At 72.4% G+C, this 57,158-nt stretch carries 55 protein-coding genes, 1 tRNA gene and 1 pseudogene (2 of these 57 cut by a window edge); 23 read left to right on the top strand and 34 right to left on the bottom strand.

Annotated elements, in window-relative coordinates; all coding sequences use genetic code 11:
* The 3 genes in view from O7608_RS08790 to O7608_RS08780 are tightly spaced (at most 44 nt apart) and all read right to left on the bottom strand, a layout consistent with a single transcriptional unit that may run on beyond the window.
* Positions 1-441 carry the 5' portion of a DUF4328 domain-containing protein gene (locus O7608_RS08790; RefSeq protein ID WP_289209468.1) on the bottom strand. 429 nt of this gene lie to the left of the window's left edge, so the window shows 441 of its 870 coding nt (coding positions 1-441); its start codon is at positions 439-441; the stop codon falls past the left edge of the window.
* Positions 438-1,835, bottom strand: a complete 1,398-nt coding sequence (locus tag O7608_RS08785) for an amidase (protein WP_289209467.1) — start codon at positions 1,833-1,835, stop codon at positions 438-440. The genes O7608_RS08790 and O7608_RS08785 overlap by 4 nt, the downstream gene beginning before the upstream one ends.
* 44 nt (positions 1,836-1,879) lie before the next feature.
* Entirely contained in the window at positions 1,880-3,022 is a 1,143-nt protein-coding gene (locus tag O7608_RS08780) for a cystathionine gamma-synthase (protein ID WP_289209466.1), read from the bottom strand.
* Positions 3,023-3,190: 168 nt separating this feature from the next.
* Between O7608_RS08780 and msrA the strand changes: the two genes are divergently transcribed.
* Positions 3,191-3,844 carry a peptide-methionine (S)-S-oxide reductase MsrA gene (gene msrA / locus O7608_RS08775; protein ID WP_289209465.1) on the top strand — a complete coding sequence of 218 codons (654 nt, stop codon included), beginning with the start codon at positions 3,191-3,193 and terminating at the stop codon, positions 3,842-3,844.
* Positions 3,845-3,929: 85 nt separating this feature from the next.
* On the opposite strand, the gene O7608_RS08770 is transcribed toward msrA, so the two are convergent.
* Entirely contained in the window at positions 3,930-4,997 is a 1,068-nt protein-coding gene (locus O7608_RS08770; RefSeq protein ID WP_289209464.1) for a helix-turn-helix domain-containing protein, read from the bottom strand.
* 802 nt (positions 4,998-5,799) lie between these two features.
* On the opposite strand from O7608_RS08770, the gene O7608_RS08765 reads away from it, so the two are divergent.
* Positions 5,800-6,324 carry a GNAT family N-acetyltransferase gene (locus O7608_RS08765; protein WP_289209463.1) on the top strand — a complete coding sequence of 175 codons (525 nt, stop codon included), beginning with the start codon at positions 5,800-5,802 and terminating at the stop codon, positions 6,322-6,324.
* A gap of 302 nt (positions 6,325-6,626) precedes the next feature.
* On the opposite strand, the gene O7608_RS08760 is transcribed toward O7608_RS08765, so the two are convergent.
* Together O7608_RS08760 and O7608_RS08755 are read right to left on the bottom strand one after the other, a co-directional pair.
* The gene (locus O7608_RS08760) at positions 6,627-8,003 is read right to left on the bottom strand and encodes a cystathionine beta-synthase (RefSeq protein WP_289210834.1); all 1,377 of its coding nucleotides are present in this window, start codon (positions 8,001-8,003) and stop codon (positions 6,627-6,629) included.
* A 96-nt stretch (positions 8,004-8,099) separates the two neighbouring features.
* Positions 8,100-8,456 carry a YkvA family protein gene (locus tag O7608_RS08755; RefSeq protein WP_282223882.1) on the bottom strand — a complete coding sequence of 119 codons (357 nt, stop codon included), beginning with the start codon at positions 8,454-8,456 and terminating at the stop codon, positions 8,100-8,102.
* Between the two features lie 181 nt (positions 8,457-8,637).
* Between O7608_RS08755 and O7608_RS08750 the strand changes: the two genes are divergently transcribed.
* The gene (locus O7608_RS08750) at positions 8,638-9,759 is read left to right on the top strand and encodes an SGNH/GDSL hydrolase family protein (protein ID WP_421359192.1); all 1,122 of its coding nucleotides are present in this window, start codon (positions 8,638-8,640) and stop codon (positions 9,757-9,759) included.
* A gap of 42 nt (positions 9,760-9,801) precedes the next feature.
* Positions 9,802-10,608, top strand: a complete 807-nt coding sequence (locus tag O7608_RS08745; RefSeq protein WP_289209462.1) for an SGNH/GDSL hydrolase family protein — start codon at positions 9,802-9,804, stop codon at positions 10,606-10,608.
* Between the two features lie 56 nt (positions 10,609-10,664).
* Here O7608_RS08745 and O7608_RS08740 read toward each other — a convergent pair whose 3' ends face one another.
* The 3 genes from O7608_RS08740 to O7608_RS08730 form a co-directional block, all read right to left on the bottom strand.
* The gene (locus tag O7608_RS08740) at positions 10,665-10,994 is read right to left on the bottom strand and encodes a hypothetical protein (protein ID WP_289209461.1); all 330 of its coding nucleotides are present in this window, start codon (positions 10,992-10,994) and stop codon (positions 10,665-10,667) included.
* Positions 10,995-11,168: 174 nt separating this feature from the next.
* On the bottom strand, positions 11,169-11,990 hold the full coding sequence (locus O7608_RS08735) for a Bax inhibitor-1/YccA family protein (RefSeq protein ID WP_289209460.1): 822 nt from the start codon (positions 11,988-11,990) through the stop codon (positions 11,169-11,171).
* Between the two features lie 133 nt (positions 11,991-12,123).
* Positions 12,124-12,204 (bottom strand) — tRNA-Leu (locus tag O7608_RS08730).
* 139 nt (positions 12,205-12,343) lie between these two features.
* On the opposite strand from O7608_RS08730, the gene O7608_RS08725 reads away from it, so the two are divergent.
* Positions 12,344-14,206, top strand: coding sequence for a hypothetical protein (locus O7608_RS08725; protein WP_289209459.1), 1,863 nt, complete (start codon positions 12,344-12,346; stop codon positions 14,204-14,206).
* Positions 14,207-14,231: 25 nt separating this feature from the next.
* Here O7608_RS08725 and O7608_RS08720 read toward each other — a convergent pair whose 3' ends face one another.
* From O7608_RS08720 to eno, 13 genes and pseudogenes are all read right to left on the bottom strand, one after another.
* A complete protein-coding gene (locus O7608_RS08720; protein WP_289209458.1) occupies positions 14,232-15,578 on the bottom strand; it encodes an NAD(P)/FAD-dependent oxidoreductase in 1,347 nt (448 codons plus the stop codon).
* A 137-nt stretch (positions 15,579-15,715) separates the two neighbouring features.
* Positions 15,716-16,279, bottom strand: coding sequence for a hypothetical protein (locus tag O7608_RS08715; RefSeq protein WP_289209457.1), 564 nt, complete (start codon positions 16,277-16,279; stop codon positions 15,716-15,718).
* The gene (locus tag O7608_RS08710; RefSeq protein WP_289209456.1) at positions 16,276-17,736 is read right to left on the bottom strand and encodes a DUF58 domain-containing protein; all 1,461 of its coding nucleotides are present in this window, start codon (positions 17,734-17,736) and stop codon (positions 16,276-16,278) included. Before O7608_RS08710 ends, O7608_RS08715 begins: the two co-directional genes overlap by 4 nt.
* A complete protein-coding gene (locus O7608_RS08705; RefSeq protein ID WP_289209455.1) occupies positions 17,733-18,773 on the bottom strand; it encodes an AAA family ATPase in 1,041 nt (346 codons plus the stop codon). Before O7608_RS08705 ends, O7608_RS08710 begins: the two co-directional genes overlap by 4 nt.
* On the bottom strand, positions 18,770-19,360 hold the full coding sequence (locus tag O7608_RS08700; protein WP_289209454.1) for a hypothetical protein: 591 nt from the start codon (positions 19,358-19,360) through the stop codon (positions 18,770-18,772). Before O7608_RS08700 ends, O7608_RS08705 begins: the two co-directional genes overlap by 4 nt.
* On the bottom strand, positions 19,353-20,132 hold the full coding sequence (locus O7608_RS08695; RefSeq protein WP_289209453.1) for a DUF4129 domain-containing protein: 780 nt from the start codon (positions 20,130-20,132) through the stop codon (positions 19,353-19,355). The genes O7608_RS08700 and O7608_RS08695 overlap by 8 nt, the downstream gene beginning before the upstream one ends.
* Positions 20,133-20,178: 46 nt before the next feature.
* A complete protein-coding gene (locus O7608_RS08690) occupies positions 20,179-20,919 on the bottom strand; it encodes a uracil-DNA glycosylase (RefSeq protein ID WP_421359183.1) in 741 nt (246 codons plus the stop codon).
* A 71-nt stretch (positions 20,920-20,990) separates the two neighbouring features.
* Positions 20,991-21,686 carry a dienelactone hydrolase family protein gene (locus O7608_RS08685; protein WP_289209451.1) on the bottom strand — a complete coding sequence of 232 codons (696 nt, stop codon included), beginning with the start codon at positions 21,684-21,686 and terminating at the stop codon, positions 20,991-20,993.
* 164 nt (positions 21,687-21,850) lie between these two features.
* Positions 21,851-22,855 carry a Ppx/GppA phosphatase family protein gene (locus O7608_RS08680; RefSeq protein WP_502959189.1) on the bottom strand — a complete coding sequence of 335 codons (1,005 nt, stop codon included), beginning with the start codon at positions 22,853-22,855 and terminating at the stop codon, positions 21,851-21,853.
* 96 nt (positions 22,856-22,951) lie between these two features.
* The gene (locus tag O7608_RS08675) at positions 22,952-23,482 is read right to left on the bottom strand and encodes an amino-acid N-acetyltransferase (RefSeq protein WP_289209450.1); all 531 of its coding nucleotides are present in this window, start codon (positions 23,480-23,482) and stop codon (positions 22,952-22,954) included.
* A gap of 67 nt (positions 23,483-23,549) precedes the next feature.
* Positions 23,550-24,038, bottom strand: a pseudogene (locus tag O7608_RS08670) (DUF501 domain-containing protein); the annotation flags it as partial.
* Complete coding sequence (locus O7608_RS08665) at positions 24,035-24,706, bottom strand: septum formation initiator family protein (protein WP_289209448.1); 672 nt, start codon at positions 24,704-24,706, stop codon at positions 24,035-24,037. The gene O7608_RS08665 and the pseudogene O7608_RS08670, both read right to left, overlap by 4 nt.
* Before the next feature lie 125 nt (positions 24,707-24,831).
* Entirely contained in the window at positions 24,832-26,115 is a 1,284-nt protein-coding gene (gene eno / locus O7608_RS08660; protein ID WP_289209447.1) for a phosphopyruvate hydratase, read from the bottom strand.
* A 216-nt stretch (positions 26,116-26,331) separates the two neighbouring features.
* On the opposite strand from eno, the gene O7608_RS08655 reads away from it, so the two are divergent.
* Both O7608_RS08655 and nudC read left to right on the top strand, forming a co-directional pair.
* Positions 26,332-27,042: a hypothetical protein gene (locus O7608_RS08655; RefSeq protein ID WP_289209446.1), complete on the top strand. Its 711-nt coding sequence runs from the start codon at positions 26,332-26,334 to the stop codon at positions 27,040-27,042.
* A complete protein-coding gene (nudC, locus tag O7608_RS08650; RefSeq protein WP_289209445.1) occupies positions 27,005-27,880 on the top strand; it encodes an NAD(+) diphosphatase in 876 nt (291 codons plus the stop codon). Before O7608_RS08655 ends, nudC begins: the two co-directional genes overlap by 38 nt.
* Here the strand turns inward: nudC and O7608_RS08645 are convergent.
* Positions 27,869-29,485: a DUF885 domain-containing protein gene (locus O7608_RS08645; RefSeq protein ID WP_289209444.1), complete on the bottom strand. Its 1,617-nt coding sequence runs from the start codon at positions 29,483-29,485 to the stop codon at positions 27,869-27,871. The genes nudC and O7608_RS08645 overlap by 12 nt on opposite strands.
* Before the next feature lie 318 nt (positions 29,486-29,803).
* On the opposite strand from O7608_RS08645, the gene O7608_RS08640 reads away from it, so the two are divergent.
* From O7608_RS08640 to O7608_RS08615, 6 genes are read left to right on the top strand one after another with little or no spacing between them, the layout of a single operon-like run.
* A complete protein-coding gene (locus tag O7608_RS08640) occupies positions 29,804-30,229 on the top strand; it encodes a type 2 periplasmic-binding domain-containing protein (protein WP_289209443.1) in 426 nt (141 codons plus the stop codon).
* Positions 30,222-31,130: a branched-chain amino acid transaminase gene (locus tag O7608_RS08635; protein ID WP_289209442.1), complete on the top strand. Its 909-nt coding sequence runs from the start codon at positions 30,222-30,224 to the stop codon at positions 31,128-31,130. Before O7608_RS08640 ends, O7608_RS08635 begins: the two co-directional genes overlap by 8 nt.
* Entirely contained in the window at positions 31,123-31,839 is a 717-nt protein-coding gene (locus O7608_RS08630) for an RraA family protein (RefSeq protein ID WP_289209441.1), read from the top strand. The genes O7608_RS08635 and O7608_RS08630 overlap by 8 nt, the downstream gene beginning before the upstream one ends.
* Before the next feature lie 32 nt (positions 31,840-31,871).
* Entirely contained in the window at positions 31,872-32,567 is a 696-nt protein-coding gene (locus tag O7608_RS08625; RefSeq protein WP_289209440.1) for a 2OG-Fe dioxygenase family protein, read from the top strand.
* Positions 32,564-32,902 (top strand): cupin domain-containing protein, encoded by a 339-nt coding sequence (locus tag O7608_RS08620; protein WP_289209439.1) that lies wholly within the window; start codon positions 32,564-32,566, stop codon positions 32,900-32,902. Before O7608_RS08625 ends, O7608_RS08620 begins: the two co-directional genes overlap by 4 nt.
* A 10-nt stretch (positions 32,903-32,912) precedes the next feature.
* Positions 32,913-33,626 carry a LysE family translocator gene (locus tag O7608_RS08615; protein ID WP_289209438.1) on the top strand — a complete coding sequence of 238 codons (714 nt, stop codon included), beginning with the start codon at positions 32,913-32,915 and terminating at the stop codon, positions 33,624-33,626.
* Positions 33,627-33,639: 13 nt separating this feature from the next.
* Here O7608_RS08615 and O7608_RS08610 read toward each other — a convergent pair whose 3' ends face one another.
* Both O7608_RS08610 and O7608_RS08605 read right to left on the bottom strand, forming a co-directional pair.
* Positions 33,640-33,957 carry a hypothetical protein gene (locus tag O7608_RS08610; RefSeq protein ID WP_289209437.1) on the bottom strand — a complete coding sequence of 106 codons (318 nt, stop codon included), beginning with the start codon at positions 33,955-33,957 and terminating at the stop codon, positions 33,640-33,642.
* A gap of 176 nt (positions 33,958-34,133) precedes the next feature.
* Positions 34,134-35,237 carry a helix-turn-helix domain-containing protein gene (locus tag O7608_RS08605; protein ID WP_289209436.1) on the bottom strand — a complete coding sequence of 368 codons (1,104 nt, stop codon included), beginning with the start codon at positions 35,235-35,237 and terminating at the stop codon, positions 34,134-34,136.
* Between the two features lie 191 nt (positions 35,238-35,428).
* On the opposite strand from O7608_RS08605, the gene O7608_RS08600 reads away from it, so the two are divergent.
* From O7608_RS08600 to O7608_RS08590, 3 genes are all read left to right on the top strand, one after another.
* Entirely contained in the window at positions 35,429-36,208 is a 780-nt protein-coding gene (locus O7608_RS08600) for a DUF4184 family protein (RefSeq protein ID WP_289209435.1), read from the top strand.
* Positions 36,209-36,297: 89 nt separating this feature from the next.
* Positions 36,298-36,807 (top strand): DUF4760 domain-containing protein, encoded by a 510-nt coding sequence (locus O7608_RS08595; protein WP_289209434.1) that lies wholly within the window; start codon positions 36,298-36,300, stop codon positions 36,805-36,807.
* Between the two features lie 43 nt (positions 36,808-36,850).
* On the top strand, positions 36,851-37,492 hold the full coding sequence (locus tag O7608_RS08590; RefSeq protein ID WP_289209433.1) for a signal peptidase II: 642 nt from the start codon (positions 36,851-36,853) through the stop codon (positions 37,490-37,492).
* Here the strand turns inward: O7608_RS08590 and O7608_RS08585 are convergent.
* The 4 genes from O7608_RS08585 to O7608_RS08570 form a co-directional block, all read right to left on the bottom strand.
* The gene (locus O7608_RS08585; RefSeq protein WP_289209432.1) at positions 37,439-38,449 is read right to left on the bottom strand and encodes a nucleoside triphosphate pyrophosphohydrolase; all 1,011 of its coding nucleotides are present in this window, start codon (positions 38,447-38,449) and stop codon (positions 37,439-37,441) included. The genes O7608_RS08590 and O7608_RS08585 overlap by 54 nt on opposite strands.
* The gene (locus tag O7608_RS08580) at positions 38,446-39,147 is read right to left on the bottom strand and encodes a hypothetical protein (RefSeq protein ID WP_289209431.1); all 702 of its coding nucleotides are present in this window, start codon (positions 39,145-39,147) and stop codon (positions 38,446-38,448) included. Before O7608_RS08580 ends, O7608_RS08585 begins: the two co-directional genes overlap by 4 nt.
* Positions 39,148-39,160: 13 nt before the next feature.
* Entirely contained in the window at positions 39,161-42,892 is a 3,732-nt protein-coding gene (gene mfd / locus O7608_RS08575) for a transcription-repair coupling factor (RefSeq protein ID WP_289209430.1), read from the bottom strand.
* 138 nt (positions 42,893-43,030) lie between these two features.
* Positions 43,031-43,384: a hypothetical protein gene (locus tag O7608_RS08570; protein WP_278112331.1), complete on the bottom strand. Its 354-nt coding sequence runs from the start codon at positions 43,382-43,384 to the stop codon at positions 43,031-43,033.
* Between the two features lie 210 nt (positions 43,385-43,594).
* On the opposite strand from O7608_RS08570, the gene O7608_RS08565 reads away from it, so the two are divergent.
* Both O7608_RS08565 and O7608_RS08560 read left to right on the top strand, forming a co-directional pair.
* The gene (locus O7608_RS08565) at positions 43,595-43,819 is read left to right on the top strand and encodes a winged helix-turn-helix domain-containing protein (RefSeq protein ID WP_289209429.1); all 225 of its coding nucleotides are present in this window, start codon (positions 43,595-43,597) and stop codon (positions 43,817-43,819) included.
* Positions 43,820-43,873: 54 nt separating this feature from the next.
* On the top strand, positions 43,874-44,779 hold the full coding sequence (locus O7608_RS08560) for an endonuclease domain-containing protein (protein ID WP_289209428.1): 906 nt from the start codon (positions 43,874-43,876) through the stop codon (positions 44,777-44,779).
* 78 nt (positions 44,780-44,857) lie between these two features.
* Here O7608_RS08560 and O7608_RS08555 read toward each other — a convergent pair whose 3' ends face one another.
* Entirely contained in the window at positions 44,858-46,042 is a 1,185-nt protein-coding gene (locus O7608_RS08555; RefSeq protein ID WP_289209427.1) for a S66 family peptidase, read from the bottom strand.
* A gap of 123 nt (positions 46,043-46,165) precedes the next feature.
* Between O7608_RS08555 and ppc the strand changes: the two genes are divergently transcribed.
* Positions 46,166-49,048, top strand: a complete 2,883-nt coding sequence (gene ppc / locus O7608_RS08550) for a phosphoenolpyruvate carboxylase (protein ID WP_289209426.1) — start codon at positions 46,166-46,168, stop codon at positions 49,046-49,048.
* 121 nt (positions 49,049-49,169) lie between these two features.
* Here ppc and O7608_RS08545 read toward each other — a convergent pair whose 3' ends face one another.
* The 4 genes from O7608_RS08545 to O7608_RS08530 are packed head-to-tail and all read right to left on the bottom strand — an operon-like array spanning position 49,170 to position 52,765.
* Entirely contained in the window at positions 49,170-49,868 is a 699-nt protein-coding gene (locus tag O7608_RS08545; protein WP_289210832.1) for an ABC transporter permease subunit, read from the bottom strand.
* Positions 49,869-49,888: 20 nt separating this feature from the next.
* The gene (locus tag O7608_RS08540; protein WP_289209425.1) at positions 49,889-50,914 is read right to left on the bottom strand and encodes an ABC transporter ATP-binding protein; all 1,026 of its coding nucleotides are present in this window, start codon (positions 50,912-50,914) and stop codon (positions 49,889-49,891) included.
* The gene (locus tag O7608_RS08535) at positions 50,911-51,777 is read right to left on the bottom strand and encodes an ABC transporter permease (protein ID WP_289210831.1); all 867 of its coding nucleotides are present in this window, start codon (positions 51,775-51,777) and stop codon (positions 50,911-50,913) included. Before O7608_RS08535 ends, O7608_RS08540 begins: the two co-directional genes overlap by 4 nt.
* A 58-nt stretch (positions 51,778-51,835) precedes the next feature.
* On the bottom strand, positions 51,836-52,765 hold the full coding sequence (locus tag O7608_RS08530) for an ABC transporter ATP-binding protein (protein WP_289209424.1): 930 nt from the start codon (positions 52,763-52,765) through the stop codon (positions 51,836-51,838).
* 261 nt (positions 52,766-53,026) lie between these two features.
* Between O7608_RS08530 and cysC the strand changes: the two genes are divergently transcribed.
* From cysC to galT, 4 genes are all read left to right on the top strand, one after another.
* Entirely contained in the window at positions 53,027-54,556 is a 1,530-nt protein-coding gene (gene cysC / locus O7608_RS08525) for an adenylyl-sulfate kinase (protein WP_289210830.1), read from the top strand.
* Positions 54,557-54,714: 158 nt separating this feature from the next.
* A complete protein-coding gene (locus O7608_RS08520; RefSeq protein WP_289209423.1) occupies positions 54,715-55,653 on the top strand; it encodes a sulfotransferase domain-containing protein in 939 nt (312 codons plus the stop codon).
* 195 nt (positions 55,654-55,848) lie between these two features.
* On the top strand, positions 55,849-56,628 hold the full coding sequence (locus O7608_RS08515) for a DeoR/GlpR family DNA-binding transcription regulator (RefSeq protein WP_289209422.1): 780 nt from the start codon (positions 55,849-55,851) through the stop codon (positions 56,626-56,628).
* A gap of 8 nt (positions 56,629-56,636) precedes the next feature.
* Positions 56,637-57,158, top strand: partial view of a galactose-1-phosphate uridylyltransferase gene (galT, locus tag O7608_RS08510; protein WP_289209421.1) — the 5' portion only. 603 nt of this gene lie beyond the right edge of the window; only the first 522 of its 1,125 coding nucleotides appear in the window; the start codon lies at positions 56,637-56,639; its stop codon lies off the right edge, out of view.

Raw genomic sequence — 57,158 nt, 5'->3', positions numbered from 1 at the left:
GTCCAGGTTGGCGCGGGCCCGGTAGGTCCACATGATCATCGGTACGCAGGCCGTCAGCACCAGCCCGGCGGTCAGCAGCCCGAGCGCGAGATCGACGGCGAACGCCGCCAGGAGCAGCATGTCCCCGTCGCTGACGACCCCGGCCTCGGCGAGCAGCGCGACCACCAACGGCCAGCTGGCGTACCCGACGTCGGCGACCACCACGGCGACGATCGCCACACAGGTCACGATCCCGAGCGTGTGGGTGCGGTACGTCCGCGCCCCGGGCCGCACCGCCGGCTCACCGGCCGGGGTGTTGCACAGTAGGCAGTACCGTTGCCGGGAACCGACCTGCCCACCGCAGGTCGCACACGGCACACTGGCCGTCTGATCGTCCACGTCGTCCTCCTCCGCGCCCGCGACAGCATGTCGGGCGGCGGCGACCGGGTCAACCAGGATCATCGACCGACCGGGCTGCCCGGCCGTGGCCAGGACGGGGGGTGCCGGGGCCAGGGTGCCATGATCTCCAGTTGGCCGGCGACGGCCAGCAGCAGCAGCTCCGAACCGGGCGGGCCGACCAGTTGCACGCCGACCGGCAGCCCTTCGGGGCGCTGACCGGCCGGTACCACCAGCGCCGGCAGACCGGCCATGTTCCACGGTGCCGCGTACGGGGCGTAGCGCACGCAGCTCCACATGTTCGCCGCCCAGGATCGGCGCGCCCAACTGCTGGCCAGTGGCGGCACGCCGGCCAGCGCAGGGGTCAGCAGCACGTCGATCCGGTGGTCGGCGAAGAGCCCGATCATCCGCTCCCGCCAGGCGGTCCGGTCGGCTTCCCGGACGTACCCCCGGCGTTGCGCCCACCGGCCCAGCGCGACGTGCCGGCGGGTCCGCGGCTGCAGGTCCCGCCCGCCGGCCCGGCCGACGACGGCGTCCTCGGCCGCCCCGGCGAACCAGGTCGCCACCCCACGCAGCCCGAGCGAGACCGGGTAGGTCAGTTCGTGGCCGACCACGTCGTGCCCGGCCTCGGTGAGCCGGCGCGACGTCGCCGCGACGGCGTCGCGGTTGGCCGCGTCCGCGCGTACCCCGGCCAACGGCGAGGTCAGCGACACCGCGACCCGCAGCCGCGCCGGTTGCACCAGTTTCTCCGGTCGCCGGCCGGCAAGCACCGCGAACCCGGTGGCCGCGTCGGCGACGCAGCTGGCCAGGATGCCGTGTTCGGTGAGGCCGAACCAGTCCTCGGCACCGAGCTGGCGTGGCACCACGTCGCGGCCGGGTTTGAGCCCGAGCAGGCCGCAGCAGGCCGCCGGGATCCGGATCGACCCGAAGCCGTCGTTGCCGTGCGCGATCGGCACCATGCCGCTGGCGACCGCCGCCGCCGCGCCGCCGGAGGAGCCGCCGGGGGTGCGCGCCGGCTGCCACGGGTTGCGGCTGGTCCCGGAGGCATCGTCGGTGGTCGCCCAGAGGCCGAGCTCCGGCATCCGGGTGACCCCGACGACGACCGCACCCGCGCCGCGCAGCCGGCGGACGACCTCGTGATCGTCCTCGGCCACCTCGGTGCGCACCGCCGCCGAGCCGCGCCAGGTGGCCAACCCGGCGACCGGGGTGTTCTCCTTGACCGCCACCGGCACCCCGGCAAGTGGCAGGTTCGCCAGGTCCTCCTGCTCGTCGACCTTCTCCGCCTCGACGATCGCCTCGCCGCCCCGGACCGCGCGGAACGCGGAGAGTTCACCGTCGGCCCAGGCGATGTGGTCGAGGTGGTCGGCGACGACCTGGGTGGCCGAGGCGTCGCCCCGGCGCACGGCACGGGCGATCTGCCGGGCGGTGGTTCCCACCCAGGTCGGGACGATGTCGTGCACGGCACCTCCAGGCAGCCGGTACGCGGTGGGGGCTTCGCGACGTCTCAGCCGAGCGCCTGGTCGAGGTCGGCCAGCAGGTCGTCGACGGTTTCGATGCCGACAGACAGTCGCACGAGATCACCGGGGACTTCAAGAGGTGACCCGGCGGCGCTCGCGTGCGTCATTTGTCCAGGGTGTTCGATCAACGATTCGACGCCACCGAGCGACTCGGCGAGCACGAAGAGTCGGGCCCGGTTGCAGATCTCGACGGCGCGGGCGGGCCCACCGGCGGCCCGGAACGACACCATGCCGCCGAATCGGCGCATCTGCTTGGCCGCCGTCTCGTGGCCGGGGTGCTCGGCGAGCCCCGGGTAGAGCACCTGGTGGACCGCCGGGTGGTGGACCAGGAACTCGACGATCCGCTCGGCGTTGTCGCAGTGCCGTTCCATCCGTACGCCGAGGGTCTTGACGCCGCGCAGGGTGAGCCAGGCGTCGAACGGGCCGTTGACGGCGCCCATGGCGTTCTGGTGGAAGGCCAGCTCGACGGCGAGCTCCGGGGCGTCGACGACGAGTGCCCCGCCGACCACGTCGGAGTGTCCTCCCAGGTACTTGGTGGTGGAGTGGACGACGACGTCGGCGCCGAGGGCGAGCGGCTGCTGCAGGTACGGCGAGGCGAAGGTGTTGTCGACCGCGAGCAGCGCGCCGGTGTCGCGGGCGAGGGCGCCCAGGGCGGCGATGTCGGCGATGCCGAGCAGCGGGTTGGTCGGGGTTTCCGCCCAGATCATCCTGGTACGTCCGGGTTGCACCGCTGCCCGGACCGCGTCGACGTCGGAGATCCGCGCCGCGCTCCAGGTCAGCCCCCACCGCTGCGCGACCTTGGCGAACAGCCGGAAGGTGCCGCCGTACGCGTCGTCCGGGATGATGACGTGGTCACCCGGCCGGCAGACGGTCCGCAGCAGCGTGTCCTCGGCGGCGAGCCCACTGGCGAAGGCGAGCGCGGTCCGGCCGCCCTCGATCGCCGCCAGGCACTCCTGCAGGGCGTCGCGGGTCGGGTTGGCCGAGCGGCTGTACTCGTACCCCGACCGGGGGGCGCCGACCTCGTCCTGGGCGTACGTGCTCGTCTGGTAGATCGGTGGCACGACCGCCCCGGTCCGGGCCTCCGGCTCCTGGCCGGCGTGGATGGCGACCGTGTCGAACCCGTATGTCATGGGTCGAGGCTAGGCCATCGTCGGGGAGCCGCCCCCGGTCGGGACGGATGCGGCGCGTCCGGGTGGGTACGCCCTGGCAGCGAGCCGGGAACGGCACACCGGGGCGCCGGCGGGAACGACCCGGCCGCCAGCGGTGTTACCCCGGTGGCAACGACGAGAGGAGTCGCGGTGTTCCTACGACCGATGAAAGCGAGCCTGCCCGCGCCGGGTCAGGCGCTGCCCGGCCGGGACCGGCCGATGCCGGTCGCCGACCGGCACCTGGTGCTCGGTACGCCGCTGGTCGGCCCCTGGCCGGCCGGTACCCGGGTGGCGATCTTCGGCATGGGCTGTTTCTGGGGGGCCGAGCGACTGTTCTGGAGCCTGCCCGGGGTCTACTCGACCTCGGTCGGCTACGCGGGTGGCGAGACCGCCAACCCGACGTACGAGGAGGTGTGTTCGGGGGCGACCGGACACGCCGAGGTCGTCCAGGTGGTCTACGACCCGTCCGTGATCAGCTACGCCGACCTGCTCAAGGTGTTCTGGGAGAACCACGACCCGACGCAGGGCATGCGGCAGGGCAACGACGTCGGCACCCAGTACCGGTCGACGATCTACACCACCGACGCCGAGCAGGCGGCCGAGGCCGCCGCGTCCCGGGAGGCGTTCGCGCCGGTCGTGGCGGCGGCCGGGCGGGACGGGATCACCACCGAGATCCGGCCGGCGGACACCTACTACTACGCCGAGGACCACCACCAGCAGTACCTGCACAAGAACCCCGGTGGGTACTGCAACCACGGGCCGAACGGGATGACCTGCCCGGTCGGCGTCGCCCGTACCGCCTGACGGCACGGCTGTGCCCGCACGGCTCCGACCGCGCCGCCGACCGCCTCGGCGGCGCGGTCGGCTTGCCGGTGTATCCGGCCGGGCGTCAGGCTGCGGCCTGCTCGACCTCCCGCAGCATCAGCCGCAGGGACTGGCTGTGTTTGGCCGACGGCAGCCGGGCCAGCGCCGACCTGGCGTACCGCACGCCCTCGGTCCGGTCGCCCGACCGGACCAGCATGAGGCCACGGTGCAGCTCGATGTGGGTGGCGAACCGGGTCAGGCTCGCCGGTCGGGTCCGGTCCGCCCACTCCTGGGCCCCGACCGCGGCCGGGTCGCCCAGCCGGGCCAGCAGCATGCTGGTGAAGGTGGCCATCCGCCACTGCGGCACCGCGAAATCGGAGATCTGGTCGGTCGAGTCGACCGCGTCGAAGACCCGCCGGGCCGCGTCGAGATGGGCCAGAGCGGCGGTACGGTCGCCACGTACCCCGGCGACCTGCGCCTTCGCCATCAGTGCGTTGAGCCGGCCGAGCGAGGGTCGCTCACTGAGCGCGAGCGCCTGGTCGGCAAGGTCCTGCGCGACACCGAGCGCGGCGCCTTCGTACCCGAGGGCGAGCGCGGCCCGGCCACGGACCCACACCCGTACGGCGGTGTCCCCGCTGCGGTCGGCGGCGACGGCGGCGAGCCGGTACCACCGGACAGCCTCCTGTGCCTGCCCGGTGGTCTTGCCGTACACGCTGAGAAAGCGCGCGGCCAGCCCCCACATCGGCGGTGAACCGAGCTGCTGCTGCAGCACCACGAGGTCGTTGGCGAGCCGGTCCTGCAACTCCCCGGCACCGACGGACATGTAGTCGCGGCCGAGGTTGTCGGCGTGCTCGCGCCACTGCTCCTCGGCTGCCGGATCGCCGAGCGCGGCGGTGAAGCCGCGGTGGATCAACTCGGAGATGGCACCCGGCGCCACCACTCCGGCGGCCAGCCCGGTGATCAGACCGCGACGTTGCATCTGGTCTCCCAACACCTGTTCATAGGCGGTCACCACGTCGGCCGTCGCGGTCCGCCGCCCTGCCTCGACGTTCGACAGATGGCCCTTGCTGAAGTGGCTGAGTGCCGCCATTCGGGCCAGACTGATGCCGGCGGATTCCCGGGCCACCCTCAGCTTCTCACCCGTGTCACTCATATTCTGTCTGCCCACCCCTATTGAAACCTGCTGAAAACCCACCCGCCCTATTCATGGTCGACAGCGCCGTACGACGCTATTGAACAGGGCCGCGGGGATGGCGCGAGGACGCGTTCGACGAGCCTCCACCGACTTGGCGTAACGACCCGTCGACCTCGCGGCCCGCCCACGGCTGCCGCCGCAGGACGTGGCCTTTGATCGACTCGTCCCCCCGATCACACACGCTGCGATCGATCGACCTGTGTGCGGGCATTCGCACCGGCCACACCTGTCCGATCATGACGACGGAACGAATCACCCGGAAAGACGATGGCAGATACAACGGCCAACGGACAAGTCGCCACCGTATCGTTTCAGTCAATATTGATCACCCCCGCAGGTTCCCCACTCCCTAAGGCGAACATCAATACACCGAACATTGCATACTTAATGTGCACAGGTGACTACATTTAGTAACCGACAAGGTCCAGCGGCCACCCCGGCCGGTGCCACCGGAGGCGCCGGGGCGACACCCCGGCGACCCCCGTGGTGATCGGCAAAAGCCGTTGCCGCCGGCCAGCGCGCCCGGCTAGCGTGGCCGTACACGGGAAAGGAGGTGGTCCGACGTTGGATAGCAATGGGACTCGTGAGGTGACTGTCCGCTAGCCGCTGTCCTCGACAGCTCCGATCGTCGAGACCGTGTGGCAGCGGTGCGGCGAAACCACGACAGCCACCCGACCCCCGGGGTGCTGGCCCAGTCCAGCCGGCCCACGTCACCGACGTGGAAACCCCGGGGGTCGTTTTATGCCGGTACGCTCACCAGGTGGCGCTCACCCTCCGCCCGGCCCGGCTCGACGACGTCGACGCGGTCGGCCACCTGCACCACATCTCCCGGCGCAGCGCCTACCGGGGCATCGTCGCGGACGCCGCGCTGGACGCCGTGCCGGGTCCGGTGCTGGCCGCCTGGTGGACCGAGCGGCTGACCTACGAGAGCGACACCCACCGGCTCACCGTCGCCGAACGCGACAGCGAGCTGGCCGGCTTCACCTACGTCGGACCGCACAGCGACGGCGACCCCGACACCGGCGAGCTGTACGCCATCCACGTCGCCCCGCCGCACCAGGGCACCGGCATCGGCACCGCGCTGCTGCGCGACGCACTCGACACGATGCGCGGCCACCGCTACGACCGTGCGGTGCTCTGGGTCCTGGCCGAGAACCAGCCGGCCCGACGCTTCTACGAACACAGTGGCTGGTGGCCGGACGGGCAGCGCCGGGACAGTTGGATCGGGCCGGTGCTCACCCCGCAGCTGCGCTACACCCGCGCGCTGCCCACCACCGACGTGTGACGGCCGGGCGAGAGTACGGAGCCGCTGCTGCGGGGGTTCCGTCCAGCCCCGTACTCTCGCCCGGCACTGCCCGCCCTAACCGGGGGAAAACGCCTGGCCGAAGGCGCTCAACCGGCGGAGGCGTGCCGGTTGATCGGCGTGGGCGGGCAACAATGCGGGACACCGGGATGCTGGCGGGCGCCCGGGTCACCGCAGAGTGAAGCACCATGGTCGTCCGCCCCGGCAGCGGACAGTGCCGGGGCGGAACTTCCATAGCCCTAGTCAACATCAGCTCACGGCATCCAACCGGACACCCTGTGCGATTATTCGCCGCTGTTTCCGAGATGCGCCAACAGATCCTGGCGGGTGATCACGCCACGCGGCTTGCCGTCGACCAGCACCAGCGCCGCGTCCGTACCGGCCAGCAGCGCCACCGCCTCACGGACCGGCTGCCCGCCACCGATCATCGGCAGCGGTGCGCCCATGTGCCGTTCGATCGTGTCGTGCAGCTGCGCCTTGCCGCTGAACAGCGCGTCGAGCAGGTCCCGCTCGGCGATCGACCCGGCCACCTCACCGGTCACCACCGGCGGCTCCGCCTTCAGCACCGGCAGCTGGGAGATGCCGTACTCGCGCAGGTAGTCGACCGCGTCGCGGACCGTCTCGGTCGGATGGACGTGCACCAGCTCCGGCAGACCGCCCGGCTTGGCCGCCAGCACGTCACCGACGGTCGGCTCGGCGCCGTTGGTGTCCAGGAACCCGTACCGGGCCATCCAGTCGTCGTTGAAGATCTTCGACAGGTAGCCGCGACCGCCGTCGGGCAGCAGCACCACCACCACGTCGTCCGGACCGGCCCGCCGGGCCACCCGCAGCGCGGCGGCGACCGCCATCCCGCACGAACCGCCCACCAGCAGCCCTTCCTCACGGGCCAGCCGCCGGGTGAGCACGAACGACTCCCGGTCGGAGACCTCCACGATCTCGTCACAGACCGACCGGTCGTAGGTCTGCGGCCAGAAGTCCTCGCCGACTCCCTCCACCAGGTACGGTCGTCCCGACCCTCCGGAGTAGACTGAGCCCTCCGGGTCCGCACCGATCACCCGGACCGCACCGTCGGAGGCCTCCTTGAGGTAGCGGCCCACCCCGGAGATCGTCCCGCCGGTGCCCACCCCGGCGACGAAGTGGGTGATCCGGCCGTCGGTCTGCGCCCACAGCTCCGGCCCGGTGCCCTCGTAGTGCGACTGCGGGTTGGCCGGATTCGCGTACTGGTCCGGTTTCCAGGCCCCCGGGATCTCCGCCGCCAGCCGGTCGGAGACCTGGTAGTAGGAGCGAGGGTCCTCCGGCGCCACCGCGGTCGGGCAGACCACCACCTCGGCGCCGTACGCCCGCAGCACGTTCTGCTTGTCCTCACTGACCTTGTCCGGGCAGACGAAGACGCACTGGTAGCCCTTGAGCTGCGCGACGAGCGCCAGGCCGACGCCGGTGTTTCCGCTGGTCGGCTCCACGATCGTGCCGCCCGGCCGGAGTCGACCGGACTGCTCGGCGGCTTCCACCATGCGCAGCGCGATCCGGTCCTTCACCGAACCGCCCGGGTTGAAGTACTCGACCTTGGCCAGCACCGTCGCGGCGATTCCGGCGGTGACCTTCCGTAGGCGGACCAGCGGGGTGTTGCCGATGAGATCAACGACGTTGTCGTGGTAACGCACCTCGTTGTGCCCTTCTGCTGACGCCGGCACCGTCATCGTCGGGGTCGAGGTCGTCAGCCGACAACAGCCCGCTGCCGGCGGTGGAGTATGTCGCGGTCAGCCTACGACCTGACCGGGCACCACCGACTCGCGACGCGTCTCCCAGTCCAGGAAGCGCTCGGTCTCGGCGAGCACACTGCCCGCCAGCCAGGTGACCACCAGGGCGTCGTCGACGATGCCGAGCAGCATCAGGAACGCCTCCGGCACCAGGTCGACCGGGGAGGCGACGTACGCCACCGCAGCCGTCATCAACGCCAGCCGTAGGCCGCCGTCGTAGTCGCCACGCATCGTGGCCCGGATCATCCGCGGCACCGCCGCCAGCCGACGCCCCAGCGACGGTCCGGACCGGGTCCCCGCCGTCAGCGCCCGACCGAGCGCCGCGAACGCCGCCGCCCGCTTGAGTGTCCTGGCCATCGGCTCCTCCTCGTCACACCCGCCGGGCACACACCGCCGCCCTCGCTCTCCATGATGCCCCCGATCGGCAAACTTCGCCGCGCGCGGCGGCGGCGTCCCGTCCCGCCCGGAACCGAGATAATCTCGAACGGACGCAGCACGACGGCACGACGGCAGCAGCGGATCGCAGTCGGGGGGCGCGATGGGCACGGTTGACGCGATGACACACCCGACCGGCCGGACGTGGGCGCTCCGCGCGGCCCGGCTCGCCGCGTTCGGCGCCGGCACCGCCGCCGCCGTCGCGATCGCCACCGCCGGCACCCTCTACGCCCAGGCCAGGCAGGCCCGGCGGATCATCCCGCTGGCGGAGGCACCCCCACCGCGCGGCGACGGGCTGTACGGGGCCCGGCTGCCCGGTCCACCGCTGACCCTGGCGGTGCTGGGCGACTCGTCGGCCGCCGGCTACGGCGTGCACCGGCCCCGCGAGACCCTCGGCGCGCTGCTGGCCACCGGGATCTCCCGCCGGCTGCGTCGACCCGTACGGCTGCACCGGCTCGCGGTGGTCGGGGCCCGCTCGTCCGGTCTCGTCCCGCAGGTCGAGGCCGCCCTCGAGATCCGCCCCGACCTGGTCGTCATCCTGATCGGCGGCAACGACGTCACGCACCGGACCCCGCTGGAGGTCGCCGTCGGGCACCTGGTCGACGCGGTCCGCCAACTGCGTGCCGTCGGCGCGCAGGTCGTCGTCGGCACCTGCCCGGACCTGGGTGCGATCGAGCCGATCAAGCCCCCGCTGCGGTGGCTGGCCCGCCGCTGGAGCCGTCAACTCGCCGCCGCGCAGACCGTGGCGGTGGTCGAGGCCGGCGGCTGGACCGTCTCCCTCGGCGACCTGCTCGGCCCACGGTTCGCCGCCGAGCCGACCCGGCTGTACTCCTGGGACCGGTTCCACCCGTCCGCCGAGGGGTACGCGATGGCGGCCGCCGTACTGCTGCCGGCCGCGCTCGGCGCGCTCGGCGCGAGCACCGCATCGCGGACCGGCGTCGCCGGCCGGGAGAAGGTCCGGACCCTGCCGCAGGCCGCCCACGAGGCGGCACGGCACGCGGGCACCGAGGTACGCGGTACCCAGGTGGGCGGGCGCGAGCGCGGACCGGACGGACGGTGGGCCAGGCTGCGCCGTCGCCCCCGGCTGCCCGGCCGGTCCTGGCAGGCCGCTGCGCTGAGCTGGTTGTTCGGACCGCCCGGAGCAGATCGGGACGCCGACCACCGACGATCGGCCGTATCCTCCGGTCAGCACCTGGGGCTGTCCCCCGCAGGTCCGGAAAGCTGAGCCGGTGCGCACCGGCCACCGCCGCAACGGAAGGCGACCGCTGTGACCACGAGGAGTCTCGCCGTACGGGTCGGTCAGGTCACCGCGGCGGCGGTCGCCGCCGGCACCGTCGGCAGCGCCGCGCTACTGGTCAGCGAGGCGCTGCTGGCCCGCAACCGCCGATACGCCCAGCCCGAGCTGGGGCTGGCCGTCCGGGCCGCCCTCGGCCCGGCCGGTGGGGAGCCGCTGCGGCTCGTGCTGCTGGGCGACTCGGTGACCCTCGGGGTCGGGGTGAGCCGGGTCGCCGACACCGTCGGCGGACAACTGGCCCGGCTGCTGACCCAGCACGACGGCGACCCGGCTGCCGGGCGGCGCCGGGTGCTGCTGTCCAGTGTCGGGGTGGCCGGATCCCGGTCCAGTGACCTCTCCACCCAGGTCGCCCGCGCCCTGCTGGGGCAGCGACCGGACGTCGCGGTGATCCTGATCGGGATCAACGACGCGACCTCCCTGCGTCGGCCGGGCGAGTCCGCCGTGCACCTCGCCGCCGCGGTACGCCGGCTGCGCGGGGCGGGCGCCGAAGTCGTCGTCGGCACCTGCCCCGACCTTGGGGCGGCCCGCGCGATCGCACCACCGCTACGCCAGGTCGCCGGGCTGTTGGGGCGGCGTACCGCGCGGGCGCAGGCCCGGGCGGCACGCGACGCGGGTGCCCGGGTCGTCGACCTGGCGAACGAGACCGGTGCGGTGTTCCGCGCCGACCCGGGGACCTACTGTCACGACGGATATCACCCGTCGGCGGACGGCTACCGGATCTGGGCGCACGCCCTGCTGCCGGCGGTCCGGGGTGCCGCGACCGCAGCGTCCCGCAGCTGAATCCCGCTCCCGCAGCTGAATCCCGCTCCCCCAGCTGGATCCCGGGAACGCCGCCGTCAAAGCTGGTCGCGCAGGCGCCGTACGGCCGCCACCGCAGGCTCCAGCGTCGCCGGGTCGGTCGACGCCCGGACCAGGTCCGCCGCCACCACCCGCAGCTGGTCCGGCAGGGCGGTGTCGAGCCGCAGCCTCGGCACCGGCCGGACCGGACGACCCTCGGCGGCGGCACCCAGATCGGCGACGTACTGCACGAGTTGATGAAACTCGGCGGCCCGCCGGCCGTCGGCGGCCGCCCACCGGGGGTTCTCCCAGTGGCCGACCTGCCGGACCAGCAGCTGGACCTGCCGGGTCAGGGGGTCCGTCCGCTCACCGGGCTGTCGCGTTCCCACCGACGCAGTCTAGTCAGCGGCGACCGGCAGCCATGGCCGACGAACACCGGTACCGCAGCGGCACGCCGCCGGGAAACAGCGCGACGCCCGGCCGCCGGGAACACCGGTGGCCGGGCGTCGCGTACGCAGACCCGTCGCGTCCGTGTGGTGCTACCGCACCCAGGACGATCTGGATCAGTCGTCGCCCTGGAAGAAACTGAGCAGCCGCAGGATCTCGATGTAGAGCCAGATCAGGCTGACCAGGATGCCGAAGGCGGCGACCCAGGAGTACCGCTGCGGCAGGCCGAGTCGGACGCCCTCCTCGACCTCGTGGAAGCTCAGCACGAAGCTGAGCGAGGCGACCACGATGCAGATGAGGCTGAAGATGATCGCGATCGGGCCACCGCTGCGCAGGCCGGTGTCGACGCCGAACAGCGACAGCACCAGGTTGATCATCATGACGGCGAAGACGCCGACCATCGCCGCGATCAGCCCACGGGTGAACTTCGGGGTGGCCCGGATCACCTTCATCTTGTAGAGCGCGGCCATCAGGAAGAACACGCCGAAGGTGGCGACCACCGCCTGCAGGACGATGCCCTGGTAGCCGGCGATCTCCTGGAAGAACTTGCTCACCATCCCGACGAAGACACCCTCGACGACGGCGTAGGTGACCACCAGGGCCGGGTTCGCCATCCGGGAGAACGAGATGACCAGGCCCAGCACCAGACCGACGATCGCCGCGCCGATCCAGGCCACCCCGAGCAGTGCGTCGGGCACCAGGATCCAGGCGGCGACCGCCGACAGACCGGTGATGCCGAGCAGGGTCACGGTCTTGACGACGACGTCGTCGACGGTCATCGGCGCCACGGTGGGCGGCGCGGCAGGCGCACTGCCCGCACCGGGGTACGGCTGCCCGTAGCCGGGCTGCCCGTAGGGACCGGCGGGGGCGTACCCGGCCGCCCGTTCCCGCTCGGCCGCCTGGCCGAGCCGGGCCAGGACCGGGTTGGATGTCTTCACTGTCCAGCCTCCCTCAGGGGGGTTGTCACACGATCGTGTGAGTCCAAGGGTAGACGCACCGATCGAGGCTGTGGAGGACGCGTGCGTCACGGGCCTGCATCGACGGGTCGCGGCGGCCGGGGACGGACCGCCGTGCCCGGGGCGGGACTCGAACCCGCACGCCTTTCGGCAGCCGCTTTTAAGGCAGCCGTGTCTGCCGTTCCACCACCCGGGCCCGTCCCGGCCGGGCTGGCGACGCCGGTCCGGTGACCGGCCCGCCGTCGCGTACGTTCGCCCGACCGCAGACTGTCACGTTAGCGGGTCCGACCCAGCCGGGCGCATCCCGGCCGACGCGCGGCACTAGGGTTCGGTTCGTGACCCGCTCAGCCACCGCAGCGCAGGACACCGGCCCAGGTCCGGACGTTCCGGACGAATACCTGCGGCGCGGCTCCCGACGGTCCCGGATCGCGGCAGCCGCTCGCCGATACGCCCCGGACGTGGCGGTAAGCCTGTTCTTCGTCGCGGTCTCGGCCTGGTTGACCTACCACCTCTGGCCCTCGCCCAGTGGGCGGCTGCTGGCGCTCAACCCCGAGGACCAGACCCTGTACGAGTGGTTCCTGGCCAGCGACGCGCGGCTGCTGCTCGGCGACTTCAGCCTGCTCAGCGACCGGCTAAACGCCCCGGACGGGGTCAACCTGATGACGAACACCACCGTCATCGCCCTCGGCTTCCTGATGGCCCCGGTCACCCTGGCGTTCGGTGCCCCGGTCACCTTCGCGCTGCTCGTCGCCGGGAACCTGGCGGCCAGCGCGATCGCCTTCTACCTGATGTTCGTGCGGCTCGTCGGCGCCCACCGGTTCGCCGCCGCCGTGGGTGGCGCGTTCTGCGGCTTCGCCCCCGGAATGGTGTCGCAGAGCAACAGCCACCTGCACATGACCGCGATCTGGCTGATCCCGGTGATGGTCTGGCTGCTGGCCCGGCTGATGCAGTCCGCCGACCCGACCGGGTCGACCCCGGACGGCCGCATCCACGGCCCGGCCGGCCCGGCCGACCGTCGTCGTACCGTCACGTCCGGGGCATGGCTCGGCGTGGTCGTCGCGGTACAGGTCTTCGTCGGCGAGGAGGTGCTGTTCCTCACCGCCGTCACGTTGATCGTCATGGCCGCCGCGTTCGCGGCCGCCGCCCCCCGGTACGTGCGGCGGATCCTGCCCACCTTCCTGGTCGGCATGGCCGTCGCCGTCGCCGTCGGCGTGGTACTGCTGGCGTACCCGCTGTGGTTCCAGTTCGCCGGCCCGCAGGGCGTCTCCGACGGCGTGTTCGACCCCGACTACTTCTCCGCCGACCTGGCCAGCTGGCCTGCGGTGTCCGAACTGTCGATCGCCGGCTCGGCCAGCGCGGCGGAGCTCACCACCGGCCCGGCCGAGTACAACACCTTCCTCGGCTGGCCGCTGCTGATCGTCACCGCCGGCTGCGCCGGCTGGCTGATCCGCCGGCCGATGGTGGTCGCCTGCACGGTGGGGACCGTGCTGATGGCCGGGCTCTCGCTCGGGCCACGGATCGTCGTCGACGGCACGCGTACCGACGTTCCCGGGCCGTACGCGTTGCTCAACGGGTTGCCGGTAGTCGACGGCGCGTTGCCGATGCGCTTCGCCCTCGCGGTGATCCCGTTGATCGCCGCGATCCTGGTGCTCGCGGTCGACCGGGCGCTGCGGCTCGGCTGGCGCCCCGGCCGGGTGCTGGTGCCGACGGTGCTCACCGCCGCGCTGCTGCCGGTCGTGCCGGCGCCGCTGCCCGGCATGGACCGCGAGCCGCTGCCGCAGTTCATCACCGCCGGACACTGGCGCGACTGCGTGTCGACCGGCGGTGTCCTGGTGCCGGTGCCGCCCGCGACGCCGAAGGAGCCGTGGCCGATGGCCTGGGCGACCGCCGCGAACGTCGCGTTCGGCATGCCGGAGGGCTTCTTCATCGGCCCCTACGCACCCGGCGGGGAAGCCTCGATGGGCACGTTCAAGCAGCCCACCTCGAAGATCTGGGCCGAGGTGGCCCGCACCGGCGAGGTGCCGGAGATCACCGACGACGAGCGGGCCCGGGCCCGGCGGGACCTGGCGCGCTGGGGCGCGGACTGTGTGGTGGTCGCCGACGGCACGGTGCACGCCGACCCGCTACGGCGCACCACCGAGGAGCTGATCGGCCCGGGCGAGCGGATCGCCGACGCCTGGGTCTGGCGGGTCGGCTGACCGCATCCGGCGTGGCCACGGCGGCCTACCGCAGGTTGGCCGGCTCCGGTGCGGTGGTGACCGGCGGCGTCGCGCCGAGGAAGTCCTCCCGGGGGTCGTGCAGCTGGCCGAGCGCCACGACCTCACGCTTGAGGAACAGCGCGAGCGTCCAGTCGACGATGACCCGTACCTTGCGGTTCAGCGACGGGATCCGGCTCATGTGGTACGTACGGTGCATGAACCAGGCGGGCAGCCCGGTCATCTTGATGCCGTAGACTTGGGCGACACCCTTGTGCAGGCCGAGGCTGGCGACGCTGCCGGCGTGCTTGTGCCGGTACTCCACCGGCTGCTGGCCACGGATCACCGCCAGGATGTTGTCGGCCATGGCCCGGGCCTGGCGGACCGCGTGCTGGGCGCTGGGCGAGCAGTACGCCCCGGGCGGCCCGGTCAGGTCCGGCACCGCCGCGCAGTCGCCGGCGCTCCAGGCCCCCTCGACCGCCCGGCCGTCCTCGGCGACCTGCAGGGTGGCCAGGCAGTTGACCCGGCGCCGCTCGTCCCGGGGCAGGTCGGTGGCGTCGAGCATCGGCGACGGCTTGACCCCGGCCGTCCAGACGATCGTGTCGGCACGGAAGCTGTCGCCGTCGGAGAGGCGCACCAGCCCGTCGACGCAGGACTCCAGCCGGGTGTCCAGCCGGATGTCCATGCCGCGCTTGACCAGCTGCTGCACCGTGTACGCGCCCATGTCCCGGTCGACCTCGGGCAGCACCCGCTGGGTCGCCTCGACCAGCACCCAGCGCATGTCGGCCGGCTTCAGCTCCGGGTAGTACCGCAGCGCGTCGCGGGCCATGTCCTCCATCTCGGCGAGCGCCTCGATCCCGGCGTACCCACCGCCGACGAAGACGAACGTCAACGCGGTACGGCGTACCTCGTCATCGGCGGTCGCCGCCGCCACGTCGAGCCGCTCCAGTACGTGGTTGCGCAGGTAGATGGCCTCGCCGATGGTCTTGAAGCCGATGCCGTGCTCACGCAGACCGGGAATGGGCAGCGTCCGGGACACCGAACCGGGGGCGACGATCACGTGGTCGTAGGCGATCTCCCGGGCCGGGCCGACGATCGGCTGCACGCTGGCGACCTTACGGGCGTGCTCGATGCGGGTGACCGCGCCGGCGATGACGTGGCAGCGGCGCAGTTCGCGGCGCAGCGGCACCACCGAGTGCCGTGGGGAGATGTTGCCCGCCGCAACCTCGGGCAGGAACGGCTGGTAGGTCATGTGGGGCTGCGGGTCGACCACGATCACCTCGGCCTCGCCCCGCCGCATCTTTCGGGACAGGCGCAGGGCGGCGTAGAGACCGACGTGCCCGGCACCGACGACAAGGATCCGTTGCCTATTCACATCGCCATCTTCCTCCCGTCCGCCTCTTGACGCAGCCTCGAAAGCCAGATATGTGACCCAGCACGCGGGTGTGACGTCGCACGCAGTGACCCCCGACACCGCCGCAGGTGCGGGCACCGCAAGCCAGCGGCGCCGGATCAGCGGCGGCGGACCAGGGCGGCGAGCAGGGCGACAGCACCGACGGCGACCGCCAGCCCGGCCAGCGCCGCCAGCAGGAACGGCGGCCCGGCCGCCTGCCCGGCGACGGTGAGCAGCAGCACCACCAGTACCGCCGACGCCAGCAGCACCCCGCCGGCCCGGGTCGACCAGCGGAGTACGACGTCCGGCGCGAGTACCACGTCGTAGGGCAGCGCGGCGGCCAGCGCGGCCAGCGAATGCGTCAGGTAGAGCAGGGAGCCGACCGCGAGCAGCCGCCACAGCTGCACCGGTACGCCGTACACCGTCGTCGACAGCGCCCAGCCGACCAGCCCGACCAGGATCGCCACCGTCGGCGCGTGGCCGCGTGGGGCGAGCGCCGGCAGCACCGCGACGGCCAGCAGCGCCAGGCCGAGCCGGTCGATCAGCAGTTCGGCCGGGTACGCCAGACCGAGGCCCAGCAGGGTCACCACGGCCACCGCGACGCGCAGCAGCACCGGCGCCAGGGTCGCCCGGTGCAGCACGGTCCGCACGGCCGCCACCCGGTCCCGTACGGCGGTGATCATCGCAGCACCGCCTTGGGTGCCGACGCCAACCGGGCGACGTCGCGCAGCACCTGGTCGAGGCTGCCGGTGCCGGCCCAGGCCACCACCGGTACGCCGTGTTCACGCAGCTGCCCGATGGTGTTGTCGCGTTCCAGCCGCCACAGCCGGTACGCCACCTCCGACCAGCCGCCGGAGCGGGCCGGTGGGGCCAGCGTGGCGGGCAGCGTGTCGACGGCGACCACGATCCGCCCGGACCGGGCCATCCGGGCCAGCATCTCCGCCGACCGTGGGTCGACCAGCGGAGTGAGCACCACCACCAGCGCGTCGGAGGAGAGCAGCTGCGGGCCGAACACCTGGTCGTAGGGCTCGTACGGGGTGGGCCGGACGGTGACGTCCAACAGCCATTCGAGCACGGTCAGGTACTGCCGCCGGCCGGTGGCCGGACGCAGCCGGCGGGCCAGTGGCCCGTACTCCAGCATCGCGACCCGGTCCCCCCGGTGCAGGTAGTGCTCGGCGACGGCGGCCGCCGCCCGGACCGTGGTGTCGAGCACGGACGCGCCGCCGGACACCCCGCCGGAGCGGCCGACCTCGGTGAGCACGTCCACCAGCAGCACCACTTCGGCGTCCCGGTCGGACAGCGTCGCCGCCACGTGCAGTTGCCGGGCCCGCAGCGACACCCGCCAGTCGATCCGACGCAGCCGGTCGCCGGGCCCGAAGATCCGTACCCCGGCCAGCTCGCCGCCCTCCCCCGGCCGGCGGGACCGGTGCCCGCCGACCAGGCCGGCGGCCCGGGGCATCGCCTCGTCGGCGTCGAACGGCTCGATCACCGGGTAGACCGGCACCCGGACCGGTTCGGCGACCAGCGGCCGGCAGGCCAGCAGCCCGTCGCAGGCCACCGCGCGGGCGGCGACCGGTCCGATCGGCTGACGCCCCCAGCGCAGCGCCACCCCGCCCAACTCGAAGCCTGCGGCGGTGCCGCTCGGCACCGCCAGGGCGAACGGGCGATCCGGCACCCCACCGGACGGCGTCGGCCGGGCCGGCGGGCCCAGTTGTTCGAGCACCTGCACCGACCCGGCACCGGCCGTCGGGTCGCCGGTGGCCCCGGCACCGGTCGCCGGGGCGACGCCGGTCGGGTCGATCGGCACGGCCGGCAGTATCCCGATCTCGTCGATGCGCAGCCACGGTGACACCTTCGCCCGGACCACCACCAGGTCGTAGTCGGCGTCCGCCGGGTTGGCGGCGGCCGCCCGGGCACCCACCTCACCGCCTTCGACGATCTTCCCGTCGACGGCACCGACGTCGAGCAGCGGCGCGGCGGTCGGCCGGCGGCGCAACCCGTACGCCGCCCCCAGCGCGAACGGTGCCGCCAACGCCACCAGGTCGACCCGACCGAGGAGCACTCCGGCGATCAGCAGCAGGCCGGTGACCACCACCGCCCGCCCGAGCGCCCGGGTGGGCAGCCATTCCCCGCCGGTCACTGCGCCGGGCGGCGGCCACCGGCCGCCACGCCACCGGCCGGGCCGAAGCCACCCGCGTAGCTGGGCAGCGCGCCGCTGGCCGGTGCCGGCGTCTGTGCCAGCACCTCGGCGACGACGAACGCCGGGTCGACCCGGCGCAGCCACATCTCCGGCCGCAGGGTGATCCGGTGCGCCAGCACGGGCGCGGCGACCTCCTTGACGTCCTCCGGGACGACGAAGTCCCGGCCGGCGAGCACCGCCTTGGCCCGGGCCAGCAGCAGCAGCGCCAACGACCCCCGGGGCGAGGCCCCGACCAGCACCGACGGGTGTTCCCGGGTGGCCTGGGTCAACGACACGATGTAGCGGCCGATGGAGTCCTCGACGACGACGTTCTCCAACGCGGCCTGCATTGCGCGCAGCCCGGCGGCGTCGACCACCGCCGACAGTTCGGTCTCCTCCTGCCGCCGGGCGATCCGCCGACGCAGCACCTCCCACTCCTCGTCGTGGGTCGGGTAGCCGAACGACACCCGCAGCAGGAACCGGTCCAGCTGCGCCTCGGGCAGCGGATAGGTGCCTTCGTACTCGATCGGGTTGGCGGTGGCCAGCACGTGGAACGGCGCCTCCAGCCGGTAGGTGACGCCCTCCACCGACACCTGCTTCTCCTGCATCGCCTCCAGCAGCGCCGCCTGGGTCTTCGGCGGTGTCCGGTTGATCTCGTCGGCGAGCAGCAGGTTCGTGAAGACCGGGCCGGCCCGGAAGGTGAAGTCGGCGCTGCGCTGGTCGTACAGGAACGACCCGGTGACGTCGGCGGGCAGCAGGTCCGGGGTGAACTGCAGGCGGCGGAAGTCCAGCCCCAGCGCCTGCGCGAAGGACCGGGCGGTCAGGGTCTTGCCGAGGCCCGGCAGGTCCTCCAGCAGCACGTGTCCGCCGGCCAGGATGCCCGCCAGCACCAGCTCCAACGCGTCCCGCTTGCCGACCAGGATGGTGCCGACCGAGTCCAGTACGGCGTGCGCCAGCCGGCTCGCCTCGGCGGTCGGGGCGGCCACCACGTCGTTCATATCTTCTCCAATTGGCTGATGAGCAGCGCGTAGTCCTTTGCCGACGGCGCACGCCGGACGGGGGCGTCGAGGAGCTGCCACAGTTCGTCGCCGCAGATCGCCCGGGCCCGCTGCGGGTCACTGGCCCGGGTGAACCCGTGCCGTTGCCGCAGCCGCTCGTCGACGAGGTCGGCGAGCACCGGCGCCATCACCTCGGTGAACCGGGCCGCGTCCCGGTGCCCGGAACGCAGCCGGCTCTCCCACCGGCGGACCGCCTCCCGCAGGCCGTCCGCACTGCCGAAGACGTAGTTGCCGTCCTCCGGGTCGACCCCGACCCGACGCAGCTTCACCGGCTTCGGCGCGGCGACCGAGCGTACGGTGCGCCGCAGCGCCACCAACGCCAGGCAGCCGCCGAAGACCGCCACCACCGGTACGGCGAGGCCGAACGCCCGTAACCCGAACACGACGACCGCCGTACCGGCGGCGGCGATCAGCAGCGCGCTGAACCAGCGACGGATTCGCCCGCGTGGGCGGGCGGTCGGCTCCGGGGCGGGCCGCTCCTCCTCGTGGCCGAGCAGGTCGTCGATGCTGGTCTGCTGGTCACCCATCGACCGGCTCGCTTCCGCTGGCGGGACCGGTTCCGCTGGCCGGGCCGGTTCCGGTCGCGCCGACGCCGGCGGTCAGTTCGCCGCGCAGCCGGCGCAGCGCCGACTGGGCCTGGGCCCGGGTACGTTCGTCGACCGCGTGCCGGGCGTAGCGGGCCTGGCGGTAGACGGCGGCGAACGCGGAGAGCACCTGTGCGCTGATCGCATGCCCGGCCAGCAGCCGGGTCACCAGGTCGGTGGAGGTGTCGCCGACCTGTCGTGGGGTGCCGGCCGCGGCGGCGGCCTGCTCCAGCCGTACCCAGCAGGCGATCACCGCCCGGCGGGGGTCGGTGTCGGCGTCGGAGAGCTCGACCAGGCCGGCGTCGACGGCGGCGACCACCTCCGCCGCGCTGCCCGGCTCCTCCGGCATTCGGGTACGCCGGCGGATGCCGCCGCTCGCCCGCCGGGGGCGTCGGCGGACCAGGTCTCGCAGCAGCGTCCAGATCAGCAGGCCGGCGACCACCAGCACGGCCACCGCGCAGAGGGCACCGGCGGCCAGCGGAATCCAGGACGGGATCTGCTGCTGATCGGCGGCGGCGAACTCCTCCGGTGGTGGCTCGAACGTCGGTGCGGTCTGCGGCTGCTGGTAGTCCGGCAGGGCCGGGAGTTCCCGTTCGACGGTGGCGTCGGTCCGGCCGACCGGCAGGGTGGAGTTCGCTGCCGCGACGGCGGTCAGCGCGAGCAGGACGGCGACGGCAGCGAGTGGCCACAGTCGACGGAAGGTCGCATGATCCATTGGCGACGTGATGCCCCTCGAATCCTCCTGCGTGGGATTGCCCGCCTCAGCTGCCCTGCGCCCGGCGTTTCGCCTCGGCGAACACCTCGTCGAGCATGGCTGGGGTGAGCCGGCCGGTGAACGTGTTCTGCTGGCTGACGTGGTAACAGCCCAGCAGGTCGGGCGCCCCCGCGCCACCCGACCAGTGTGCCCCATGGCCGAACGCCGGTCGGGGCGTGGGCGGGCGTCGGCCGTACACCCGGGTCGACGTCGGCCACCACGCAGCCCAGGCGAACGCGCCGAGCGCGACCACCACCCGCAGTGAGGCCCGCAGCAGTTCGAACTCACGGTGCAGCCAGGGCGCGCAGGTGTCCCGCTCGGCCGGGGTCGGTTTGTTCGCCGGCGGCGCGCAACGCACGGCGGCCACCACCCGGGTGTCGATCAGACGCAGGCCGTCGTCGGCGGCGACGCTGGTCGGCTGGTTGGCCAGGCCGGCCCGGTGCAGCGCGGCGAAGAGCACGTCGCCGGAGCGGTCGCCGGTGAAGACCCGACCGGTCCGGTTTCCGCCGTGGGCCGCCGGGGCCAGGCCGAGCACAGCGATCCGGGCGTCCGACGCCCCGAACCCGGGCACCGGCCGGCCCCAGTAGGTCTGGTCCCGGAACGCCGCCCGTTTCGTCGCGGCGACCTGCTCCCGCCAGGCGACCAGGCCGGGGCAGGCCCGGCAGTGGGCGACCGCAGCGTCCAGCGCGGGCAGGTCCGGCACCTGGGCCGCCGCTGTGGTCACCTCGTCGGCGGTACGGGTCACCACGGCTCCTTCCGGCGTCGTAACGGCGCAACGGGCAGCGACCACCGCACCGCCGCCGGTGACACCCGCCGCGCTCAGCCGAGTCGGGTCCGGAACAGTTCCAGGGTCCGCGCCCAGGCCCGCGTCGACGCGTCGGGGTCGTACGACTCCGGACGGTCGTCGTTGAAGAACGCGTGCCGGGTGCCAGGGTAGTCGTAGACGACACAGTTCCCGCCGGCCGCCTCGATGTAGCCCCTGGCCTGCTGGATGCCCTCGGCCGCGGAGGTACCGTCCTGCTCCGAGCAGTGGATCGTCGCCGCCTTGCCGGCGTAGCCGGACCAGTCGGGGCTCATCCGCTCCCACGGCACCGTCGGGTAGAAACCGGCGGTGGCCACGATCCGGTCGGTGAGCGTGGCCGACCACAGCGCCAGGCTACCGCCGGCACAGAAGCCGACCGTACCGACGGTGTCACCGACGGTCTCGGCCCGGCCCGCGAGGTAGTCGGCGGCCCCGGCGATGTCCTTCGCCGCCTCGTCCATCGCCAGTCCCATCAGCAGCCGACGCGCCTGGTCCGGCTCGGTGGCCTGCACCCCGTGGTAGAGGTCCGGGGCAAGGGCGACGAAGCCGGCTTCGGCGAGCCGGTCGGCGACCGTGGTGATGTGCGGTACCAGCCCCCACCACTCCTGGATGACGATGACCGCAGGGGCACCGGTGTCGCCGGGTGTCGGCGGCAGGGCCAGGTATCCCTCGCTGGTCCCGCCGTTGCTGCGGTAGCTCACCATCTCGCCCATGGGGGGTCCTCCTGTCGGTCAGTCATCGTTGGCTGGCGCGCAGTGGGTCACGTGTCCGGGTAGCCTGACACGCGCCGCGAGGCCGGGGAAGGCGCGCGGAGGGTGGCGTACACCTCTTGGTGAGCTGCCGTACGTCCAATGGTCACCGCCCGGGGCGCAACGGGTCAGCGCAGGCTCAGGCAGATCCCGTCGAGGATGTCGTGCTCGCTGGCGACGACGGCGGGCACCCCGGCCCGTTCCATGATGATCTGCAGCACCATCGCGCCGGCGGCGATCACGTCGGCCCGGCCCGGATGCATCACCGGGATCCGCAGCCGCTCGGCGACCGGCATGGCGAGCAGGTCGGTGGTGACCGCCGCCACCTGCTGGTAGCTGACGGTGGCGTGGTGCAGCCGCTCCGGCCGGTAGGCGTCGAGCCCCAGCGCGATCCCGGCGACGGTGGTCACCGAGCCGGCCAGGCCGACCAGGGTCGGCGTACCGTCGGTCGGCCCGGCGCTGACCGACCGGCCCGCCAGGCCGACCGCTGTCAGAGCGCGGTCGACCGCGTCGGTGATGTCCCGTCGCGCGGCGTCGATCTGCGCCGGGGTCGGCGGGTCGGCCCGCAGGTGCCGTTCGGTCATCCGGACGCAGCCGATGTCGACCGAGACCGCCCGGTCCACCGTGCCGGTGCCGACGACGAACTCGGTGGAGCCGCCGCCGATGTCGACGACCAGGTACGGCGCGGCGGCGGTGGCGGCCAACCCGCCGACCGCGCCGGCGAAGGTGAGCCGGGCCTCCTCGTCGCCGGTGACCACCTCGGGGGTCACCCCGAGGGTGGCCTGCACCATCGCCACGAACTCGGCGGCGTTGTCGGCGTCGCGGCTGGCCGAGGTGGCACACATGCGGACCCGCTCGGCACCGTGCGCGGCGATCTCGGCCGCGTACCCGGTCAGGGCCCGGCGGGTCCGGTCGATGGCCTCGGGGGCGAGCCGGCGGGTCCGGTCGACGCCTTCGCCGAGCCGGACGATCTCCATCCGGCGGACCACGTCGGTCAGCGGCGGATCGGCTCCCGGCGCACCGGCACGGCCATGCTCTGGCCCGGCTCCAGCGTCACGTCCCAGGTCGGCGATCAGCAGCCGGACCGAGTTGGTGCCGCAGTCGATGCCCGCCACCCGCATCACGCCACCCATTCCCTCTCCCCGACGATCTTGCGCTCATCGAGAGCTTTTGTCCGATTTGTTCAACGATAATTGCAAGATCGTCGGGATCTTGGCGGGTCGGGGTGCTCAGCGCAGGTGCAGCAGCATCCGGGTGTTGCCGAGCGTGTTCGGCTTGACCCGCTCCAGCCCGAGAAACTCGGCGACGCCCTCGTCGTAGGAGCGCAGCAGCTGCTCGTACACCTGGCCCGGCACCGGCGCACCGTCGATCTCGACGAAGCCGAAGCTGGCGAAGAACCGGGTCTCGAAGGTGAGCACGAAGACCCGGGCGACACCGAGCTCGCGGGCGGCGGCGACCAGCTCCGCGACGATCCGGTGCCCGATCTTGCGGCCGCGACACCGCGGGTCGACCGCGACGGTACGGATCTCCGCCAGGTCCTCCCACATCACGTGCAGCGCCCCGCAGCCGACGATGGCGCCGTCGGCGGGGCGTTGCGCGACCCAGAACTCCTGCACGTCCTCGTACAGGGTGACGGTGGCCTTGCTGAGCAGCCGGCGGTCCGGGCTGTACAGGTCGATCAGTCGACGGATCCCCCGTACGTCAGGGGTGCGCGCGCGGCGGATCACCACCTCGGCGTCGTCGGTGTCAGGCGTCGACACGATCGCCGTCCTGCGCCGGCTGCGCGGGCCGCTGCGACTGCGCGGGCCCGGCCAGCTCCGCCGGTGGTACGCAGGGCCCACCCTCCCACCACGGCTCCACCAGCTCGCGGACCCGGTCGCCGATCGGGTTGACACCCGGGCCGACGGCGAGCGCGTGCCCCAGGTGCACATGCAGGCACTTGACCCGGCCCGGCATGCCGCCGGCGGACACCCCGTCGATCTCCGGCACGTGGCCGATCGCCTCACGCCGGGTCAGATAGTCCTCGTGCGCCGCCCGGTACGCGGCGGCGAACTGCGGATCCTCGGCCAGCTGGTCGGCGAACTCGCGCATCAGACCGGCGGACTCCAGCCGGCTGCACGCGGCGGTCGCCCGGGGGCAGGTCAGGTAGAACAACGTCGGGAACGGGGTGCCGTCGGCCAGTCGGGGCACCGTCTCGACCACGTCGGGCAGCTGGCACGGGCAGCGGTGGGCGACCGCCCGGGTGCCGCGCGGTGGGCGGCCGAGCTGCGCGGCCACCGCCGCCAGGTCCTGTTCGTCGGCGGGTCGGCTGGTCACGGCGAGGTCCCTTCGGTGGCGTCGGCGGCCTGCACGCTGGACCACAGGGTGTCGTACCACGGGTCGGCCGGAGTCGACTCGCCCGGTGGTGGGTCGATCGGGTCGCCGGCGTCGCGGGCGGCCCCGGCCGGATCGTGCAGCACCAGCAGCGGCACCTCCCCCGGGTACACCATGTAGAAGCGCCGTTTGGCCTCGATCCGGATGAAGTCCGGGTCCTGCCAGCGTTCGGCCTGCGCGGTCAGCTCCGCGATCCGTTCCCGTTGCTCCTGCTGGGCCTGCTCCATCCGGGCGATGTCGGACTGCTGGCTGAGGTAGACCCGGACCGGATAGGTGTAGGCCAGGGCGAGCGCCACCAGCACCACCAGCAGGACGGTGGCCCGGCCGGTGACGCGGTTGGGCTGCGCGGCGGTGGTCCGCTTGACCGGCCCGGCGGGTGCCCGCCGGGCCGCCGCCGGCCGACTCGCCGGGCGGCCCGCGTCGGTGCCACGACCGCCGTCGCGTGTGGCACCACGACCGCCGTCACGGGCGGTGTCGCGACCGACGCCGCGAGGCGCGTCTCGGCCGGTGTCCCGGCCGGCGGTACGCACCGGCCCCCGGACGCCGGAGCGTCCGGTCTGGCCGGTACGCCGGGTCGGGCCCTGCCCACTCGGTGTGCGCCGTTGCGTCACCGTCGTCACACCCCTCCCGGTCGGTCGGCGGTACGGAACCCGGCCGGCGCGTGCCGGGGCAGCGGCTCGGTCCCGCCGCCCGGCCCGGCACGCGCCGCCGTCGGTGTATCAGGTACGCCGTACGGTCACGCCGTACGGTAGCGCGGGAAGGCGGCCGCCCCGGCGTAGCGCGCGGCGTCGGCCAGCTCCTCCTCGATGCGCAGCAGCTGGTTGTACTTGGCGACCCGCTCGGACCGGGCCGGGGCACCGGTCTTGATCTGCCCGCAGCCGGTCGCCACCGCCAGGTCGGCGATGGTGGTGTCCTCGGTCTCGCCGGAGCGGTGGCTCATCATGCACCGCATGCCGTTGCGGTGGGCCAGCTCGACCGCGTCGAAGGTCTCGGTGAGCGACCCGATCTGGTTCACCTTGACCAGTACGGCGTTGGCGGCCTGCTCGGCGATGCCCCGGGCGATGCGCTCCGGGTTGGTGACGAACAGGTCGTCGCCGACGATCTGGATCTTGTCGCCGAGCGCGGCGGTCATCGCCGACCAGCCGGCCCAGTCGTCCTCGGCCAGCGGGTCCTCGATGGACACGATCGGGTACTCGCCGACCAGCTTGGTGTAGTAGGCGATCATCTCGTCGGCGGACTTGTTCGCGCCCTCGAAGACGTACGCACCGTCGGAGTAGAACTCGGTGGCGGCCACGTCCAGCGCCAGCACCACGTCGGTCCCGAGCTTATAACCGGCGGCGGCCACGGCCTCGGCGATCAGGTCCAGCGCGGCGGCGTTGGTCGGCAGGTCCGGCGCGAAGCCGCCCTCGTCGCCCAGCCCGGTGGCCAGGCCCTTCTTCTTCAGCACCGCCTTGAGCTTGTGGTAGACCTCGGCCCCGGTACGCAGCGCCTCGCGGAAGGTCGGCGCGCCGATCGGCGCGATCATGAACTCCTGGACGTCGACGTTGGAGTCGGCGTGCGCGCCACCGTTGAGGATGTTCATCATCGGCACCGGCAGCAGGTGGGCGTTCGGGCCGCCGAGGTAGCGGAACAGGCTCAGCTCGGCGCTGTTGGCAGCGGCCTTGGCCACCGCCAGCGACACCCCGAGAATGGCGTTCGCGCCAAGTCCGGACTTGTCGGCGGTGCCGTCCAGGTCGAGCATCTTCTGGTCGATCAGTCGCTGCTCGCTGGCCTCGAACCCGACCAACTGGTCGACGATGCGCTCCTCGATGTTGGCGACCGCCTGCTCGACGCCCTTGCCGGCGTACCGGTCGGCGTCACCGTCGCGCAGCTCGATCGCCTCGAACGCGCCGGTGGAGGCACCGGACGGCACCGCGGCGCGGGCGATGGTGCCGTCGTCGAGCCCGATTTCGACCTCGACCGTCGGGTTGCCGCGCGAATCGAGAATCTCCCTGGCGACGATTCCCTCGATGGTAGCCACTGTGTCGCTCCTCGTGTTCAAATTCCCGCAAGGCCGCGACGGTGCGGCCGACCGTTCCGATGGCAGCGTATCGGGCGGGCCGGGGGTCGCGGGCGGTGCCTTCCCTAACGCGGGATGTACCAACCGTGAACCGCACACACCACGCAGCGCTCCCAATTATGGACATTGATGACAACGAGTTTGCGGGGAGTGGACAGCATCGGCCACCCTGTCCCCATGCGTGCACCGGGCAAGCTCGTCCGTCGGCTGACGACGGCCACCCTCGCCGGCACGCTGCTGCTGACCGCCGGTTGTCAGAACATCGCCGACGCGGGCCAGACCATCCAGCCGGCCGACCTGGTCAACGAACTGGCCACCCGGCTCGGCGGCGCCGACGACCTGACCTACTCCGCCGACTACCAGCTCGTCGGCGGGGCCAGCGCCAGCATCGTGCAGGCGCAGAACCCGCAGCGCACCGCGTACGTCTATCCCGGCGGCAAGCTCATCGTCACGTCGGCGGCGACCACGGAGTGCGACACCGCCAGCGACCGCCCGGTCTGCACGCTGACCGCCGGGCCGTCGCCGTCGGCCCCGCCGCAGCCCGAGCTGTTCACGGACGCCAACGCGGGCGGGTTGGTCACCCCGCCGGTGGTGATCGCCCTGCTGAACGCCACCGCTGTCGACCCGGCGGCGGTCGTGACGCAGAACGACACCACGATCGCCGGCCGGCACGCCACCTGCGTCACCGTCCGACAGGTGCAGGGCGCGGCGGCGCCCCGGTTCGACGTCTGCGTCACCACCGAGGGTGCGCTGGGCAGCTTCACCGGGGTGGTCGATGGACAAGCCGTCGAAATCGCGATAAGCCGGTACAGTGACACCGTCGACGACACCGCCTTCGAGCTGCCCGACGGTGCCCGCTCCGTCGACCGGCGACCCGGCCCGGCGTAGCCGCAGGTTCGTGCCGGACGCCGGCACCGACGCCACCGCCGAACCGGCCGACCTCTGTCTGGTGGTCGCCGGCCGTCGACTGCTCGGCGGCGTCGACGCCCCGCTGCCCTCGGTGGCCGACCTGCCCGCCGGGACCGAGTGGGTGCCGCTGGGCAGCCTCGACGGCGCCCGGGTCTGGGCAACCGGGCTACCCGGCGTCGACGAGCGGCTCGGCGACTGGCACAGCTGGCCGGCGCTTGCCGGTCGGCTCGGTGAGCCCCTCGCCGCCCTGGCCGGCCGGGCGCTGCAGGTGATCACCTGGCGGCGTACCCACCGGTTCTGCGGCGCCTGCGCCACCGAACTGGCCGACGTTCCCGGCGAGCACGCCCGCCGCTGCCCGGCCTGCGAGCTGTACGTACCGATGCAGCTCTCCCCCGCCGTGCTGACCGCGATCACCCGCACCTCGACCGCCGGCCGCCCACAGCTGTTGCTGGTCCGGCACACCTACGGGCCGACCGCGATCTGGGCGCTGGTCGCCGGCTTCGTCGAGGCCGGCGAGACCCTGGAGGACGCGGTGCACCGGGAGGTCGCCGAGGAGGTCGGCCTCGAGGTGCACGACGTCGGCTACTTCGGCAGCCAGCCGTGGGCGATGTCCGGCCCCGGCGTGGTCCTGGCCGGCTTCACCGCACGGGCGGCACCGCAGGCCGAACCGGTCGTCGACGGCCGGGAGATCGCCGAAGCCCGCTGGTTCGACCTCGACGACCTGCCGGCCGAGCTGCCGCCGACGTACTCGATCTCCCGCTGGCTGATCGACCACCAGCGGACCGACCACCAGCGGACCGGGGGATCAGATCTGTAGCAGCGCCGGCAGGTGGCGCGGCGGCGGGGAGCCGTGCGCCAGCATCGCGTCGTGCCACTGCCGCACCGGTACGTCGACCGGCCGGGTCGCCGCGACCTGCGCCACCTCGGTGTAGCCCACGAAGTACGTCGACAACTGCGTGGAGGTCAGCAGCGCCCGACGCCACTTGCCGGCCGCCTCGCCCTCCTCCTGGAACCCCCGGCCGGTCAGCAGCGCCATCGCCTCGTCCTGCGGCAACTGCTCGCAGTGGGTCAACTGGTCCAGGATCGCGTTGAGGGTCATCCGCAGCTGCATCTTCAGCTGCTGCAGCCGCACCGGCAGACCGCCGAAGCCGGCGTCGACCATCAACTCCTCGGCGTACACCGCCCAGCCCTCGACGAACGGCCCGGACCGGCCGATCGCCCGGACCCGGGTGGTGCCGAGGAACCGGCGGGCGTGCGCCAGCTGCAGAAAATGCCCCGGCATCGCCTCGTGCACGGTCAGGTTGCGCACCATGTGGTCGTTGTATTCGCGGTAGAACGACGCGACCCGTTCCGCCGGCCAGTCCGCCGGGGTCGGCGCGATGCAGTAGAACGTCGGCACGTCGGCGCGCTCCAACACCCCGGGCGGGTCGCAGTAGGCGACCGCGACACCCCGGGCGAACTCCGGCATCTCCTGGATCACGCACCGGTCGTCGACCAGCGACACCAGGTCGTGCGCGGCGACGAACGCGGTCGTCTCCCGCATCGCCGTCTGCGCCAACGCCACGATCGAGGCGTCGTCGGGGTGCGCGGCGGCCAACCGGTCCAACGCCGTACGTACCGTGTCGTCGTCGGCCGACCCGCCGGTCAGCTCGGCCGCCGCCGCCCGGATCTCGCCGGTCACCCGATCCAGGTTGGCCCAGGCCCGGTCCAGTACGTCGGCGGCGGTCAACTCGGTGTCCAGGGTGTGCCACAGCTGCGCCTCCCACAGCCGCCGCCCCAGCCGTGGATCCCGCCGGTCGGTGTCCCGGTCGAGGCTGGCCCGCAACCAGCCGGCGAACTCGTCGAGCGCGGCAGCAGCCTCGGCCGCCAGCGGTTCGACGCTGCCCCGCATCCCGGGCTCGGCGGCGAGCAGCGCCGGGACCTGGTCGCGGACCAGCGCGGCGGTGCCGGCGAACTGCCCGGCGGCGGTCTCGGCGTGGACCGCCGGCACGCCGCGCAGCGTCTCACGCGCGGTGGCCAGCACATCCGGTACGGCGCCGAGCCGCCCGGCCAGGCTGGTCAGCCGCTGTGCGGCCGGGGCGAACGGGCGGGCGGTCAGGCTGTGCAGCAGCGGCCCCGGGTTGTAGACCAGCGGGTTCCACTCGCGGGCCCGTACCTCGGTCAGTTCGAACAGCCGCCGGTCGACGATCGCCGACAGGATCGCGTGGTCCACCCGCTCCTGGGTGGGCAGTGCATCGGCGTCGACCTCGGCGAGGGCGTTGGTGGCGTCCAGCAGCATCGTCGCGGTGGCGGCGACCGTGTCGGCGGACAGGTCCGGCAGCCGGTCGTCGTACCGGTGGTCACCGGCCGACGCCGCCAGCGCGGGATCGCTGGCCAGCAGCGCGTCGACGATACGTTCAGCCAACGGTACGAACGGCACCATGGCACCGACCATAGGCCATCCCACCGACTCCGGCCTCCGATCGACCGGCCGCCGGTCGGGTCGCCCCGTGTCGGCGGGTCGGCCGGCCGCTCGGGTCGCCGCGCGTCACCTGGTCGGCTCGGCGTCGTCGGTGGACGGACGGGGGTGATTCCCCGCTAGAAACACCAATGCCACGAGGCGAAACTGCCGGGCAAATCGACGATGTGTCGTCGGAGTGAAATCGACATCGATCTGCCAAAATTCTGCCAGACAACGAGTGATGAAGAGGCAGCCGCGCACCACTGGCTCCAGCAGCGGGGACTGCCGGACGGCGCGGTCGTGCTGCATCCCACACTGGAGCGCGCCGTACTGGACGTACTGGCCGAACCCGAGTCGAGCGCGCTGCTCGCCTGCGTGGTCTACCCGCACCTGCACGAAATCGTGTTCAAGAACCTGACGATGCTGACCATGCGGGACTGCTTCGTCTTCCCCACCCACAACATGGTGTTCGCAGGTCGCCCCGACACCGCCTGGCGGACCGTCGCCAGCCATCCTGCTCCGGTCAATCTCCTCGACGGCCGGGACGTCGAGATCGTCCTCGTCAACAGCAATTCAGAGGCTGCCGCGATCTGCTCGGCCGGAAGCACCGATGCCTGCATAACCACCCTACCCGCAGCCCAACACCACCGGTTGGACATACGGGCCGACTTCGGACCGGTGCCGATGGGGTTCAGCCTGCACGCACCCCGGGAATGCGATGTCTGACCTGACCGGGACCGTATGGCTCGACGGCCGGCTGCACAACGCCTCGGATGTCGGCCTGTCGTTGTGGAACCACTCCCTGCACTACGGCTTCGGGGTCTTCGAGGGACTCCGGGTCTACGCCCACCCCGACGGACCACACGTTTTCCGGCTCGCCGACCACGTACGGCGGCTCTACCGGTCAGCCGAGCACATCGGGCTGGAGATCCCCTTCGACGCGGACACGGTCACCGCGGCACACCATCAGGTCCTGGCGGCCAACGGCATCACCGAGGGGTACGTCCGGCCGATCGCGTACCTCGGTGACGGGCTGGCCGGGCTCACCGACACCGGCGTGCCCGTCCATCTGGCGGTCCTGGCCTGGCCATGGCGTCCACCGGCGGCCCAGCCGACCGGCATCAGCCTCACCGTCTCGCCGATCCGCAAGCCCTCCGGCGAGGCGTTCCCGCTCCAGGCCAAGGCGACCGGCTCCTACCTGGCGTCGAAGATCGCCTTCCTGCGGGCCCGGCGCCTGGGGTTCGACGACGCGGTGCTGCTCGACGCGCAGGGCATGATCTCCGAGACCACCGCGCAGAACCTGTTCGCGGTGATCGACGGCCGGCTGGTCACCCCGCCGGCCGAAAGCTGCCTGCCCGGGATCACCCGCGCCACCGTGATCGAACTGGCCCGGCACGCCGGCATCGCCGTCACCGCCGAGGAACTGCCACCCGGTCGACTCGGCGACGCCGACGAGGTATTCCTCACCAGCACCGCCGGCGAGGTACGGCCGGTCGGCCGGATCGACGACCACGTACTCGGGGACGAGGGCCGGCCAGGGCCGGTCACCCGGCTGCTCGCCACGGCGTACCGCGAACTGGTGACCGGCAGTCACGCCCGACCGACGGAGGAACCGATCCATGTCTGATGACGCTGTCGTCGACCAGCACCGTTCAGTCGACCGGATCGTCAAGGCCGCGGGCATAACCACCTGCACCGTCTCCGACGTCCTCGACGGCCTCGGCATCGCGAACGCGGTCCTCGATGTCGACATCCGCCGGGTGGCCGGAGCGTCCGGGCTGTTCCACGGCGCGGCGTACCCGGTCGAATGGGTGCCCAACCGCAAGGGCCGCCACATCACCGCCGCCGGTCCGAGCACCTGGACCCAGGTACGCGACTTCCTCGTGCCCGAGGTGACCGACGGCTCCGGCCGGGTCTACGTGGCCGGCTCCGGTGCACTGATCCGCGACGCGGCCCTCGCCGGCGGCCTGTCCTGCACGTACCTCGCCGAACAGCTCCGTTTCGAGGGCATCGTGCTGGGCGGTGCGGTCCGGGACCGGGACGTCGTGGGCCGGCTGACCACCCCGGTGCTGGCGACCGGCTATGTGCCGGTGGACACCCAGGGCAGCTACCGGATCGCCTCGACCGGCGGTGAATGCCTGGTGGCGAACGTGGTGGTCCGCCACGGCGACTGGGTGTTCGCCGACGACAACGGGGTCGTGGTCGTGCCGGCCGACCGGCTGGCCGAGGTCCTGGCCGTCGCCGGCGAGATCGAATCGACGGAGCGGGGCATCCTCGACCGGATCGCGGCGGGTGAGCGCCTGCCGGACATCGTCGACTCGCTCGGCCGGATCTGACCGCACCAGCGAGCTCACCAAGGAGATGACGGATGGAAAAGACGACGACGAGCCTGGTCGAGATAACCAGGCCCGACGTGGACCTGGCCGAACTGCAACGGACCTTCGACGGCATTCCGCGCGACCCGTACCTGAAGGTCGGCGTCCGGCACCGTACCCAGTCCCGCTTCCGGTACGAACCCGACCGGCTGGTGCTGCTCGACCGGGTCGACCTCTACCAGAGTTCCGACATCAACCCCCTGGAGCAGTACGGCGGCATCGTCCGGACGTACCCGGACATGCCGGCGTGGGTGCAGACGAGCTCGGCCTTCCGCGCCTTCATCGACCACTGGCTGTCGCTGGTGCCGGTGCCGGTGACCGAGTTCTCCGCGCACCAGATCCGTACCGTCGGCGACGGGTCGCCGGTGCCGGAGGGCCGCCACCGCGACGGCTACGAGTACGTGGCCGTGTTCGTGGCGAAGCGGCACGGCATCATCGACGACTGTGCCCGCACGACCGTATGGGACGCGGCCACCGAGGAACGGATCGTCGACGAGGTGGTCCTCCGCGACGGTGAGATGGTCACCTTCGACGACCGACTGGTGCTGCACGACGTCTCGCCGCTGGTTCCCTCCGGCAACGCCGCAGACGCCTACCGGGACGTGATCATCCTGACCTTCCCGGACCACAGCAAGACGCTGGAGCACGGCAAGGTCGTCGCGCAATCGCAGAAAGGTAAGTCATCGTGACCACGGTCCACGAATGGTTCGCGCCGGCCTCGACCGGCCCGGGCAGCGAAGTCATCCCCGGCTACCACGGCCGGTTCGTGCACGGCGAGCACCTGACCGTGGCGCACTGGACGGCGGTCGCCGGCGCCGAGGTCCCGCTGCACGACCACCCGCACGAGCAGATGGTCAACTGCATCCGGGGCAGCTTCGAGATGCGCGTCGGCGACCAGACCTTCATGATGGGCCCGGGAGACACCGTCGTCATTCCCGGCGGCGTTCCACATTCGGCGCTCGCACACACCGATGTGTACTGCATCGACGTGTTCCATCCGGTCCGCGAGGACTACCGGCTCTAGGCTGACGCAGATGACCGCCGCCATCCTCGCGTTCCTGGTGTTCGCCGTCTCCGCTTCCCTGTCGCCGGGGCCGAACAACCTGCTCATGGCGGCGTCCGGGTCCAGCCGGGGCTTCGTCCGCTCCGTACCGGCCATTCTCGGCGTCTCGGTCGGATTCCTCGTCCTGCTGCTCATCAGCGCGACCGGCGCGGCCGCCGTACTGACCGGCAACGACCGGCTGGTCCTCGTCCTCAAACTGGTCGGCGGCGCATACCTGCTGTATCTCGCGTGGAAACTCGCGACCGCCCCGGGCGTTCTCGTCATGCCGTCCGACGACGACGGTCGGGACGCCCGGGTGCCAGCGGCGGGGCAGGAGGCCGCAGCGGACCATCCGGCGGCGCCGACCGGCGACACCGGCTCCGCCCGGACCGTCCGCCGGCAGGCGGCCGCCGCCCCCGGCTGGCAGGTCGGGTTCCTGCACATGCTGGTGCTGCAGTTCGCCAACCCCAAAGCCTGGGCGATGGCGCTGTCCACCGTCGTGACCTTCCAGCCGTCGTTTCCCGGCTGGGGCGGCTTCGTCCTGCTCTGCCTGCTGTTCACGATCGTCAACCTGTTCGCGAACAGCGCCTGGGCACTGCTCGGCCAGGGCATCGGATCGTTCCTGGACCGGCCACAGCGGATCCGGGCGTTCAACGTCGTGGCCGGCGTGCTGCTCGCCGCCTCGGTCCTGACCATCATTCTGTGACTGGCAGCGGCGGTCACGGCTGATGGCGGCTGGTGGTGATCGAGACGGTCCGGGTCGCGGTGATCCCGTTCGCGTCGATCACCTTGACGGTGAAGGTGAAGGTCCTGGCCCGGCTCGCCAGCCCCTGCCCGATGGCGGCGAGCAGCCCCGGCCGGTTGTCGTCGAACCAGCCCAGCGGGTCAGCCGCCAACGCCGGATCGGCGGCAGCGTCGACCAGTGCGGTCGGCATCGCCGGGGCGTCCGCAGCGGTGTCGCCGGGCATGTGCGTGCTGACGGTGTCGGCTATCGCCGCGTACGCCCGGACGCCCCGGCGGACGGCGGCGGCCCGCACCCCGGCGTCCAGCTCGGCCGCCGTCTCCCGCCCGTACGCCCGGATCAGATCGTGGACCGGTAGCCGGCCCGGCCGCCGCCGACGTCGTCCCCGGCGGGCATCGCGTCGAGCAGGCTGGCCCGCACCAGGGCGTCGAGGGCGTCCGACGGGTCGGTGTCCAGCACCGCTGCCGCCGATCACCGGGTCAGCGTCGGCGCGTCGAGCAGCGTCAGCAGCGGCAACGCCCGGCGGGCGGCCACCGGAAGCAGGTCGACGCTGAGTGAGATGCTCGCCCGTACCCCGAGGTCGCCGGCGGTGAGGCCGTCGAGCCGCCGCGACTCCACCGCGAGCTGGTCACACACCCTGCCAATCGGTGCGCCGGGCTGCACCGCCAGCCGGGCACCGACCACCCGTACCGCGAGCGGCAGATGTCCACAGTGTTGTGTCAGATCTCGCGCGGCGGCGTCGGTCGACACCCGCCGCACCCCGGTGATCGCGCCCAGCAGCGCCAGCGACTCCGCCGGGGACAGCACCCCGACGGTGACGAATCGCGCGCCGGCCAGCCCGGCCAGCGGATGCCGGCTGGTGACCAGCAGCGCGCCACCGGCGGTGCCGGGCAGCACCGCACGGACCTGTTCCTCGGCCGCAGCGTCGTCGAGGACCAGCAGCACCCGCCGGTCGGCCAGGACGGAGCGAAGCAGGCCGACCCGTTCCGCCGTCTCGTCGGGCAACTCCCGGCCGGTGACCCCGAACGCGCGCAGTACGGCGGCGGTCAACGTGCCGACGGTCACCGGACCGGTCGCGGCGACGCCACCGAGGTCAGCGAAGATCTGCCCGTCCGGGAAATGCCCCCGTACCCGGTGCGCGACGTGCACGGCGAGCGTGCACTTACCGACGCCCGGCGGGCCGGAGAAGGCGTACACGACCGGGCTGCCGGACGTGCCGGCGGTGGCCAGTGCCGCGCTGATCTCGTCGACAAGTGCCGACCTGCCGACGAAATCGGGAATGTCCATCGGCAACTGCGCCGGCCGCACCGACAGTGGCTGCCGTACCCCGGGTCCGGTGCCGGGCCGGGCGACGGACCGGAACCGCCGCAGCTCTTCCTCGGTGAGCCCGAACGCGGCCGCCAACCGGGTGAGCGTCGCCCGACGGGGTCGGGCGACGCGGTTGCGCTCGAGGTCACTGACGGCCCGTACGCTGAGCCCGGTCCGTTCGGCCAGCTCCTCCTGGGTCAGGCCGGCGGCGACCCTCAGCGAGCTGACGAGCTGCCCGAACCCGCCCCGATCGTGCTCCGCCGACACGCGGCACATGCTAGACCAACAGCTCGCCGCCACGCGCAGCTCGCCGCCACCCGCCGCAGTGCTGTCCGCTGTCGCGAAGTGGATCAGGAATGCCCTCCGGCAACACGTCCCTGTAGTGTCCCGCAGCGTGGCGGCAGGGTGTACGGCCAACCTGGTCGACGGCTGCCAGAGTGGTCAGAAGGCGAGGCGCGATGCCGTTCACGGGTAGCCACGTCGCGGCGGTACTGCCGCTGACCCGGACGGCGTGGCTGGTCCCCTCGGCCCTGGTGATCGGGAGCATGGTCCCCGACCTGCCCTACTTCCTGCCGCTGCCGGTGGACGCGACACTGACCCACTCGCTCGTCGGTGTCCTCACCGTCGACGTGATCCTGGGTCTGCTGGCGGTCGCCGTGTGGCACGGGCTGCTGGTCCACTTCCTGACTGTCATCTCGCCGGCCCCGCTCCGCGAGCGCCTGCCGCCGCCCGCGCCCCGGCGGCCGAGGTCGGCGCACCGGGTGGCGATGCTGGTTGCTTCGCTCGCGCTCGGGGCGTCGACCCATGTGCTGTGGGACTCGTTCACCCACGACGGCATGTGGGGTGCCACGCACATCGACTGGCTGGCCGAATCGCACTTCGGCACGGCCGGCTATCGCTGGGCGCAGCGGGTGAGCAGCGTCGTCGGCGCGGCCGTCGTCGCGGTCTGGCTGGTCCGATGGTGGCGTACGCAGCCGCCTGCGGCCAGATCCGCAGCCACGCGACCGCCGCCGGCCGGTCGGCTGCTCGTCGTGTCCGCGTGGACGACGATCGGGCTCGCCGCCGCCGGTGGTCTCGCCCTGGCCGCCGCTGGCGCCCAGACGCCGCAGCGCATGGTGTTCCTGGCCGTCACCTATGCCGGCGGCGCAGGTCTGGCGACCGTGATCGTCCTCGCTGCCACCGCTGCGTTGCCTCGCGCCGTACGGCTCCTCCGCCACCGGGACACGCCTTCGACGTGAGCCTCCCAGGTCGGCCGTTGTGGACAGGTGCCCGAGCGGCCCGGTCCGGCAGGTCGGTTGCACCGTCCACGTAGGCTTGAGTAGTGCCGGTGGAGACCCTTACCAATCTCGCGGCGATCGTGCTCTCGGTCGCCTCGCTCACCGTCTCCGTGGTGCTCGCCGTCCGGCAGAACCGCACAGCGTCCGCCGGCTACGCGCTACCGGTCGTGCTGGAGATCTTCGACCAGTTCCGGACCGAGGAGTTCTTCGACGCCCGCGAATACATCCTCGACCGGCTGAACCAGGAGTACGACCCGCCGGTGGCGTACTCCGAACTGCCAGGCCGGATACGGACGCGGGTCCGGATGGTCGCCGGCCGCTACGACGACCTCGGGAAGCTGGTCGCGCACGGCATCGTCGACGAGAAACTGATCATCGGGTCGAACGGCACCGCCATCCGGCGGGTCTGGGAGTCCGTCGCCCCCTTCGTCCTCGCCGAGCGGGCCAAGACCGGTGCGGGGGCCTGGCGGTACCTCGAGGACCTCGCCGGTCGCGTCGCCCGTACCCCGCCGGCCGCCGTCTACACCAAGCTCGGGCTCCGCCACTACACCGCGCCCTGACCAGAGTCCCGGCAAGCAGGCGGCGGTGGGAGAATCACCGATCATGAGCGAGCAGGCCGGCACCGACGAGACCATCCACGAACCGACCGACGGCGGTACGGCGGCACGCGCGCCCCGCCAGCAGCGGTGGACCCGCCGCGCCCCGTGGCTCGCCTTCGGCATCGCCGCCACGGTGCTCGTCGTCGACCAGCTGACGAAGATGTGGGCGGAGGCGACGCTGACCCGGGGCGAACGGACCCCGCTGATCGGCGACGCCCTCGGCATCCAGTTGATCTACAACCCGGGTGCGGCGTTCTCGATGGGCGAGAACACCACCTGGGTGTTCACGATCGCCGCCGCGATCGGGGTCGGCGTCACCGCCTGGTTCGCCGCGCGGGCCCGCTCCCGCGCCTGGGCGGTGGCCCTCGGCCTGGTGCTCGGCGGGGCGTTCACCCACCTGCTGGACCGGCTGTTCCGCGAGCCGTCGTTCGGGCAGGGCCACGTCGTCGACTTCATCGCGTACTTTGACTGGTTCATCGGCAACGTCGCCGACATCGCGCTCTTCTTCGGGGTCGTCACCTTCCTGACCCTGGAGCTGCGCGGCATCCGGCTGCGCCCCGACCCCGCCGAGAAGTCAGCGGCGGCGGAGTCGTCAGCCGGCGGCGGTGCGGACGGCGGCGACGTACGCCAGGGTGGCCCGGCGTAACGCCCCTTCGGCGTCCAGGCCGTCGGCCCGGGCCTGCGCGACCAGCGCGAGCAGCTGCGCACCGAGCCGCGCCGACGGGTCTTCGGCCGCGTCCGGCTCCGGCAGCGGTACGTCGACCCCGGCCCGCCCGGCCCGTTGCAGCACCTTGTCGGCCAGCGACAACGCCGGCTGGGCGTACACGATCCCGTCCATCGGTGACGGGGCGTCACCGGCGCCGGAACCGGAAGCGGCACCTGCGGCGGCCCGTTCGGCGGCCTTGATCTGCTCCCAGTTGTCGACGATCTCTTCCACACCGTCGACCGGCACACCGGCGAAGACGTGCGGGTTGCGGCGGATCATCTTCGCCACCAGCCCGCCGGCCACGTCGTCGACGTCCCAGCGTTCCCCCTCGGGCAGCTCCTGGGCGAGCCGGGCGTGCAGCACCACCTGCAGCAGCACGTCACCCAGCTCGTCACGCAGCGCCGGCAGGTCACCGGCGGCGATCGCGTCGTACGCCTCGTAGCTCTCCTCCAGCAGATACCGCGCCAGCGAGTCGTGGGTCTGCTGCCGCTTCCACGGGTCGCCGCCGGGTGAGGCGAGGCGGTCCATCACCTCGACGGCGTCGAGCAGCCGGGCCCCGGGCGGATCCCAGGAGCCGTACATCAACTCCAGCTCGGCCAGGCCGGGCTCGCGGGCCAGCCGCAGCCCCAGCCGGCGGGCCAGGTCCTCGTCACCGGTCGGGCCGGCCAGCCAGACGGCGGTGCCGTGCGCGGCGGCCGCCGCCAGCAACGTCTCCTCGGCTGGCTCCGGCGTCGGGGCGGTCACCGGCGAGCCACCGGCGACGCTGATCGCCGTGGTCAACTCGCTGTCCGCACCGGCGAAGACCGGAAACCGGCGTACGGTGTCCCACGCCTGTGCCGTGAGCAGCCCGGCCGGCAGCCGGGGCGAGGTGACCAGCAGGACGACCCGGGCGGTCACTGCCGTTCGCTGACCGTGCCCGAGTCGGTGTCGCCCAGCGGGATGCCGACCGCGACCACGTTGCCCTGGGCGGACTGGAAGCTGAGCACCGGGAACTCCAGCGGACGGTAGCGCGGGTTCACCGACACGTCCTGCTCGGCGGCCGCCTCGGCGATCGCATCGCGGGCGGCCAGTGACGAGCGCAGCTGGTCACCGTCGAGCTGGCTGGCGGCCTCCTCGTCGGTGACCTCGGCCGGGATCACCCCGGCGGCCCGACCACGGTCGACCAGCTCCTGCAGCTCCTCCTGCGTCGGCGCCACCTGCCCGCCGCCGGTCTGCAGCCCGGAGACGCAGGTCCACGCCTGCGCCGACGCCTGCACGTACGCCGAGTCGGCCGGCAGGCCGAACTGCTGGCCGTACTGCTCTGCGGAGATCTGCTGACCGCCGGCCGGCACGTCCAGCTGTTCGCAGACGTCGGCCAGCACCAGGGCGCTGACGATCTGCTGGCGGGTCGGCGCCGGCGGGGCACCCTCCTGGGCGGCACCGTCGCCGCCGAGCTGCTCGGTCAGCTCGTCGACCAGGCGGGTCACCTGCTCCTCGGTGTACTGCTCGTCGCCGACGTAGGCGGCGACCCCGGGCTGCGCCCGGCAGGCGGACAGTGCGGCGACCCCGACCAGGGCAATGACGGTGATCGACGCCAGGCGACGGACACGCTGCATGGTCGACACTCTCTCACGCACCCCTGCCGGCCGGTGCACCGACCCGGGCACTGTCCGTCGACGGTACGCCACCCGTGGTCGGCGGATCGCCGAGCAGATCGCGCAGCAGCTGGGCACACCAGTCCAGCAGCGCCTGGTCGCGCAGCGGGTCCCCGCCGATCCGCCGGGTCGTCGGCCGGGGCACGCTGACCTGGTCGGCGGCCGACTTGTAGACCGCGTCCGGGTGGTAGCGCTTGAGCCGCAGCTGCTTCGAGTCGGGCAGCACCAGCGGGGCGAACCGGACATGCTTGCCCTGCATCGACACGTCGGTCAGCCCGTACGCCTTGGCCAGCAGCCGGAACCGGGCCACCGCCACCAGGTTGCCGACCTGCTCCGGTGGTTCGCCGTACCGGTCGGTCATCTCGGCGACGATCTCCTGCAGGGCGGCGGCGTCACGGGCCCCGGCGAGTTTGCGGTACATCTCCAGACGCAGCCGTTCCACCCCGATGTAGTCGTGCGGCAGGTGCGCGTCCACCGGCAGGTCGACCTTGACCTCGGCGGTTTCGGCGTCGTCGGGCGTCTCCCCCTTGAAGTTCTGCACCGCCTCGCCGACCATCCGCACGTACAGGTCGAAGCCGACACCCTCGATGTGGCCGGACTGTTCGCCGCCGAGCAGGTTGCCGGCACCCCGGATCTCCAGGTCCTTCATCGCCACGTACATGCCGGCCCCCAGCTCGGTGTGCTGCGCGATGGTGGCCAGCCGCTCGTGGGCGTGCTCGGTCAGCGGCTTCTCCCGTGGGTAGAGGAAGTAGGCGTACGCCCGCTCCCGGCCCCGGCCGACCCGGCCCCGGATCTGGTGCAGCTGGGCCAGGCCGAGCAGGTCGGCCCGCTCCACGATCAGCGTGTTCGCGTTCGGGATGTCGATGCCCGACTCGACGATCGTGGTGCAGACCAGGACGTCGAACTCCTTCTCCCAGAAGCCGACCATCACCTTCTCCAGGGCGTCCTCACCCATCTGGCCGTGCGCCACCGCGACCCGCGCCTCCGGCACCAGCTCGCGCAGCCGCCGCGCCGCCTTGTCGATCGACTCGACCCGGTTGTGCAGGTAGAAGACCTGGCCGTCGCGGAGCAGCTCGCGGTGGATCGCGGCGGCGACCTGCTTGTCGTCGTACGCGCCGACGGCGGTCAGCACCGGGTGACGCTCCTCCGGCGGGGTGGCGATCGTCGACATCTCCCGGATGCCGGTGATCGCCATCTCCAGGGTCCGGGGGATCGGCGTCGCCGACATGGTCAGCACGTCGACCGAGGTACGCAGCGACTTCAGGTGCTCCTTGTGCTCCACCCCGAACCGCTGCTCCTCGTCGACGATCACCAGCCCCAGCTGCTTGAAGCGGGTGGCCGACTGCAGCAGCCGGTGGGTGCCGATGACGATGTCGGCGGTGCCGTCGGCGGCAGCGTGCAGCGTCTGCTCGGTCTCCTTCGCGGTCTGGAACCGCGACAGCTGCCGGATCTGCACCGGGAACTGGGCCATCCGCTCGGCGAACGTGTTGTAGTGCTGCTGGGCGAGCAGCGTCGTCGGCACCAGCACCGCCACCTGCTTACCGTCCTGCACCGCCTTGAACGCCGCCCGTACCGCGATCTCGGTCTTGCCGTAACCGACGTCGCCGCAGATCAGCCGGTCCATCGGGGTCGACTGCTGCATGTCGCCCTTGACCTCGTCGATCGCCGCCAACTGGTCCGGCGTCTCGGTGTACGGGAAGGCGTCCTCCAGCTCCCGCTGCCACGGGGTGTCCGGCCCGAAGGCGTGCCCCTTGGCGGCCTTGCGGGCCGCGTACAACTGGATCAGCTGGGCGGCGATCTCCCGGACCGCCTTGCGGGCCCGCGCCTTGGCCTTCTGCCACTCCGAGCCGCCCATCTTGTGCAGCGTCGGCTGCTCACCGCCGACGTAGCGGGACAACTGGTCGAGCTGGTCGGTCGGCACGAACAGCCGGTCGCCGGGCTGGCCACGCTTCGCCGGGGCGTACTCGATGACCAGGTACTCCCGGTCGGCGCCGTTGACCTTGCGTTGCACCAGCTCGACGTAGCGGCCGATGCCGTGCTGCTCGTGCACCACGTGGTCGCCGGCGCGCAGCTCCAACGGGTCGATGGTGTTGCGCCGACGGCTCGGCATCTTCCGCATGTCCTTGGTGGACGCGCCCCGGCCGCCGCTGATGTCGGCGCCGGTGACGATCGCCAGCCGGGCCCGTTCGGCGAGGAAACCGTTGCCGACCCGGCCGCAGGTGACGACCAGCTCACCGGCTTTCGGCGCGTCCGGCACGGTGTCGGTGAGGGTCGCGCCGAGCCCGGCGTCACGCAGCACACTGACCGAGCGCTGCGCCGGCCCGTGCCCCTCGAAGACCAGCACCACCGACCAGCCGTCACCGGTCCACCGCAGCAGGTCGTCGACGACCCGCGCGGTCTCCCCGTGGTACAACGGCGCTGGAACGGCGGCCAACGCCACCGCGTCCCCGGCGTCCGGACTCACGCTCACCGGAGCCGGTGCGTCCTCCCACGGCTGCACGCCTGCGGTGTCGGTCGCGGCGTCGGCTCCGGCGTCGGCTTCGGCCAGGCCGAACGGGGACAGCGTCCACCACGGCTGGTCGAGCGTGGCGGCCACCGCGCGTACCTCGGCTAGGGTGCGGAAGGCGGCCGCGCCCAGGTCGATCGGGGCCTGGCCACCGACGGCGGCCGCAGCCCAGCTGGCTTCGAGAAACTCCGCCGAGGTACGGACCAGATCGTGCGCCCGGGTGCGGATCCGCTCCGGGTCGCAGAGCAGTACGTGGGTGTCGGCCGGCATGCAGTGCAGCAGCAGCTCCATGCTGTCGGTGCCGTCGAGCAGGGCCGGGGCGAGGGACTCCATGCCTTCGACCGGGATGCCCTCGGCCAGCTTGTCCAGGATCTCACCGAGTTCGGGGTGCTGCTGCGCCAGCTCGGCGGCCCGCTGCCGCACCGGCTCGGTGAGCAGCAACTCCCGGCACGGCGGCGCCCACAGCTGGTCGACGGCTTCGATGGTGCGCTGGTCGGCGACGGCGAAGGTACGGATCTCCTCGACGTCGTCGCCCCAGAACTCGACCCGGGACGGGTGCTCGTCGGTCGGCGGGAACACGTCCAGGATGCCGCCGCGTACCGCGAACTCCCCGCGCTTGGTGACCAGGTCGACCCGCGCGTACGCCATGCCGACCAGCCGGTCGACGGTCTCCTCCAGGCTGGCCTCGCCGCCCGGGCTCAGCTGGACGGGCGCCAGGTCGCCGAGCCCTTTGAGCTGCGGCTGCAGTACCGAGCGGACCGGTGCCACGACCACCCGCAATGGCCCTTGCCCGGTGGCGTCACCGCTGGCCGTCGGGCCGGTGTCGGCGTCGGGGTGCGCCAGCCGGCGCAGCACGGCGAGCCGCCGCCCGACGGTGTCCGATCGTGGTGACAGCCGCTCGTGCGGCAACGTCTCCCAGCTGGGGAAGACCGCCACCTGACCGGCCGGCAGCAGGTCACCGAGGGCGGCGGCCAGGTCGTCGGCCTCCCGGCTGGTCGCGGTGACCGCCAGCACCGGCCGTCCCGCGCCGCCGGCGGTTGTTTGTGCCGCCACCGCCGCGACCGTGAACGGGCGCAGCGCCGGCGGCGCGGTGACGTCCAGCCCGTCCTTGTCTGGCGTGGCAACCTTGGCCAGGTCCCGTACCCGGGTCAGGGCGGGATCGGCGAGAGCGGCGCTGAGCAGGCCGGCGAGCGCGGTCATGATCACAACCTTCGCGGTGGGATACGCCTTGCTGTGCGGCGGTGCACGCCCGGGGCGCACACGCGACGACAACCCCGCGCCCGGTCCGGGCGGGGGGTCATGCCTACCAGCCTATCCGCCCCGCCCGCTCCGGCGAGGTCAGGCGGCCCACCGGTACGGGGTTGCCCCGTCGCCGCGCAGTGGTGTTGCCGCGTCGCCGCGCAGCAGTCGCGGGATGATCCCGGTCAGGGCAAGTGCCTGCGCCCGGTCGACCGGCCACTGGTCGACGTCGTCACCGAGCCGGAACTCCAGCAGTACGCCACCCGCCAGCGCCTGGGACAGCTGGGCAGAGTCGAGCTGCCAGCGGCCGACCGCGATGTCGACGCAGGAGTGCTCGGCTGCGGGCACTCGGAGGAGCCGGGAGGAGTGCCAGGCTGGGCTCTCGGGTGTGGTGGCGCAGTCGGAGCCGCGCAGGCACCACGGCGGATGGGCACGTTTGGGTAGATTGCTCATGGGCCGGGGTCCTCTCCCGGTCAAGGCCCGGGATCCTGGAGCGCCAACTCCACCCGGGCCGCCTACAAACCTGCTCTGCCCGGTTGCGAGCCAAGGAGAGCAATACCGAGGTTACGACAGAGCGTCGACATTGTCGACACTGTCGACGTAATAGACGCTGTCGATCTTCGGTGGTCTACTTGGCGGTGCGAGCCAGGGAGACCAGTCGACATGTCCATGCCCAAGTACGAACGCGTGGCTTCCGCCATCCGGGACCAGATCCATTCAGGCGAGCTGCGTCCTGGTGATCAACTGCCGACGACGCAGAGGCTCATCGACCACTACGGCGTGTCGTACGGCTCGGTCAGGACAGCCCTGCTGATCCTCAAGGCCGAAGGTCTGATCGAAGGCAGGCAGGGCGAGGGTGTCTTCGTGCGGGAACAGTCGGATCGGTGACGTAACCGGCCACCGGGGCTGCGGTCGGCGTTCGGCGTCGGGCAGGCTCTGCCGATGTCCCGCGCCGCCAGGATTCCGCGTGAGCTGAGGTCGGCCCCGTTCTCCGGTAGTCGTGCGGTCGCGTCCGGCCTGGCCACCTGGCAGATGCTGCGCGGACCCACCTGGCGACGGCTGCTTCCCGACGTCTATGTGCAGGCGACGGCCTTCGACGCCGACGACCACCGGATGTGGTGCGAGGCGGTGGCAGTGAAGTTGCCGGTCGGCGGCGCGGTCAGCGGACTGAGCGCCGCGCTGCTGTGGGGTGTCGACCTGCACCCCCGAGGCGGCGGCCCGGTGCACGTCACCCTGCCCCGCTCGGCCCGGCTGGCCGCGCATCCTCGGCTGGCGATCTCCCGTCGCACTCTCGGCCCGACCGACATCACCGTCTTGTTCGGCGGCGTACCGCTGACCACCGAGGTGCGTACCGCGTTCGACCTGGTCCGGCTGCTGCCCCGCGCCGACGCGCTCGCCGCACTCGACGCCATGCTGCACCGCCGCCTGCTGCGCGTCGAAGCCCTCGCCCGCTATCTGGACGCCCACCCTCGCGGACGTGGCATTGCTCAACTGCGCGAGCTCGTCGGACTCGCCGAGCCACGGACCGAGTCGCCGATGGAGTCCCGGCTGCGGCTGCTGCTGCACGACGCCGGACTGCCCCGCCCGACCGCGCAGTACGAGGTACGCCTGCCGACGGGACGGTTCATCGCCAGGGTCGATCTTGCCTACCCGCAGTGGCGGATCGCGATCGAGTACGAAGGCGACCATCATCGGGAGCGCACTACATTCCGCCGTGACATCAGCCGGTACAACGCGCTGCGGGCCGCTGGCTGGCTGACGTTGCGCTTCACTGCGGACGACGTACTCCGACAAAGCGGGCAACTCACCGAGCTGGTTCGACAGGCCATCACCCAACAGGTCGGTTGAGCGGCTCGAGGGAACCGTCATTGTCGTCATCCGGCAGGTTTAACGACAATGGAGGTTCCCTCGCTGCGACGGAGGGCGTCAGTAGTGCACGTGGATGCGGCGGGCGGCGACGTCGATCCGGGCGAGTCCGCCGATCGGGACGATCAGCTGCGGGTCGGTGTGCCCGACGTCAAGGTCGAACACAATCACCGGCCCAGCACCAACATCAACGCCAACCCCAAAACCAGCGCCACCACCAGCGCCACCACCAGCACCACCCACGACACCACCAGGGCTGACAGCGCTGCCGTACTCGGTGAAGGCGCGCAGCACGGCCGCCCGCTGGGCAGCGGCGTACGCAGCCTTCTCGCTCGGCGTACGGCGGCAGCCGAAGTCCCAGGCTTTTGCCCGCCCGACCAGTACGGCGGCGAACGCGGCGAGCAGACCGCGCTCACCGAGGTTGCGCAGCATGCGGTACACCTCGACGTCCGACGGCAGCTCCTGCGAGGTCTCCAGCAGCAGGACGTGCCCGGAAAAGCGCGAAGGAGGCGCGAGTCGGTCTGCTGCGGCGAGCCAGGAGATGATCTCCAGGTTCCCACCCCACACCGGCCCCTCAATGACCGCCGGGCCAGGGGACGTGGGGATGTGCCAGTGCCAGCCGGTGGCCGGCGTCATCGGCGGTGTCACCGACTCCAAGGCACCAGGGGCGGTCAGGTCCGACCAGTCGAGCGGTTCGTCGGAGTAGTCCGGCGAGGCGACGAGTTCGTACCAGTCGTCGGTGAAGAGGGCGGCACGTAGGGAGGCCAGAGTCAGCGGGTGCATCGCGCCCGGCCGGCCCAGGTGCACCAGCACCGAGCCGCCGTGGAAGGCGACCGCCCCCTGAGCGTGCAGCTGGTAGAGGTGGTGCAGCAGGTTGGTGTTGTCGGAGTAGCCGAAGAACGGCTTCGGGTTCGCCCGCAGCACCTCGTCGTCGAGGTGGCGGATGACCGTCAGCTGGTCGTCACCGCCGACGGTGGCCAGTACGGCGGCGATGTCCGGGTCGGCGAAGGCGGCCGTCACGTCGGCGGCGCGGTCAGCCGGTGAGGCGTGCGCGGCCCTGGTGCTGGGGTACTCCACGGGCACGAGGCCGAGCTGGTCGCGCAGCCGACGTAGCCCTAATTCGTACACATGTGGGTAGACGGCCGCAAGCCCGGCGGAGGGTGACAGAACCGCGACCCGGTCCCCCGGCCGCACCTTCGACACTGGGCGTCGGCAGGACCCTTGCGGAGGAGCAGAAGAGGACATTCCGGCACGGTACGCCGATCGTTGAGACAAGACTCACCAGTTTCCCCGCGCCCGGGGCGATCGCCGATAGCATCCAAAGATGTCGGACAGCGCCGTCCCTCGTACTCGCGTGAGGAGCGACCAGTGACCGAGCTGTCCGCAAACCCGATGCCCGACGCCCCGCAGACCGACGCCGCGACGCTCGACGCCACCCGGCTCGACACGACGCTCGACGCCTCCGGCAGCAGTCAGGAGCAGGAGGGGCCGGACGCGGCGCTGCGGGCGGACATCCGCCGGCTCGGCACGCTGCTCGGCCAGACGCTGGCCCGGCAGGAGGGTCAGCCGCTGCTCGACCTGGTCGAGGAGATCCGCGCCCAGGTACGCAGCGACGCCGAGGCCGCCGCCAACCGGCTCAGCGCGATGGACGTCACGACGGGTACGAAGCTGGCCCGCGCCTTCTCCACCTACTTCCACCTGGCCAACATCACCGAGCAGGTGCACCGGGCCCGGGACCTGCGCCGCCGGCGGGCCACCGAGGGTGGCTGGCTGGACAAGGCGGCGACGTTGATCTCCGAGCGGGGGGTGTCGGCGGACGAGATCGCCGCCGCCGCCCGCCGGCTGGCGGTCCGCCCGGTGTTCACCGCGCACCCGACCGAGGCGGCCCGGCGGTCGATCCTGTCGAAGCTGCGGGCGGTCGCCGACGAGCTCGACGTGGAGATGACCGAGGCGGTGCTCTACGGCGCCAGCGAGCACACCTCGGCGAGCAGCCGACGGCTGGCGGAGCTGCTCGACCTGCTCTGGCAGACCGACGAGTTGCGGCTGGACCGCCCGGATCCGACCGACGAGGCCCGCAACGCCGTCTACTACCTGCGGGACCTGTACGCCGACGCCGCCCCGCAGGTGCTCGACGACCTCGCCGACACGCTGCGCCGGCTGGGCGTGGAAACGTCACCCACGTCGCGGCCGTTGACCTTCGGCAGTTGGATCGGTGGGGACCGGGACGGTAACCCGTACGTGACGCCGGCGGTGACCCGCGACGTGCTGATGATCCAGCACGAGCACGGGATTCAGGCCACCGACGCGGCGATGGACGCGCTGATCAGCGAGGTGTCGGTGTCCCGGCGGCTACGCGGGGTGTCGTTGGATCTTTCCGCCAGTCTGGCCAAGGACCTCGACGCGTTGCCGGAGGTGGCGCAGCGGTTCCGGCGGACGAACGCGGAGGAGCCGTACCGGCTGAAGGCGCGCTGCGTGAAGGCGAAGCTGGCGAACACCCGGTTGCGGCTCAACCAGGGCACCGCGCACGTGCCGGGGCGCGACTACCAGGGCTCCGACGAGCTGCTGGCCGACCTGGAGCTGATGCGGGCGTCGCTGGCCCGTAACGCCGGGCAGTTGACGGCGGTCGGCAAGCTGGCGTCGGCGATCCGTACGGTGGCCGCGTTCGGCCTGCACCTGGCGACGCTGGACGTGCGCGAGCACGCCGAGGCGCACCACGCGGTGCTGGCGCAGATGTACGCGCGGGTCGGCGAGGTGCCCGACTACAACTCGTTGAGCCGCCCCGAGCGGACGAAGCTGCTGGCCGACGAGCTGACCGGGCGCCGCCCGCTGTCCAGTATCGACACCCCGTTGACCGAGTCGGCGCGTAAGACGTTCACCGTGTTCAGCACGATCCGCGAGGCGCAGCAGCGGTTCGGTCCGGAGGTCGTCGAGTCGTACATCATCTCGATGACGCTGGGCTGCGACGACGTCCTCGCGGCGGCGGTGCTGGCCCGCGAGGCCGGGCTGGTCGACGTGCACACCGGGCAGGCCCGGGTCGGTTTCGTGCCGCTGCTGGAGACCCCGGCGGAACTGGACGCCGGCGGCGACCTGCTCGACGAACTGCTGTCGCTGCCGGCGTACCGGGCGATCGTGCGGGCGCGTGGCGAGGTGCAGGAGGTGATGCTGGGCTACTCCGACTCCAACAAGGAGGCCGGCATCACCACCAGCCAGTGGAAGATTCACAAGGCGCAGCGGGCGTTGCGGGACGTCGCGGCGCGCCACGGCGTACGGCTGCGGCTGTTCCACGGCCGTGGCGGCACGGTCGGTCGCGGCGGCGGGCCGACGCACGAGGCGATCCTGGCCCAGCCGTACGGCACCCTCGACGGCGCGATCAAGGTGACCGAGCAGGGTGAGGTGATCTCCGACAAGTACACGATCCCCGCCCTGGCCCGGGAAAACCTGGAGCTGACCGTGGCGGCGGTGCTGCAGGCGACGCTGCTGCACACCGCGCCGCGCCAGCCGCTTGAGCTGCTGGAGAACTGGGACTCGGCGATGGACGTCGTCTCCGACTCGGCGTTCCGCTGTTACCGGTCGCTGGTCGAGGACCCGGACCTGCCGGCGTACTTCTGGGCGGCGACCCCGACGGAGCTGCTGGGCGCGCTCAACATCGGTTCCCGGCCGGCGAAGCGGCCCAACACCGGTGCCGGGCTGGGTGGGCTGCGGGCGATCCCGTGGGTGTTCGGCTGGACCCAGTCGCGCCAGATCGTGCCCGGCTGGTTCGGCGTCGGGTCCGGGCTGGCAGCCGCCCGCGAGGCGGGCCTGTCGAACGTGCTCGGCGAGATGTACGACCAGTGGCACTTCTTCCGCACGTTCCTGTCGAACGTCGAGATGATGCTGACCAAGACCGATCTGAGCATCGCGCGGCGCTATGTGGAGACGCTGGTGCCGGGTCCGCTGCAGCCGATCTTCGACAAGATCTCCGACGAGTACGAGCGGACGGTACGCGAGGTGCTGGCGATCACCGGGTCGTCGAGTCTGCTGCAGAACAACAACGTGCTGCAGCGCACGCTCGCCGTGCGGGACACCTACCTGGAGCCGCTGCACCACCTGCAGGTGGCGTTGCTGCGGCAGTACCGCGAGTCGGGGGCGGCGACCCGGACGGTGGCGACCGCACCGGGGGCGCGTCGGGCGCCGAGTGACAACACCGCGTTGGAGCGGGCCCTGCTGACCACGGTCAACGGCATCGCCGCCGGGATGCGCAACACCGGCTGAGCCTGCCCGGCCGGCGGCCACAGCTGACGCGCACCGGGCCGGCCGACCAGTGGGGAGACTGGTCGGCCGGCACGGGCACCCCCCGGATGCGCAGCCGCTCGGTACGGCCGGTTCAGCTGGTTCAGCTGGTTTCGCCAGCCACGCTGAACGAGCGGAGCCGGTCGATGGCGAGCAGGGTGAACAGCACCGCGATCACCACGGTCATGATCGCCGAGACGGTGACCGACACCTGACCGTCGAAGAGCGCGGTGGCGGCGATCCGGTCGGCGAAGGTGATCACGTACTGCTGGATGGAGAGCACCCGGGTGCCCGAGACGAAGTTGCCGAGCAGCCCTTCCCAGACCAGGACGTAGACCAGGCCGAGCAGCACCGGCCTACGGGTGACCAGGCTCAACGCCACGAAGAACGCCGAGTACGCCAGCGCACCCAGGGCGCTCGCCGCGGCCAGGGCCAGGCCGAGCCGGACCGATTCGGCGAGCACTCCGGCGACGTAGAGCGGCACCGCCACGGTGAGCGTGGTGACGCCGACCGCGACGGCCAGCTTCGGCAGCACGATCTGCCAGCGCGGCAGCGGCTTGCTGAGCACGTGCACGATGGTGCCGTCGTCGATCTCCGAGCCGAGCACTCCGGTGCCGACGATCAGCGCGACGACGGGTAGCACGACGGCCAAGCCCAGCGCGATCAGCACCGGCTGCGCCCAGTTGCTCGGGGCGACGCCGAGGGACCGGCAGAGCACCGCGAGGGCGATCACCAGCGCCGGTAGCGGCAGCAGGAGCAGGAACCGGCGGCGGCCGAACAGCCCGCGCGCGGTGATCCACATGATGGTCGAGTTCACGGCGGTCAGGCCTCCACGAGGTAGGAGAAGACGCTCTCCAGGGATTCGTCCGACGGCAGCAGGCGGTGCACCCGGATCCCTTCGGTGAGCGCGATCCGGGGCAGGGCACGGGTGAAGCTGCCGTAGTCGCCGGCCCGCACGGTGAGCCCGCCGCCCTTGACCAGGTCGACGCCGGTGACCGAGTCGTGGCGCAGCAGTGCCACCGCCAACGCCCGGTCGTCGCTGGACTGCACGGCGAACACGTGCGGTCGGTTGGTCATCAGCCGGCGGATGGTCCGGAAGTCGCCGGAGGCGGCCAGCCGGCCGGCCACCATCACCTGGACGGTGCCGGAGACCTGCTCGACCTCCTCCAGGATGTGCGAGCTGAACAGAATGGTCCGGCCGGCGTCGCCGAGCGAGTGCAGCAACGTCATCATGTGCATCCGCTGGCGCGGATCCATGCCGTTGAACGGTTCGTCGAGCAGCAGCACCGCCGGGTCGTGCACCAGGGCGGCGGCCACCCGGGTCCGTTGGCGCATGCCCTTGGAGTAGGTGCCGATCCGCCGGTCCTGCGCCGAGGTCATCTCGACCAGTTCGATGGCCCGTCGGGCGGCGGCCGCCGGGTCCGGCAGGCCGTGCAGTCGGGCGCTGGCCAGGACGAACTCGTACGCGGTGAGGAAGCCGTGCACCGCTTCGCGTTCGCTGACCAGCCCGAGTTTGCGGTAGACGCCCGGGTTGCGCCAGGTCGGTTCGCCGTCGACGGTGACGCTGCCCCGGGACGGGGCGAGGAAGCCTGCCATCATGTGCAGCAGGGTGGTCTTGCCGGCGCCGTTGGGGCCGAGCAGGCCGGTGACGCCGGCACCGAGGGTCATGCTGATGTCGTTGACGGCGACGACGTTGCCGTACCAGCGGGACACCCCGGCCAGTTCGACGGCGCTGCCGGTGCCGGCGGCCACCGACCCGGCCGTACCGGCGGCGGCCGCGGTGGGCTGGGTGGGCTGGGTGGGCTGGGTGGCCGGCGTCGCGCCGGTGGTGGAGGTTGGCATGGTCATCGACGGGCCGCCTTCCGGTAGCGGGCGAGCAGGGCGGCGACACAGCCGGCGATCAACACGACGGTGACCAGGCCGTACACCGGGCCGAAGTCGCCGATGCCGATGCCGCCGGGGTCGTCGGGACCGGTGATCAGCGCATCGCGGAACAGCCACAGGCCGGTGCCCTGCACCAGGCTGGACGGGGCGGCCAGGCCGGCGAGCTGGTTTGCGGTGACCGACGGCAGCACCGACAGCACCCCGACGATCGGGGTGGTCATCAGGAAGACGGCGACGACTCCGCCGGCGGCGAAGGCCCGCTTGCCGGTGACCGAGGCGACCGTCAGCCCGATGGCGCTGAACACGGCGGCCCACAGCAGCGCGTACGCCAGGCCGGGTGCCAGGTCGGTGACTTCGTTCCACACCCCGGACCAGCCGGTGTCGGTGGTGAAGGCGCCGCCGAGGAACATCACCAGCTGCGGTACGCCGAGCAGCATGAACACGGCGGTGGCCAGTGCGGCGAACTTGGCCAGCGGGTAGTCGGCGATGCGTAGCGGTCGGGAGAAGTACAGCGGCAGTACGCCGCTGCCCAGGTCGCGGGAGACCAGCTCCGGGGCGACCACCGCGACGAAGAAGATCACCAGCCAGCTCATCGCGTCGGCGAACTGGGCGTAGTGCAGGATCACCTGGCCCAGTTGGGCGCGGATGGCGACCAGACCGGCGGCGACCGCCACCACGATGGCGACGATGAACCAGGGAAAGATCTTGGCCTTGGCGCTACGGCCCAACCCGAAGGCGGTACGCAGGCTGTGCGCGTACAACGCGCCGACGACGTGCCGGCGGCCGAGCCGGGTGCCGGCGTACCGCTGGTAGCCGATGTCATGGATGACGCCGGCCGGGGTCTGGGACCTGGCCGGGGCCGCGCTGGTGGCAGCGGTGAGCTGATCAGACGTTGGCACGGGTGTCCTCCGTGGTGGCGAAGAGTTCGGCGACCCGGTGCCGGCGCTGGTCGAGCCGGTGCAGCGGCAGGTCGAGGTCGACGACCGCGGTGAGGATCCGGTCGTACACGTCTGTGCCGCCGTCGGTGGGCACCGGCACCAGCAGCAGCTGCCCTTCCCGGGTGACCAGCAGGTCGGCGGCGGCCAGCCGGGCGGCGAGCGCGTCGGCGCCCTCGCTGACCTCGATGGCGAGCACGTCGCTGGTGGTGGTCATGTCGGAGAGCTGAGCGGAGCGCAGCAGCCGACCACCGTCGATGGCGATCAGCGAGTCGCAGATCCGCTCCACCTCGCCGAGCAGGTGCGAGCAGACCACCACCGAGATGCCGAACTCGGAGCCGATGCGGTGAATGAGGGCCAGCATGGCGTCCCGGCCGGCCGGGTCGAGGCCGTTGGTCGGCTCGTCCAGCAGCAGCAGGTCCGGGTCGTGCACCAGCGCCTGGGCCAGCTTGACCCGTTGTTTCATGCCGGTGGAGTAGCCGCCGATCTGGCGGTACCGCTCCTCGTAGAGCCCGACGTGGCGCAGTGCCTCGGAGGCCCGTTCCCGGGCGGCGGCGCGCGGCAACCCGCTGATCCGCCCCAGGTGGGTGACGAATTCGGCGGCGCTGAGGTCCGGTGGCAGGCAGTCGTTCTCCGGCATGTAGCCGACCCGGGCACGGACCGCGTCGGTGTCGGTGGTCGGGTCGAGCCCGAGGACGCGGGCCTGACCGCTGGTCGGCGCGAGCAGGCCGAGGAGGATCTTGATGAGGGTCGACTTGCCGGCGCCGTTGGCGCCGACCAGGCCGACGATGCCGGGCTGCACGTCGACGGTAAGGTCGGCCAGGGCCGTCACCCGCCCGCCGTACGTCTTGGTCAGCGCTTCGGTCGCGATGAGAGTCACCCGGTCAGCGTAGAAAGACCTGGCACCTGGTGGGATGGGGTTTCCCCCTCAATGTTCCCTGAGGTGCACCCCACGCTCCGCCACTAGGGGTGGTCCGCCGCCGCGCCGTCAGAGGTTGCCCGCGCCGATCGGTGCCGAACCTTGTTCCGGTTCGACCCGGATCGGACGTCGACATCCTGCGATGGCGAGAGAACTCGCCGTGCCAGTCTCGACCCACGGCCGGCAGGCTGCGAAACTGTGAGCCGATCCATTGGGGGTGTGATGACCGACGGCTGGGTGCTGCCTGACGACGTGCTGCGGGACGCGCCGGCGTACACGCCGCGGCCGTTCGAGCTGGCCGATCTTGAGCTGATCCTGTCCGGTGCCTACGCCCCGTTGACCGGCTTCCACACCCGTGCCGACCTGACCTCGCTGCGCAGCCGCGGCCGGCTGGCCGACGGCACGGTCTGGCCGGTGCCGGTCACCCTGGAGGTGCCGGCCAGCCTCGTCGCCGGTCTCGACCTGACCAACCCGCTGCAACGGGTGCTGGTGCTGGCCGATACCGAGGGTGCTCCGGTGGCGGCGCTGGACGTCGTCGACGCCTGGCCGAGCCGGGACGGCTACTCGGCCGTCGGCGGCCGGGTCCGTCGGCTCGGTGACGGCGTCCACGGGCCGTTCCAGCGGCTGCGCCGCAACCCCGAGGAGGTACGCGCGCTGCTGCCGCCGGGGCGGGTGCTCGGGGTCATCGCCGACCGTCCGTTGCACCGCCCTCAGTTGGCGCAGATCGCACACGCCGCCCGTACCCTGGCCGCGCACCTGCTGATCCTGATTCCGGTAGCCGACGGCGGGATCAGCGGGCTGACCCCCGAGGTGCTGGTCCGGTCGGTCTTCGCCGCCCGCGACCGGATGCCGCCGGCGACGCTGGTCGCGGTGCAGCTGACCCGGCGCGGCGACGAGATCCGTGACGCACTGCTGCGGGCCCGGGTGGCCGCCGCGTACGGCGTCACCCATCTACTCTCCACCGGCGAGATGCTCTCCGGCGGCGGCCCCCGGGTGCTGGTGCCCCGGGAGCTGGCCTACGACAACCGGGACGGGCAGTGGCGCTGGCGCGACGACATCCCGCCGCGCAACCGACGCCTGGCGTTGAGCCAGGAGGAGATCGACGACCTGCTCGACCGGGGCTTCCCGCTGCCGGAGTGGCACACCCCACCGGCGGTGGCGCGGGAGTTGGCCCGGGCCCGGCCGCCCCGGCGCCACCGTGGGCTGGTGGTGTTCTTCACCGGGCTGTCCGGCTCCGGTAAGTCGACCATCGCCCGAGGGGTCGCCGACGCGCTGCGCGAGTCCGGAGACCGCACCGTCACCCTGCTCGACGGCGACGTGGTACGCCGGGAACTGTCGGCCGGGCTGACCTTCTCCAAGGCCGACCGGGACCGTAACGTGCGCCGGATCGCCTGGGTCGCCGCCGAGGTGGGCCGTCACCACGGGGTGTCGATCTGCTGCCCGATCGCCCCGTACGCGCAGGCCCGGGCGGCTGCCCGGCAGATGGCGGCGGAGGCCGGGGCCGGCTTCCTGCTGGTCTGGGTGGCGACGCCGCTGGAGATCTGCGAGGCCCGCGACCGCAAAGGCCTGTACGCCAAGGCCCGCGCCGGCCAGTTGACCGGGATGACCGGCGTCGACGACCCGTACGAGGAGCCGACCGACGCCGATCTGGTGCTCGACACCAGCGAAATGAGCATCGAGGCAGGCGTGCAGGCGGTGCTGCACCATCTGACCGAGACCGGCTGGGTGGAACCCCGACTGCAGCCGGCCTGACCGCACCGCCCCTACGCCCGGCACCGCCCAGACTTCCCGGGCCCGCCCACCGGTTGTCCAGATGACGGGAAGTAGCCCGCCCGGCCGGTCCCCGGCGACCCACGTCGGCGTTGACCTCCACGTAGGTGTTCAGCCGCACCGCGTGGAAGGGAAGGCCGATGCCGATACGCAGCCGGATCCCCGCGCCGTTGGCCCGGATCGTGCCGGCCCGGCCCTGGTCGTACGGTCGGTGGACCGCACCCGCCCGAGTGTTGCCGACGTTTCTGATCTGCGGCGGCCACCGGTGTGGCACCGCCGGGTTGCACCGGCTGCTCGCCGCCCACCCGCTGGTGCTGCGGGCGGCCCGCCGCGACGGGGTCAGCTTCTTCGACGTCTCCTACGAGCGCGGCATCGACTGGTACCGGGGACACTTCCCCCGGCAGCGCACCGCCCGGCGGCTGCAACGGCGGCACGGCGGGCCGACGGGCACCTTCGAGAACAGCCCGTACTACCTCTACCACCCGTACGCGGCGGTGCGGATCGCCCGGGACCTGCCTGACGTGCGGCTGCTCGTGCTGGTTCGCAACCCGGTCGACCGGGCCTGGTCGCATTTCCGGCTGGAGCGGGCGGCCGGGCACGAACCGGAGCCGTCGTTCGCCCGCGCGCTGGCGCTGGAGTCGGCGCGGCTACGGGGCCAGGAGGAGCGGCTCGGTGTGGAGGCCGGCTACCGCAGCTTCGCCCACCAGCACCACGCCTACCGCCAGCGTGGCGAGTACGCCGCGTACCTCGGCCGGCTGGCCGGGCAGGTCGGCCGGGACCGGATCCACGTGGTGGAGGCGGAGCGGCTGTGGGCGGCACCGGCGCGGGTCTACGCCGAGGTGCTGGATTTTCTGGGGTTGCCGCCGCTCGGCGTACCGCAGACGGCCCCTGGTGGGCCGCCGGCCGTCGGCGAGGGCGCCGTGGTCGAGCCGCTGGCCGGCCGGATCCGGCGGGAACTGGGTGACCACTTCGCCCCGCACGACGCCCGGCTCGCCGACTGGCTCGGTCGCCCGCCGGTGTGGCGTACCGCCGATGCCCCGCGCCGGATGCCGCCGCACCCGGACGCCACCACCTGGTGAGACAGGCGGCCAGCGGCACGGTCGCCGGTGGGGCGGCCTCTTCCACTCGGCCGCACTGCGCGATAGTGTTCGGATCTGTTTGATTAGGTTCGAGCACGTGGGAGGCGTCGTGCGGCGGCTGACCTTGGCGATCGACAGGCCCGGCGTCGACGGGCCCGGCGTCGACGGCCGCCGGCAGCGGGCCGGTACCCGCTGATGCTCGCCCCGCAGCGGCAGTCGGCGATCCTGGACCGGGTCCGCGCCACCGGCGGGGTACGGGTCAGCGACCTGTCCGCCGAGTTCGGCGTCTCCGACATGACGATCCGCCGTGACCTGGACATCCTCGCCGAACGCGGCCTGCTGGCCAAGGTGCACGGCGGGGCGACGCTGGTCGACCCCGGTGCCGCCGACGAACCCGGTTTCGCGGCGAAGTCGGCCCGTCAGCAGGCGGAGAAGGCGGCGATCGCGGCCCGCGCCGCCGCCCTGGTCACCCCGGGCAGCGCGGTGGCGTTGTCCGCCGGCACCACCACCGTCGAGCTGGCCCGCCGGCTGGTCGACGTCGCCGGGCTGACCGTGGTGACCAACTCGATCCCGGTCGCCGACGTGTTCTACCGCGACGGCCGCACCGACCGCACCGTCATCCTCACCGGCGGCGTGCGGACCCCGTCGGACGCGCTGGTCGGACCGGTCGCCGTCGCCGCGCTGCGCCACCTGCACGTCGACCTGCTCTTCCTCGGGGTGCACGGAATGAGCGAGCGGACCGGGTACACCACGCCGAACCTGCTGGAGTCCGAGACCAACCGGGCGATGATCTCGGCGGCCGCCCGGCTGGTCGTGCTCGCCGACCACACCAAGTGGGACACCGTCGGCATCTGCTCGATCGCCCCGCTGGCCGCGGCCCAGTCGCTGGTCTGCGACGCCGGGCTGACCGCCGCCGCCCGCGACGCCCTCACCGGGCACGACGTCGAGCTGCTGATCGCCGACCCACACCGATAGGAACCCCGATGAAGCGCAGTACCGTACGACTCGCCGACGGGCGGGAGCTGATCTACTTCGACGAGCGCGACGACGCCGTCCGCGACTCCCCCGACCTGCGCGAGCTGCCCCCACCGCCACCCGCCTCCGAGCTACGCTACGACCCGCTCACCGACGAGTGGGTGGCGATCGCGGCGCACCGGCAGACCCGCACGTTCCTCCCGCCGACCGACCAGTGCCCGCTGTGCCCGTCGCGGCCCGGCCGGTCCAGCGAGATCCCGGCCGACGACTACGACGTGGTGGTCTTCGAGAACCGCTTCCCGTCGCTGAGTGACCGGATCGGCACTCCCGCTCCCGCTCACGCTGACGCCGCGTCGGCCGACGACCAGCCCGGCATCACCCCGTTCACCCCGACCCGGCCCGGACTCGGCCGCTGCGAGGTGGTCTGCTTCACCGCCCGGCACGACACCTCGTTCGCCGCCCTGCCACCGGCCCGGGTACGCACCGTCGTCGACGCGCTGGCCGACCGTACCGCCGAACTGTCCACGCTT

The organism is Solwaraspora sp. WMMA2056, assembly GCF_030345095.1.
In the GTDB taxonomy this organism is placed as follows: Bacteria; Actinomycetota; Actinomycetes; order Mycobacteriales; family Micromonosporaceae; genus Micromonospora_E.
Note: the sequence above shows the minus strand (reverse complement) of the source record. Positions and strands in the feature narration are given on the sequence as shown.

Coding starts and splice junctions, on each gene's coding strand:
- O7608_RS08680 (WP_502959189.1), bottom strand. CDS start 22,855: ATGGGTGGCGTGATGCGGGTGGCGGGCATCGACTGCGGCACCAACTCG.
- O7608_RS08545 (WP_289210832.1), bottom strand. CDS start 49,868: ATGTGGATCACCGCGCGCGGGCTGTTCGGCCGCCGCCGGTTCCTGCTC.
- O7608_RS08705 (WP_289209455.1), bottom strand. CDS start 18,773: ATGAACGACGTGGTGGCCGCCCCGACCGCCGAGGCGAGCCGGCTGGCG.
- O7608_RS08555 (WP_289209427.1), bottom strand. CDS start 46,042: ATGTCCTCTTCTGCTCCTCCGCAAGGGTCCTGCCGACGCCCAGTGTCG.
- O7608_RS08625 (WP_289209440.1), top strand. CDS start 31,872: ATGGAAAAGACGACGACGAGCCTGGTCGAGATAACCAGGCCCGACGTG.
- O7608_RS08645 (WP_289209444.1), bottom strand. CDS start 29,485: ATGGTGCCGTTCGTACCGTTGGCTGAACGTATCGTCGACGCGCTGCTG.
- O7608_RS08615 (WP_289209438.1), top strand. CDS start 32,913: ATGACCGCCGCCATCCTCGCGTTCCTGGTGTTCGCCGTCTCCGCTTCC.
- O7608_RS08770 (WP_289209464.1), bottom strand. CDS start 4,997: ATGAGTGACACGGGTGAGAAGCTGAGGGTGGCCCGGGAATCCGCCGGC.
- O7608_RS08750 (WP_421359192.1), top strand. CDS start 8,638: ATGGGCACGGTTGACGCGATGACACACCCGACCGGCCGGACGTGGGCG.
- O7608_RS08560 (WP_289209428.1), top strand. CDS start 43,874: ATGTCCCGCGCCGCCAGGATTCCGCGTGAGCTGAGGTCGGCCCCGTTC.
- cysC (WP_289210830.1), top strand. CDS start 53,027: ATGACCGACGGCTGGGTGCTGCCTGACGACGTGCTGCGGGACGCGCCG.
- O7608_RS08570 (WP_278112331.1), bottom strand. CDS start 43,384: ATGAGCAATCTACCCAAACGTGCCCATCCGCCGTGGTGCCTGCGCGGC.
- O7608_RS08635 (WP_289209442.1), top strand. CDS start 30,222: ATGTCTGACCTGACCGGGACCGTATGGCTCGACGGCCGGCTGCACAAC.
- O7608_RS08515 (WP_289209422.1), top strand. CDS start 55,849: ATGCTCGCCCCGCAGCGGCAGTCGGCGATCCTGGACCGGGTCCGCGCC.
- O7608_RS08700 (WP_289209454.1), bottom strand. CDS start 19,360: ATGGGTGACCAGCAGACCAGCATCGACGACCTGCTCGGCCACGAGGAG.
- O7608_RS08540 (WP_289209425.1), bottom strand. CDS start 50,914: ATGACCATGCCAACCTCCACCACCGGCGCGACGCCGGCCACCCAGCCC.
- O7608_RS08655 (WP_289209446.1), top strand. CDS start 26,332: ATGCGTGCACCGGGCAAGCTCGTCCGTCGGCTGACGACGGCCACCCTC.
- O7608_RS08520 (WP_289209423.1), top strand. CDS start 54,715: ATGCCGATACGCAGCCGGATCCCCGCGCCGTTGGCCCGGATCGTGCCG.
- O7608_RS08780 (WP_289209466.1), bottom strand. CDS start 3,022: ATGACATACGGGTTCGACACGGTCGCCATCCACGCCGGCCAGGAGCCG.
- O7608_RS08715 (WP_289209457.1), bottom strand. CDS start 16,279: ATGATCACCGCCGTACGGGACCGGGTGGCGGCCGTGCGGACCGTGCTG.
- O7608_RS08755 (WP_282223882.1), bottom strand. CDS start 8,456: ATGGCCAGGACACTCAAGCGGGCGGCGGCGTTCGCGGCGCTCGGTCGG.
- O7608_RS08565 (WP_289209429.1), top strand. CDS start 43,595: ATGTCCATGCCCAAGTACGAACGCGTGGCTTCCGCCATCCGGGACCAG.
- O7608_RS08630 (WP_289209441.1), top strand. CDS start 31,123: ATGTCTGATGACGCTGTCGTCGACCAGCACCGTTCAGTCGACCGGATC.
- O7608_RS08580 (WP_289209431.1), bottom strand. CDS start 39,147: ATGCAGCGTGTCCGTCGCCTGGCGTCGATCACCGTCATTGCCCTGGTC.
- O7608_RS08685 (WP_289209451.1), bottom strand. CDS start 21,686: ATGGGCGAGATGGTGAGCTACCGCAGCAACGGCGGGACCAGCGAGGGA.
- O7608_RS08600 (WP_289209435.1), top strand. CDS start 35,429: ATGCCGTTCACGGGTAGCCACGTCGCGGCGGTACTGCCGCTGACCCGG.
- O7608_RS08590 (WP_289209433.1), top strand. CDS start 36,851: ATGAGCGAGCAGGCCGGCACCGACGAGACCATCCACGAACCGACCGAC.
- mfd (WP_289209430.1), bottom strand. CDS start 42,892: ATGACCGCGCTCGCCGGCCTGCTCAGCGCCGCTCTCGCCGATCCCGCC.
- O7608_RS08695 (WP_289209453.1), bottom strand. CDS start 20,132: ATGGATCATGCGACCTTCCGTCGACTGTGGCCACTCGCTGCCGTCGCC.